Below are 54,240 nucleotides of genomic sequence, written 5' to 3'. Positions count from 1 at the left end.
CGGGGCAAAACTGCGGTTCTCATGCAACAGGTTCTCCAGGGCGTCGCCGTGAGGTGGCGTCGCGTCTCCTGGGCCCGTCTTGCGTGCAGCGGTGGCCGTGGATCCGGTGTTGTCCTGGGACATGGTGAACCTCATCATTCATCGATCTTTGCTGCGCGGTAAGTTCCCTCGGGGCTGCCCGCTGTGGCCGGTTGCGCGACGTCGGGCTGCGGCCCCTTTCGGATTTTCCGCAAAGAGCTGTTCCGCAGTCAACACTAGCCTCTAGGCAGGGACCTGGGCTGTCCCGCATCACATCTGGAGCAGTGAGCGGTGCTTTTTTCGCGGCGAATGGCAACAGCGTCGCCTCATTTCCCGGCGTGCTGCTGGTCCTCCCCACCTTTGGGGAGCCGCTTCCCGCCCAAGCCGCGAACTTGCAGGGGAGGCTGCAATGACAAGGCGGCAAAGGTGGGGAATTACGACGCCGTACGGTTGCTTTTGGGGCAGGCCAGCTAGTAGTGCGTCAGGCCGTTGGCTAGGCTGGAAGGAATTGTGACCCACGTGGAGGCCCCGGCTCGACCCCCGAACCGTCGCCACAGAAGGTGCCGTCCAGGGCATCAACGCACTAAGGAGATAGACATGAACCAGGCAAGCCCAGGCTCGCAAACAGGCGCTGACTCATCCGTCCCGGCCCCCGACGCCCACGCTGACAAAACTCCAGGTGCCCCCACCAACAACTCGTCGGCCAGGAAATGGGCGGACCCTTCAAAGAACCAGGCCGTGGTTGGGCCCTTCACAGTGCGCGATGTTATGGTGTTCGGCTCAACCTTCCTGCTTCTCATCGCCTCCCTGCTCCCGATGTTCGGCGCAAACTACAACCTGTGGAACCTTGGGAGCCTCTTTTTCCTGGGCCTCGGCATCATCCTTCCGCTCATCGTGACCGCGCTGTTCGTGGCCCGTCGGCTCCAGCCCGGCACCGTGATCAGGATCGGGTCCCTCTCGACTGACCAGTTCGCTTCCGTGGTTGCATCCTTCACGCTCGGTTTCTTCTTCCTCGCGACGGCCGAGGCATTCAGGCCGACCGCCCTGCTCGGCCTGATCGGCGCCCTTGGGCTACTCGCGGCCACCGTCCTGGCACCGCACGTGCCGTACTTGTCTTCCGATTTCAAGGGCCGCGCCGAGGCGCCGGCGCACCTGGTCGCACGGGAGGCCGTGGCGCCCGAGCGCAAGCCCAGCGTTCCGAAGCCCTTGAAGGCGGAGTCCCGGAAGGCAGAGTCCCGGAAGGCAGAGTCCGGGCCGGTTCCCTCGAGTATTCCTGCGACTTTCGCAGCCGACCAGGAGTCGCACGCCGCCCCGCAGGCCAGCTCATATGCACCGGGTTCGTTTGAAGAGGCGCCCTATGGACAGGGTTCCTACGTACCGCCGGCTGGTGGGGATACCGTCGCTGCCGGGCAGCCCGAGCCTCAGCCTGCCCCTACCCGCGTGTCCACTCCGGCAGCCGCCGCTCCCGCTACCCAAGCGGCCGCCACTCCCGCTACCCAGGCAGCCGCCGTCGTAGCTCCGGCCGAACCTTCCAAGGAGGAAGCTGTGCCCCCGGCATCCGCGAGCAAGGCCGGTGCCCGGGAAGCGGGGTACGACTCGACTCCGGCCACCATGGCCGCACCCAGGGTGGAGGCAACGAGCCAGCCCGCCACCCAGATCGGCGCCACGGTAGACCCTTCGAGCAGGCCCGAGGAAGCCGAGAACGGGAATTCCTACGAAGCATTCTGGTTTGCCGTGCCTCAGCATCGCACCGCTGTGGATGAGCGAACCGGTTCCCCAGCCTTCACCATCGAACCCGGCGGGTGGGTCCTTGCCCTGGAGGATCGCGGCGACGAATTCCTGGTCCAAAACACTGACGGCAGGCTGGGCGTACTCCGGGACCTCAGCAACATAGAACGCGGCTAGCAGGTTCGGCCGTGGTCAAGGCAGCCCCCGAGTCCCGCCTGGCGCTCAAACGCCGCGCCCGGAGGATTAACAAGGCACTCGCGGAGCTTTACCCTTACGCGCACGCCGAACTTGATTTCCGCAACCCTTTCGAGCTGCTCGTGGCCACGGTTTTGTCGGCGCAGACTACCGACGTCCTGGTCAACCAGGTCACCAAAACCCTGTTCGCCCGCTATCCCGACGCCCGCAGCATGGCCGAAGCCGAGCCTGCGGAGCTGGAGGCAATCATCCAGCCGACGGGCTTCTTCCATTCCAAAACCAAGAACGTCCTGGCGCTGTCCAACAAGCTGGTAGATGAGTTCGACGGCGAGGTACCCGGCCGGCTCGAAGACCTGGTGACCCTTCCCGGCGTCGGACGCAAAACAGCGAATGTTGTCCTGGGTAATGCCTTCGGTATTCCCGGCATCACGGTGGACACACACTTCGCTCGATTGTCCCGGCGATTTGGCTGGACGGACTCGGACGACCCGGTGAAGATCGAGTTCGACGTTGCGGAGTTGTTTGATCCGAAGGACTGGACGATGTTGTCGCACCGCGTGGTCTTTCATGGGCGTAGGGTCTGCCACTCCCGCAAGCCCGCATGCGGGGCCTGCGTTGTGGCCAATTGGTGTCCTAGTTTCGGGGAAGGCGAGACGGATCCGGCCAAGGCCGCCAAGCTGCTGAAGTACGAGCTCGCTCCCGGCAACGAGGAACTTCATGCCCGGCTGTTGGCAGAAACCCATCGCGCCGCGGAAATTCGCATGGAATCCCAGCGGAGGCCGGGGTGACAGCACGGGAGGACCTTGCACGGCTGGCGGCCCAAGCGCAGGCCGGCGAGCATCCGGGGGCGGACCCTCGGATTGCCTTGGGAACGGTCCAGGCCCTCACGGCGCGGCGGGCCGCCGTCCTCATGCTGTTCGGGGTGTTGGACGACGTTCCAGCCGAATCGGGGAAGCCGCTGGCTCCTGCCGACCTGGACATCCTGCTGCTGGAAAGAGCACACACCCTGGATGACCATCCCGGGCAGGTCGCCTTTCCCGGTGGGAGCATCGACCCGGGCGACGAGTCGCCTGTAGCAGCAGCGCTGAGGGAAGCCGTTGAGGAGACGGGGCTGGACGTCGATGGCGTTGAGGTGCTTGGCATCATGCCCGAACTGGGCCTGTCCCGGAGCAACTTTATTGTCACTCCGGTTCTTGCCTGGTGGGCTTCGCCCTCACCTGTCCGGGTGGTGGATTATGCCGAATCCGCGCAGGTTTTCCGCGTGCCCGTACGGGACCTTCTCGACCCGGACAACCGGTTCACAGCCACCATAACGCGAGACGAAAAAACCTTCACGAGCCCGGCTTTCGCCGTCAACGGGCTTGTGGTGTGGGGCTTCACCGGGATGGTGCTCACTGGGCTGTTCCAGCAGCTCAACTGGACCGTACCGTGGGATGAGGGTCGACTGCGGGAGATCGAGATTTAGTGATTTCGGGGGCGCGTGCGGTCCGCCGCCATTGCCGGACCTAGCGCCCCCCGCTTTGTACGGCCCTAGGCCGCCGTCCGTGACTGATCCACGATGATTCCGGTGGCCGCATTCTCGCGCACGGCATTAATGCCTGCCACAACGGCTTTCAGGTGATGGAACTTTGGCGATACCGCCACGACGGTGCCGTCCTCGGCAGTGAGCCGGAAGCGGTAGGTCTCGTCGCCGTCCCTGAGAATTTCGAACTTGCCAGCCATAGGTGCTGTTTTCCCCCTTGTGAATGCGTCCTTGCATGTGTGGCGACCGTCACGATTCGACCGCCATAGAGACCATAACCGGAATCACCGACACGGAGAAAGTTACCGCGCGGTACATTACCTTTGAGCGCGAAATTGCGCCTGCATCCTGCATATGACTGGAATGCCGGGCTCCCCATGACTAACGTTCGGGCAGCGGCTGCTAGTGGCGCGGCTACTTCGCGCTGTCATAGGAATCTACGACGGCGATACTCACCGGGAACTCGACGGGTACAGGCCCGAAGAGCAGTCTCTTGGCAGACTCGGCGGCTTCTTCGATGGCGGCAATGCAGGACTCCACCGCGGCATCCGGGGCGTGAACCATCACCTCATCGTGCAGGAAGAAAACGAGTTCACCCGAAACGGAACCCGCAGCACGCCTGGCACGCAGCCGCCGTCGTAATTCAGCCAGCCAGCAGGACGCCCAATCCGCCGCCGACCCCTGCACCACGAAGTTCCGGGTGAACCGTCCGCGGGAACGGGCAATGTTGTCGGCCCTGCGCTGTTCCTCGGCCGTGCTGGACTGTTGGCTCCGGATCCAACGCTCCGATGGCGGCGGGCTGCTTCGGCCCAGACTCGAGGTCACTGTCCTGCCTGCTTCGCCCGCCCTGGCAGCCTGCTCGACGTAATCGACGGCCCTCGGGTACATGCGTGCCAGCTGGGGCATCAGGCGCCCGGACTCGCCGGTGGTTGCCCCGTAGATGGCACCCAGCAGTGCGATTTTCGCCTTGGCGCGATCGCCGCCGAAACCCTGCTCAGCGATGCCCGCATATAGATCCTTGCCTCGTGCGGCCTCGGCCATCTTCGCATCCCGGGCCAGAGCCACCAGCACCCGTGGCTCGAGCTGGGAGGCATCGGCAACGATGAGTTTGTGGCCCGGATCGGCATGGACGGCGCCCCTGATTTGCCGGGGAATCTGGAGGGCGCCGCCGCCTCGCGAAGCCCAGCGTCCTGAGACCACGCCGCCCACCACGTACTCGGGACGGAAGCGGCCGTCCTTGACCCAGGCATCCAGCCACGCCCAGCCGTTTGCCGTGTGCAGGCGCTGCAGCTTCTTGTACGCCAGGAGCGGCTCGATTGCGGGATGCGTGGATTCCTTGAGCTCCCACTGGCGGGTGGATTTCACCTCGATGCCGTTGCGGTGGAGTGCGCGCATGAGCTCCTGCGGCGAATCGGGATTGAGCTGTGGCGAACTCAGCAGCTCGCGGAGCTCGCTGCAGAGGGCCTGTAGTTTGGCCGGACGGTGCCCCGGCAGAGGCCGTTCGCCCAGGTGGTCGGCCAGGATTTCCTCATGCAGCTCCTCGCGCCAAGGCACCCCCGTGTGCTGCATTTCGGCCGCGATCATTGCTCCGGCGGATTCAGCAGCCAGCAACAGGCGAAGCCGCTGGCGTATGTCCGCGTCGCTGGGGGCTTGGGCTGTTTCTGCGGCGTGGGCGCCGCGGGCCGGGGTGTTGGCTTGGGCGCCGCTGGCTTTGGCCAGCGCCTGCTGCTGCTGACTGAACGTCGCCCGCACGTCCTCGAGATCTGGTTGTCCGACGCGGGAGGGCTCCTCGAACAGTGCAGCCTGGTCAATCGACGGCGGCGGAGGCTGAAGGCTTCGGGGAAGGGCGGACGCTTCGTCGTCCAGGATGAGCTTTTCCGCGTTTCGGGCGAAATCGGTATGGGCGGTGAATTGCGAATGCGCCAGGATCGCACCGCAGAGGCTTAGGTCGTGGCAGCGTTCCAGCTCCACTCCAGCCGTCAGGAGGGAGGGGTACCAGTCCTGCGTCCTGTGCCAGACCCAGCGGGGCCGCCGGGCCTCCAGGCTACGGACGACGTCGGGCAGTTGGCTTGCCGGGACCGTCGTCGGCTCGCTCACCGGCAAGCCCGCGGAGGTGACTTCCTGTATAGCTGCCCCGTCCGGGTGGGTGGCGAGCAGCAGATACATACTGCCAAGGTTATCCACATACCGGCAACGGCTGCTTACGTGCCCATCGGGAAGCAGACACAGTGGCTTCATGAGCAGGCACGACATTCCACTTCGCGGTTCCAGTTCCCTCGCCCACCAGTCATTCTCTCCATCGGAGGAGCCATCGCCCTGGCTCCCACCGGAAACAGGGGATGTTCTCCTCGTCTCCCGGTACGACTACCTCCGTGATGAAGTTGAGCGAATCGTGGCGGCTGCGGGTGGCTCGCTGGTCCTGGCCGGGGATGCGGCTGAGGCCGGCGTGCTTTGGGATGACGTGGGGATCGTCCTGCTCGGAAGCGATATAAGGGAACTCCCGCCCCGGCGTCGCCCGCCTGCCGTCCTCCTCGGCGTGAGCGGGGAAGGCGACGGCCTATGGCGACTGGCGGCCGCCCTGGGCGCTGAGCGTGTGGCTGTACTGCCCGACGCCGGCCCCTGGCTGGCGGAGTTCCTGACCAGGTCCAGATCCCCTGAGCCTGGCGGCCAGGTGCTGGGATTAACCGGCGGGTGTGGGGGAGCAGGGGCCACGACTGCCGCTATCTGGCTCGCTCAATCTGCAGCCGCAAACGGGATCAGGACTCTTTTGGTCGACGGTGATCCATGGGGCGGCGGGCTGGAGCTTTCGCTTGCGGCCGAGGAGGCGCTTGGTCTTCGTTGGCCGGATTTGGCGGAGGCCAGTGGAAGCCTGGACCCCTCCCAGCTCGCGGACTCCCTGCCGATCGCCGGGGGTTTCTCGTTCCTGTCATGGCCCGGAAACAGGGAACGGCAGGCGGTGGTGGATCCAACGGCCGTGGCGGCAGTCATGGACGCAGCCCGGCGTGGCTACGAACTGGTGATGGTCGATATCGGCAGGGGAAAGGAACCACTTCGGATGTTTGCCTGGGACTGCGACCGGCTGTTCATCGTGGCGCCCGCGCAGCTGAAGGCGGCGGTGGCGGCGGCCAGGCTGCTGCACGACCTGCCCCCGGTGGACACAGCCCTCGTCATCCGGGGGCGTGGCGGTGCATCACTAGATGGGCAGCTCATCGCCGACTCCGTAGGCCTGCGGCTGCAGGGCATCATGCCGGAGATTCGTTCGGCGGCTACCGCGGTCGAACTCGGAAGACTTCTCGATGCCGGCCGACGGAAAACGGTCAGGCGCTTCACGGCCTCAGTCCTGGACCTCGTGGATGTGGAGCCCCTGTGAGCTCTTCGAACGCCCCATGGGCAGGACGGCCAAGACGGCGGAACCAGGACCTGGACTCCGTACTCCTGGAAACAGTCCGGGAATCCATCATGGCCGACGCCGGCCCCGTCACCCCCTCCAGGGTTGCCGCCGCCGTGCATGCAAGCGGACGCATGCTCGGAACCACAGGCGCCCTCGCCGCCGTCGACACGATCAGTGCCGAACTTAACGGGCTCGGTCCGCTCCAGCAGCTCGCCAGGGACCCCCTCGTCACGGACATCTTCGTCAACGGGCCCGAGGACGTGTGGTTCGATCGCGGCCGTGGCCTGCAACGGGCCGCCATAGGTTTCGCCGGGGAAGCACAGGTCCGGGCGCTGGCCGCCCGACTCATTGCTGCCGGAGGGCGCCGCCTCGATGACAGTTCGCCATGCGTGGATGTCAGGCTCGACGGCGGCTATCGAATCCATGCTGTCCTTCCGCCCATTTCCACCGCGGGAACGCTCTTGTCCGTGCGCATTCGACGCCAGGACGTGTTCACCCTGGACGAGCTGCGGGAAGGCGGTATGTTCACGCAGGCGGTCCAGGCCGTGCTTGAAGCCATCATGGACCGGCATCTGAGTTTCCTGATCAGCGGCGCCACCGGCTCGGGTAAGACAACACTTCTTTCCACGATGCTCGGGCTCAGTAACCCCGGAGAACGGCTTGTGCTGATTGAGGACGCGTCCGAACTCAACCCCGTCCATCCGCACGTCGTGTCGCTTGAATCCCGGCACGGCAACCTCGAAGGGGGCGGGGCCCTCGACCTCGGCGAACTAGTCCGCCAGGCGCTGAGGATGAGGCCTGACCGGCTGATCGTAGGCGAATGCAGGGGAGCGGAAGTGCGGGAACTGCTCACGGCCCTCAACACGGGCCATACAGGGGGTGGGGGAACAATCCATGCGAATACGGCTGCTGCCGTTCCGGCCAGGCTGATCGCACTCGGGGCACTCGCGGGCTTGAGTCCCGAGGCTGTACGGCTCCAGATGTCCAGCGCCCTCGACGTCGTGATCCATGTGGAAAGGACGGCGGGCGTCCGGCGGGTTGCCTCGATCGGCGTCCTTGCTGAAGCTGGACCGGCGCAGGTTGTCATGCCTGCCACGCTTCTACGGGACGGTGAGCCCGAACGAGGAGAGGGATGGCCCGTCCTGGCTGCACGGCTGGGCCTTGCTGCCGAAGAGACCTTCGGGAGCCGGGACCAGGGTAATCGGGACCAGGGCAATGCCGGTCGGCCCGGGGCTGCGGCATGACTGTACTCCTCGCGGCCAGCCTTGCCGCGGCGGCCTGGTTGATGTTCGGCCCCGGTGCGGGAAACGGCAAGCGCATGCTCAAGGCATTAGCGGAGGTGGGGGGAGGCCGGGAATTTCCAAAGAGCGGTTATCGCTTTCCAGCCAAAGAACGCCCGTCCCGCGGAGCCGCCGATAATCAAGCTCTGTCACTGACCATCCTTGTCCAGCAGCTCGCCGCACTACTACGGGGCGGGCGCTCCCTTCCACGGCTTTGGGAGGAACTCTGGCTGGTCCACGCGCTCACTGCCACAGTTCCAATTGGCGCGCACAAGCCAAAAGGCGGAGGCGCATCTTCTTCCAGGGCTGCACGAAGCGCGCGTCCTTCGGTTGTGTCTCGCGGTTCATTGGATGTTCTAGCGGCCGTCCGGGCAGCATCACAGATCGGCCGGCCCGCCGGCGAGGCCATCCGTAAGGCCGCCGCCCGTGCCCTCCCCGGCCAGGGCAACCGCGAGCGACGAATCTGGGGTGAACTGGCTGCGTGCTTCGACGTGGCAGAAACCAGCGGTTGCCCGTTGGCGGAGATCCTGCACCGCTTCGCCGCGCAGCTTGAAGCAGAGGACGATGCCGAGGCTGCACGACGAACGGCTCTGGCGGGGCCAAAGGCTACGGTCCGGCTGCTTAGCTGGCTTCCCCTGCTCGGCCTGGGCCTGGGGATGGTTCTCGGCGTGGATCCCCTGGGCATCCTGTTGGGGAGTCCCTTCGGTGTCGCGGCGCTTGTTGCGGGAATAGCGCTGACACTGGCCGGGCGGGCCTGGTCGGCACGACTCGTCCATTCCGCCGCTGGTGACAGCTGATGCAGCTCTGGGCCATGGAGAATCTTGGAAAAGCGGGACTGGCCGCATCCTTCAGTTTGGTCCTGATCCTGTCCGCTGCGGCGCTCGTGGCGTTCGGGGGTCGAAATCGGATCCATACCAGCGGGGCCCTGCGAGGCACGCCCCATCCATCTGGAGGGCCGGATGGGCTGCAATCAATGGGAAACACAGGTGCCAACCGAAGGAATGGCCAGCGCGAAGGACTGCGGGATGTCGCCATGATGCTGGAGCTCATTGCCGCCATGCTTGATTCCGGTGCCGGAATCGGCAGGGCCTTGGAACTGGTCGCGTCCTGCTCCGAGCCCTCCATCCGAGCCTCGCTTCGGCCTGTAGTGGCGGCCTTGGCGGTGGGAACTGACTGGGAGACCGCCTGGCGCAGCACAGCGAGCTTGCCTGGCGAAATCCTCCGACTCAAGGACGCCTTAGGCTTCGCGGCCCTCACAGGGGCCCCCTCGGCGTCGATCCTCTACGCCCAGGCCGTCAGGATTCGACGCGAACAGTTCAGGGAAGCCGAACAGCGCGCCGCAGCGCTCGGCGTGAAGCTGGTCATACCCCTTGGCCTCTGTTCACTTCCGGCGTTCATCTGCCTGGGCGTTATACCGGTGCTGCTTGCCATGCTCCCCTCGGGGTGACAGTGCCCTCCCTTGCGTTGGACGCGGACCCTTCCTCCACAGCCAGTTACCGGATGAAGTTTTCCACTTATCACCAGTCGACCCTTATCCAGTTCCGCCCACCACGAAAGTATCAAAGGACCGGCAGAAGCCGTCCAAACTGAAAGGAACCAGTCATGAACAGCAACGCACTTATGGCAGCCCCGCTCGCCCAGGCCCCTTCTTCGGCAGCGAAGGGAGCGCCTTGCTCCGGTGCTGCGCCCGGAGCACCGGCAACGCCTCACATAGCTGTCGCGCACAGGGCGTTCGGCCAGCCCAACACTCCTGGGTCGCCTAGCCAGCTGGACGCACCTGCCGCAGTCCGTGAACTTTACCCGGGCGCTTCCGCAATCGAGCCAGTCAGGCAGGTCCCTCAGAAAAAGACTTCCCACAACAGCCCATCGGAGCTGGGAATGGCCACCGCGGAATATGCCATTGCCACTTTGGCGGCAGTTGGCTTCGCCGGAATTCTGGTGGTCATCCTCCGCAGCGAGGAGGTACGCGGTTTTCTGCTGAACCTCATCCGTACGGCTCTTTCGTTGCCGTGATGAAACCAGGACCGCCGGAAGTTCGTTCCCCAGGGACGGCTCCTGCCAGGCAGCTGGAGCATCAGGGCAGGTTTTGTGCCCGGCGCCTTGGACGCCTTGGTTCGGGGAAGGACCAGGGCGCGGTCACCGCCGAGTTTGCCGTCGCCTTGCTGGCTGTGATTCTGCTCCTCGCACTGCTCCTTGCGGGGTCAGCCGCGGGAATCACGCAGCTCCGGCTTGAGGAGGCAGCCCGGGCCGGAGCACGTGCCTTGGCCAGGGGCGAGGGCAATGCTGTGGTCGAAGGGATTGTGCGACGACTTGCCGGTGACTCGGCGTCAACCGTTGTGGCAAAGGAAGGTGAATGGCTGAGCGTTACTGTTTCCGGACGGGTTGGGGGTCCGCTCGGCTCTGTCATACCGTGGCCGTTGACCGCGAAGGCATCGGCACGCTCTGAGACACCGTCGGCCCCCGCAGCTGCTTTGCATCGGTCGTTGCCTCCGAATGGGGTGCGGGCAGCCGACCTGGCTACGTGGGGCGGTTCGGACAACCGGCTTCCCATCGCAACGGGCATCATGCCTGCCGGTGACGCGGCGGGAGCACCGGGGCGAGCGGCATGAGAGTTCGCGTGAGAGCCGGCAGCGGTGTGGTCGGCCCGGCCTCATATAGAGGGAACACCGAGCCCAACTGCGCTCCGGCCGGGGAACGGGGATCAGGTACTGTCCTTGCCGCAGGACTGGGCTCCGTAGTAATGATCATCATGGTTGCGCTGCTCTTCCTGGCCCAATCAGCGACGATGGCGTCCAGAGCCGCCGCCGCTGCCGACCTGGCCGCATTGGCAGGAGCCGACGCAGCGCGTGGAATCACCAGCGGCGACCCTTGTGCTGTAGCCGGAACAACCGCGGCGCAGCACGAGGCTGTTCTGGTCAGCTGCTCGGTGACCGGCCAGGGGAACGTCGAAGTCAGGACTGAGCTGAAGCAGAAGACGCCCCTTGGCGCAGCCTCCGGTCGCGCGCGGGCAGGACCGCCGCCGTAAAAGCGCCATTGCTACCCACCCAGTTCCAACTATGCCGCGCCCGCCGTTGTGGTGGCTCCCTGCTCCGAAGCGTCCTTGAGCAGCACGTTAATCAGCGTGATGGCAGCGTCTTTATCCAAGGGGTTGTTCTTGTTGCCGCACTTAGGCGACTGGACACAGGACGGACAGCCGTTTTCGCATTCACAGGCCTTGATCGCGTCCCGCGTCGCTGACAGCCAGACTTTGGCTTTCTCGAAACCGCGCTCGGCAAAACCGGCACCCCCTGGGTGTCCGTCGTAGACAAAGATCGTGGGCAGGCCCGTGTCCGCGTGAAGGGCTGTGGAGACCCCGCCAATGTCCCACCGGTCGCTCGACGCCACGAGCGGCAGGAGGCCGATGGCGGCATGCTCCGCGGCATGCAGGGCACCCGGGAACTGGGCTTCGATCAAGCCGGCTGCGGTCAGGGAGCGATCGTGAACTACAAACCACACGGCCTTCGTAAAGAGCTCGCGGGCTCCGAGTTCGAGGGGTTCCTCTCCAAGGATCTCGTTGGAAATCAGGGCCTTGCGCTGGAAGGAGACAACTTGGGTGGTCACTTTGACATCACCGAAATGGACGGAAATGTCGCCCCAACGGGAAGTACGGAGGGTGTTGAGCACTTCGATCTGGGTCACGTCCCGGGCAGTTGTGTAGTAGTTCGGGTTCGCACGCCGGACCATCACGCAGTGCTCCTCTTCATTCAGCTCCTCTACGAGGTAGCTCTCGCCCTGATGGAGATAAATGGCTCCATTGTGAGCTTGATAGTGCGTCTGCGGGGATCCCATCGTTCCAAGGAGGGAGCCGGTCTCGGCGTCAACAATGCTTACCGGACCGCCGCCGTCTGCGCGCAGGCTCACCATTGCCGCCGCGCTTTCGGGGTGGGTCCAGAACCATCCTGCGGGACGTTTCCGCAAGTAGCCCTGCGCGACCAGTTGGTTCAACAGCCCTTCGGCTGTGGCCCCAAACAGCGGCAGCTCAGCGGGACCGATCGGCAGCTCGGCTGCAGCGGCGCAGAGATGGGGACCCAGGACGTACGGGTTGGAGGGATCGAAAACAGTAGCCTCCACGGACACGTCGAAAATCGCTTCTGGGTGATTGACGAGGTAGGTATCCAACGGGTCGTCGCTGGCCACGAAGGCCGCGAGGGCATCCTGTCCTGCCCGTCCAGCCCGGCCGATCTGTTGGAACAGGGAGGCCCGCGTGCCTGGCCAGCCTGCCACGAGCACCGCGTCAAGCCCCGAAATATCGATTCCCAATTCCAAGGCCGAAGTGCTGGAAACTCCCAGCAGCTCCCCGGACCTGAGGGCCTTCTCCAGCGCCCGCCTCTCTTCTGGCAGATACCCCGAGCGATAGGCGGCCACTCTCTGGGGAAGGCTCGGATCCACCTCATCCAGGAGCCGTTTGGCGATCGAGGAGATTGTTTCCGCACCCTTGCGGGATTTGATGAATGCAATAGTCCGGACCCGGGAGGAAACGAGGTTCGCCAGGAGGTCTGCCGTCTCGGCCACGGCCGTCCGCCGCTCCTTCGCGCCGTTCTCGCCACGGACCTCGCTCAGCGCCGGCTCCCACAAGGCCACAGTGGTGGAGCCATGGGGCGAATCGTCCTTCGAGACTTCCCGCACTGGAGCGCCAATCAGCCGGCCGAAGGACGTTCCGGGATCGGAGGCAGTGGCCGAGGCCGCAATGAACACGGGTTCCGGAAAGGAGGTGCCCGCGCCGTAGTACGCGCAGATGCGACGCAGTCTTCTCAGCAGGTTGGCCACGTGGGAACCGAAGACTCCCCGATAACTGTGGGCTTCGTCCACAATCACATACCTGAGCCGGCGGAAGAATCGGGCCCACCAGGCGTGGTTGGGCAGGATGCCGAAATGCAGCATGTCGGGATTGGCCAGGATGAAATTCGCGTGGTCCCGGATCCAGCGCCGGGAAGCGAGGTCAGTGTCGCCGTCGTAGGTTTCGGCGCGAACGGTCGGGAGCCCCAGCGCCCGGATAGCGGACAGCTGGTCCGCTGCGAGGGCCTTGGTGGGCGACAGGTACAAGGTGACGGCACCGTCGTCGTGGATTTTTCCCGGTTGGGACAGGACCTGCAGCTCCGAGAGGTGGATAGCGTTCAACGAGGGCAGCTGGTAGGCCAGCGATTTGCCGGACGCCGTCCCCGTTGCCACAACAACATGCTCTCCGGCGTTGGCTATTTCGGCAGCCTGGACCTGGTGGCGGTAAGGCGCGTGGATACCCAGGGAGCCGTAAGCGTCCACTACATCCGGATGCACCCACTCCGGCCAGGGCTCGTATACGGCCTTGCGGGCAGGGATGACGCGGACATGACGCAACTGCTCCGGATCAGGGCTCCGGCCCAGCAGGGAAATCAGCGAGTTGTGTGCGTCCACCCAAACATTCTGTCAGTCAACGGAGAGGTCAGTTTCCTCCATAGCCGACGACGACATCATCAACACATGGCTCACGTTTGACCATCCCAAGTGCGAGTACAGCTTCTGGCCATCCAGGGATGCGAGGAGGAGCCCCACCTGGACGTCGTGTTCGAAGGCTTGGGCAGCCAGAGCCTTCATGATGAAGCTGCCGAGGCCCCTGCGCTGGAAGTCGGGTTCCGTGATGATCCTGTCGAACACGGCCGTTCCGTCGACGACGAACACCCGGCCACTGGCCGCGATGCGATCACCTGAGTGGACCAGCGCATAGTGGACGCCGTTGGTCTCCGAGGTACTAAGTTCAAGATCATCGTCGGAGAGCCAGGGATCCTCGGCATCCTGGGTTTCCATATCCACCACCATCATGGTCTGGGAGGCAGAAGTGATGTACAGACCATGGAGGCTGGCCAAATGATGGTAGCGGGCCATATCGTTCGTGAGGACCGTCAGGATCCTACGCGGGCTTTCCGCTGTCTTGGCAGCCAGTTCGGCGAACTCGATGTCTGAGGGATCATAGGCGAAGTATTGCCAGTCGCCGGTCTTGTCGGCGCCGAAGGCCGCAGGGAAGCGACCCTCCATGCGAGTGTCGTAGCCGCGGCAACCGGCCCAGCCGGTTACCCAGACTTCCAACATATGCGTGATGTCTTCAACCAAGGCGTCTGGACTCATAGACAGAGACTATGCCTAGCGGTACACACTGCAACAGAGGAGGCCAGTAACAGCTCCATTAACACCATGTGCCACTCCATGCTCGCCCACCAGGCCTGCCCTGAATACACGAAGCCCCTGCGGATCATGGATTTTAGCCCACCCAGTACCCTTAAATACGTGGCTTTAAACAGAATCGTCCTTTTCTACGGCTTTACCCCCATCGGCGACCCTGACGCGGTGAGGCTCTGGCAGCGTGCCCTGTGTGAAAAACTCGGCCTGAAAGGCCGGATTCTGATCTCAAAGGACGGAATCAACGCCACAGTGGGCGGTGAGCTGAACAACGTCAAGCAGTACGTAAAAACCACGCGTGAATACAAGGTCTTCCGCAACATCGATGTCAAATGGTCGGAGGGCAGTGCAGAGGATTTCCCGCGACTCAGCGTGAAGGTGCGCGACGAGATCGTTTCCTTCGGGGCACCAGGCGAATTGAAGGTCGATGAGAACGGCGTTGTCGGCGGGGGCACGCACCTTAGCCCCGAGGAACTCCACCGCCTCCTGGACGAGAAGAAGTCCACCGGACAGGATGTTGCCTTCTTTGACGGACGCAACGCCTTTGAGGCCCAGATCGGCAAGTTCAAGGACGCCATTGTTCCCGACGTTGCCACAACCCACGACTTCATCAAGGAACTCGACTCCGGGAAGTACGACGAACTGAAGGACAAACCGGTAGTCACCTACTGCACCGGCGGCATCCGTTGCGAGGTGCTGTCCAGCCTGATGGTGAATCGCGGCTTTAAAGAGGTCTACCAGCTCGACGGCGGGATCGTCCGGTACGGCGAGACGTTCAAGGACCAGGGCCTGTGGGAAGGCTCGCTTTATGTATTCGACAAGCGCATGCACGTCGAGTTCAGTGAAGAGGCCAAGACTATTGGAGAATGCGTGCGCTGTGCGGCTCCGACGAGTAAGTTCGAGAACTGCTCCAACCTTAGCTGCCGCAATCTCACCCTGTACTGCTCCGATTGCGCTGCCAGTCCGGAAACCCTCCGCTGCCCCCAGGGCTGCGTGGCGTAGCCCAGGGCTGCTAGCTTCGCCATGGCATAGCCGGCCGCCGCGCGCCGGGGAACAGCAGATAGCTAGGCGAGCGTCTAGATCCTGCTGACCCTGAATGCGTAGTTGGCAGCCCTCGAGGCTGTAGCCGTGACCGTGAGAACGCTGTCCGACTGTACATGGACCACGTTTACCTTGGTCGTGCCGCACTGCACCATCAGATCCACCAGGGCAACATCGCCGTTCTGCACAACGAAACCGACCTGTCGCCTGCTCCGGCAGGCCAATGTGATTGCATAGGTTCCGACTGGTAGCTGCGCCGTTTGATCGCTCTGGGATTCCCCAGGGGCGAGGAGTCCTGACTTGGTATGGTATGCCTGCCCCCGCAGACTGGGCAGCACTTCCTCGGCCCACGCCTCAATGTCGTCACCAGTAACGGGGTTGTTGCGCAGCGGATCCCGGGGCAGGGAAGGATTTGTGTATGAGGTAGCCGCAGGCAGGGGTGCCCGCGTGTCTTCGTACGTGTACTCACAGGCTGAGAGGGAGCCGCAGCACAGTGTGGCAAGCACGACGGCGGCCAGCCGATTTGGTGGGGCCAGCCTCGCCCGTGAGAGCCCAGCGCGTGATGACCTCAGTTGTGAAGACTTCGCCCGCGGCGGCTCAACCTCTGACTGCACTGATCGGACATCCACGCCGTCCATGGACTGACTCTACGCCGCGGGGCTCGCCGCGGCACCTGTGGAATAGCGGCTTGCTGGCCGCCTCTTTTTGCCGGAAGCTTGCTAGGGCATGGGGACAAGCTGGAAGGCATAGATCAGGGGCGCATCGACGCTGGAGACAGTAACGTCCAGCCGCCCCGAATCAGGAACTCGTAGCCGATACCTCTCAAGGCTCCCGTTACAGGCGGCGCCTGCGTCCGCGATTTCCGTCCGGGCAGCGCCCGTCCGGGCAGCGTCATCCTTTTGAACCGTGGAGACCTCGAAAAAGGCCTTGCCTCCGCCGTCGCACACCATCGACAGTATGTAATTCCCTGCGGCGACTTCCTGGGGTCCATGGACAACCGGATCGCGGTCCAGGATCTTTCCGGATCCCTTAAGGGCCGAGCCGGAAGCCTCGGGCAGCGCGGTCGCCTGCCAGGCGGGAACATCGGCGTCGGAAATAGACCCGGCAGGAGAGCATCCCGACACCGCCAGCAGGAGCGTTCCAACCAACGCGGCCTTAGGTGCGAGGGGATTCAGCCGGGGCGGGGGAGCAGGAAACATGGATCCAACCTTACTGTCCGCAAGGCGGCCGAACCCGCCAATAGACTTGCACGGTGACCCACTCAGCAAGCACTTCAGCCGCCTTTGTGGCCGGCAACACCCCCGACGCTCCAAGCAGCAATGACATCTCACTGCTCGCGGCGCTCGCCGCTGACCTCCGAGCCATCGGCTATACGGTCGACGGCGTGGCAGAGCTACTGGGCGGCCCCGCGCATGAAGCGCTGAACCGGGACCAGATGGTTCCCGCGATGGTAGTCGCGGAAAGGGTGGCGAGTGGTCCCGCCGCTCAGGCTTCAGGAGCAAGCGGTGAGAATCGGCAGGCACCCCTCGCCGCCGTCGTCCTCTTGTGGCTCCTCGCGGTCCCGCAGCCGCGGGACAAAGTGGACGCCGCGCTTCCCGGCATACGGACGGAAGGGCTGGTGGACCTGGGACTGGTGGATATCGACGACGACGGCGCTGTCGCCGCCAAGGTAGACCTGCGACCCTACGGCTGGGACGCCAACGCGGACGGCAGCGGCGGTGCCGAACTTTGGGTGGCAAGCGATCTGGCAGCGTATCAGCGGCCCGGCGTACTGCGCCGCGATCATGTGCTGGGTATAGGGCATGCCTCCAACACACTCGTGCAGACTACCATCCGGCGGCATGCTGCACGTGCCCTGGACCTCGGCACGGGCTGTGGAATCCAAACCTTCCACCTTTTGCATCACACGGAGCATGTGACGGCCACGGATATTTCGGAGCGGGCACTGGCTTTCACTCGTTTCAATCTGCTCCTGAACGCTGAAGCACTGGATCTTGACCCGCACAACCTCGAAGCCCGCGTGACCTTGCGCCTGGGTTCGCTGCTGGAACCTGTTGACGGGGAACGATTCGACGTCGTGGTGTCGAACCCGCCGTTCGTGATCACGCCGCGCACGCCGGCTGAGTCAGCGGCAGAGCAGTTCACCTATCGCGACGGCGGTCTGCCCGGGGACGAGATCGTGGCCAGCCTCGTGCGGTCACTGCCGGGTGTCCTGGTACCCGGCGGGACAGCACAGCTTCTGGGTAACTGGGAAATCACTGCCGGCACCGAATGGCATGGGCGGCCTGAGTCCTGGCTCCAGCCTGCCTCCCAGGATGCGAGCGATACAGCCGACGCCTGGTTCATCCAGCGCGAACGCCTCGGCCCTGAGCAGTACGCGGAGACGTGGCTCCAGGACGCGTCCCAGAACCGCGACCTTTCCCACTATGCCCGGACCTACAGCGCCTACCTGGACGATTTCGCCTCCCGCAATGTGGAGTCGATCGGCTTCGGAATGATCTGGCTCCGGAGGCCCGCGGGCGGAGCCGCCCGCATTAGGCGCTTCGAGGAAATTACCTATCCGATTGAGCAGCCGATTGGACCCCACCTCGGCGCAACGGTGCAGCGGGCCGACTGGCTTGCCGCGAACAGATTGAAAGAGGCTCACCTTGTGGTGGCCGACGACGTCACGGAGGAACGCCATCAGCGTCCCGGTGCCGAACATCCCGGTGTGATCCTGCTGCGCCAGGGGGCGGGCCTGAGGCGCACCAATCTGCTAAGTACTGAGCTTGCCGGCTTCGTCTCTGCCTGTGATGGGGATTTGTCGGTGGCACAGATCATCGGCGCGCTGGCGGCTCTCCTGGGGGGAAGCGAGGATTTCGACGCCGATTCCTTCCGTAGTGGGCTGCTGGCGGAAGTCGCCAACCTTGTGCGTGACGGCTTCCTCCTTCCCGACGTCTTCCTGGCGCCCGAGACCTTCCTCGCGCCCGACAGCGAGGGGAAACAGGGCTGATTCCGGACGGCAATGTGCGTTCATTGCCGCCCTGATTTATCCACATGGTTGCGCAGGATTCTGCAAAATATGGTGAACTAGGCCAATATGGGCACATCGCCCACACAAATCTTTTTCTGTAGGAGCACCGTGCCAACCAAGGCAAAAACCGGCAAGAAACTCGTGATCGTGGAGTCTCCGGCCAAGAGCAAGACCATCGCCAAGTACCTTGGCGAGGGCTTCGTCGTCGAGGCCTCCATCGGCCATATCCGCGATCTCCCGCAGCCGTCGGACCTTCCCGCAGAACTGAAGAAGACGTCGGTGGGCAAGTTCGCCGTCGATATCGAACACGACTTCAAGCCGTACTACGTGGTGTCTCCGGACAAGAAGAAGAAGGTCGCCGAACTCAAGGCCCAGCTGAAAGACGCCGACGCGCTCTACCTCGCAACCGATGGGGACCGCGAGGGCGAAGCCATCGCGTGGCACCTGTTGGAGGTCCTGAAGCCCAAGGTTCCGGTTTACCGCATGACCTTTGGTGAAATCACCAAGGAAGCCATCCACCGCGCAATGGACAACCTGCGCGACGTCGACACCGCCCTGGTGGACGCCCAGGAAACCCGCCGCATCCTGGACCGCCTCTACGGCTACGAAATTTCGCCCGTGCTGTGGCGCAAGGTGGCTCGCGGTCTGTCCGCCGGCCGCGTCCAGTCCGTGGTCACCCGCATGGTGGTGGACCGCGAACGCGAGCGCATGGCCTTCCGCGCCGCCTCCTATTGGGATCTGACCGGCCAGTTCGGGGCAGGAAGTGGATCGTTCAAAGCCAAGCTGGCTGCGGTGGACGGCGCCAAGGTCGCCTCGGGGCGGGACTTCAACGACGACGGCGTCCTCACCTCGCCGAACGCCGTGCACCTCAACGAAGACCTCGCCACATCGTTGGCCACCGCCCTGCAGAGAGCGGACTTCCGCGTCCGCTCGGTGGACACGAAGCCGTACACCCGCCGTCCCGCTGCTCCGTTCACCACCTCAACATTGCAGCAGGAAGCCGGCCGCAAGCTCCGCTTCTCCTCCAAGAGCACCATGCAGATCGCCCAACGCCTGTATGAAAACGGCTACATCACGTATATGCGTACCGACTCGTCCGCACTGAGCGACGAAGCCGTCACTGCGGCCCGCCGGCAGGCTTCCGAGCTGTACGGTCCGGAGTACGTGCCCCAGTCTCCGAGGGTCTACGCCAACAAGGCAGCCAACGCCCAGGAAGCCCACGAGGCCATCCGTCCTGCAGGTGACTCCTTCCGCACTCCGGCCCAGGTGGCCAGACAGTTGAGCGGTGACGAGTTCCGTCTTTACGAGCTCATCTGGAAGCGCACGGTCGCCTCCCAGATGGCCGACGCCAAGGGCTCGACGGCGACTATTCGCCTCGGTGCGGTTGCTTCGGACGGGCGCGATGCAGAATTCTCGGCATCGGGTACCGTCATCACGTTCCCCGGCTTCCTGGCCGCCTACGAAGAAGGCAAGGACGAGAGCCGCGGGGACGAGGACTCAGACGAAGGCCGCCGCCTGCCGAATGTGGCCAAGGACGAGGCCCTCACCGCCTCGGACATTGTCGCCGTCGGGCACGAAACGTCTCCCCCACCGCGTTACACGGAAGCCTCGTTGACTGCCGAACTGGAAAAGCGCGGCATTGGGCGCCCCTCCACCTACGCCTCAACGATTTCCACCATTCAGGACCGGGGCTACGTCCGGAAGCAGGGATCCGCCCTGGTGCCCAGCTGGATCGCGTTCTCGGTGATCCGCCTGCTGGAGCAGCATTTCACCGATTACGTGGACTACGAGTTCACAGCCGATATGGAGGGCGACCTCGACAAGATCGCCAACGGCGAAGAGGTCGGCGCTGCCTGGCTCAAGCACTTCTACTACGGTGAGGACGCTGACCCCGGCCTCCTCAGCATCGTGAACAACCTCGGCGAGATCGACGCCCGCGAAATCAACTCCGTTCCGATCGCCGACGGCATCACCCTGCGAGTGGGCAAGTTCGGTCCCTACCTGGAAAGCTCAGCCCCAACGGTTGATGCGGAAACCGGGGAAGTAGTAGAGGCCGCCCGCGCCAATGTGCCCGAGGATCTTGCCCCTGATGAGCTGACTCCCGCCAAGGCAGTCGAGCTAATGGAGACGGCCGCGCCGGAGGAGCGTGTGCTCGGCACGGACCCGCACACTGGTCACACCATTGTCGCCAAGAACGGCCGCTATGGCGCGTACGTCACCGAGATCATCCCGGAGATGACAGAGGAGCAACTGGCCAGCCAGCCCGTGGAGTACTACAAGAACGGCAAGCCCAAGCCGCCGAAGAAGCCCGTCAAGGCCAAGCCGCGCACAGGTTCGCTGTTCAAGTCCATGAGCGTGGACACTGTCACCCTCGACGACGCGCTGAAGCTCATGAGCCTGCCGAGAGTGCTGGGCGAGGACGCTGAGGGCAACGTCATCACGGTGCAGAACGGACGCTTCGGGCCCTATCTGAAGAAGGGTACTGATTCACGCTCCATCGGCTCGGAAGAGGAAATCTTCACGATCACCTTGGAGCAGGCGCTGGAGATCTACTCCCAGCCCAAGCAGCGCGGCGCCCGTGCCGCAGTGCCGCCGCTGGCCGAGTTCGGACCGGACCCCGTTTCGGAGAAGAATATCGTCGTGAAGGAAGGCCGTTTCGGGCCGTATATCACGGACGGCGTCACCAACATCACGGTTCCCCGCTCCACCTCGCTCGAGGAGCTGACACGGGAACGCGCCGTCGAACTCCTCGCCGAAAAGCGGGCTAAGGGCCCGGTGAAGGGGACCGCAACGCGAAAGGCCCCGGCCAAGAAGGCGACGGCGAAGAAGTAGGGTGCGTTCGGTCCGGAGGCAGGGTAGGAATTGCACCCTGCTCCGGGACGTGATCGAGTAGGGGTATGACTGATCAGCCGGTTGTACCGGAATACCAGCCCCTGAACGACCTCGAAGAGAAGCTCGCCTTGGCCGAGAAGCCTGAGGCCAACCCGGTGGACGTCATCCTGTCGTTCCTCAACAACGAGGTCTACATCATCAGCGCCGACGCCCTCGAGGGGGCGGACTCCGCCGTCGAGCCCTTGGTCCTGTCCAACTCCGAGGGGCAGCCAGTCCTCGCCGTTTTCAGCCACCCGAGCCGGGTCGACGCCCATTACCTCGAGGCTGCGCCGAACGTCCTGGGAACCAGCGGTGCGACGGTCCTTGGCAGCATCGGCGATGAGCTCGGACTGGTCATCAATCCGGGCAGCGCTTATGGCTTCGAGATCGGGCCGGAGGGAATCGCCAACATACGCCGCGATTTCAAGCGTGCTGATGACGCCACGGAAGGCGCGTAACCCAGTTGCTTCCCCGGCTCCGGATCGGGGAATAATGGCAGAATGCGTCTAGGCGTCCTCGACATTGGGTCCAACACTGTCCATCTGCTGCTCGTTGATGCCCACCCGGGTGCGCGTCCTGTGGCTTTCGCCTCGCACAAGCGGCCGCTTTCGCTGGTGCAATACCTCGACGACGACGGCAACATCACCGACGCCGGTCAGCATGAGCTCATCGAGTTCGTCCTGGAGGCGTGGGAGTTTGCGGCCCGCCACAAGGCCGAGGACGTCCTCGCTTTCTGTACGTCGGCGATCCGGGAGGCAACCAACGGCCCGGAAGTCCTGGAACGGGTCAAATTCGAGACCACGGTGACGCTGCAGGAGCTCACAGGCAGCGACGAAGCATCCATGACCTTCTTCGCCGTGCGACGCTGGTACGGCTGGGGAGCGGGACCGATCCTGGACCTTGACATTGGCGGCGGTTCCTTCGAAATGGCGCTGGGCCAGGACGAACTGCCGGAGCTCGCCATGTCAGTGCCCCTCGGGGCCAGCCGCCTTACCCGTGACTGGCTGCCCAAGGACCCGCCCACCGCGAAGAGCGTCAAGGAGTTGCGCAGCTACATCCGCAGCACCCTCAAACCTCCGGTAAAGGAATTCAAGGCTCTTGGCCGGGCAAACCTCGTGACTGGAACGTCCAAGACCTTCCGTTCGTTGGCCCGCATCGCCGGGGCCGCCCCCAGCGGTGCCGGCCCCTACGTCAAGCGTGAGCTGCACGCGACTGACCTCGGGCTATGGGCCCAGCGCATCTCGGCCATGACAGTGGAGGACCGGCTTCATCTGCCCGGTGTTTCCCAAGCCCGCGCCCGGCAGCTGTTAGCGGGGGCACTGGTGGCAGAAGCCGCACTGGAGATGTTCGAGTTCCCCACCATGGAAATCTGCCCTTGGGCACTCCGCGAGGGCCTCATCCTGCGACGATTGGACCAGCTCGTCTTCGACGGCCCGCTGAAGCCTGCCCCGCACATTGGCGAACTCACCCGGGTCAGTGTGGACAACGCGTCCAGGGGACTGGCGAGCTGAACATGGGCGTCGACGTCGCACCCCAAGAAGAAGTCCAACCCCACGAAGAAAAGGCGAGGCGTATCCCCGTGGCGCTGTCCAGCGCTTCCGTGTATCCACTCAGCGTGCACGACGCCTTCGCCGTGGCCCAGGATCTTGGCTACGACGGCGTTGAGGTAATGGTGACCAACAACGCCACAAGCCAAAACCCTGACGCGCTGATCCAGCTCAGTCACCGGTACAACCAGCCGATCGTCTCCATCCACGCGCCCACGCTGCTCCTCACCCAGCAGGTGTGGGGCACGGCGTGGAACAAGATTGAGATGTCGTGCCGGATGGCGCGCGACGTCGGCTGCAACACCGTGGTGGTCCATCCGCCGTTCCGCTGGCAGAGCAACTACGCGGAAAACTTCGCTGCCGGGGTGCGCGAAATCGCTGCCATGTACCGGGTGCACATCGCGGTGGAGAACATGTACCCATGGCGCGTACGGGGCCGTGAAGCGGCCGCATACCTTCCGCACTGGGATCCCCTTGACCAAGATTACGACGCCGTCACCTGGGATTTCTCGCACGCCGCCACTGCGGGGGTCAACAGTCTGGAGGCCGTACGCGCGCTCGGCAGCAAACTGCGGCACATTCACTTGGCAGATGGTTCCGGCTCCGGTAGGGACGAGCATCTGGTGCCCGGCCGTGGTATCCAGCAATGTGCAGAGGTCCTGCAGTACGTTGCCTCAAACGGCTTTGAGGGTGTGATTGTTGCTGAAATCTCCACGCGGAGGGCACGGGTTGCGGGAGAACGTGAGGACTGGCTTGCCGAAACCCTGCGTTTCGCGCGGCAGCATCTGGCAGTCCCGGCTTGGTCTGGGAGAAAGCTCGGTGCTGTCTGAAAAATCCCAGGGTCTGAAAAATCCTGCGGTCTGAAAAATACTGCGGTCCGGTTGCGGAAATCCCTGAAAAAGAGAAAGCACCGGCGGCCGTCTGCGGGGAATTGGGGGAAACCCGCTAACAGCCACCGGTGCTCGGCGAACATCCCCATGCCCGCCTCATCACTCGCACCCTCAATGAGGTAATAACTAAGTTACTCACCAACTATGGGCAGAGCCTGTCACGAAGCTGTGAGCTTACTGGGAATCCTTGTGAGGGGTAAGCGGGGATCTGCAGCCGAGTCCGACCTGCAGTTCACGTTCGCCCGTAACTGGTCAAACTGCAATGATGGAGCAATGAGCAACCGAATCGCTTTCCTTGGCTGTGGGTCGATGAACGAAGCTATCCTGGGCGGTGTCCTGGCTGGCGGGACAGCGCCTGTCGACGTCGTCGCTACGGTACGCCGCGCCGAACGGGCGGCTGAACTCGCGGAGCGCTATGGCGTTACTGCGATCGCCGGGGCGGAGGAGCCGGATGCCAACAAGCTTGCCGCCACCGGATCGCGCATCCTCATCCTCGGCGTGAAGCCGGTGGGCATCACGGACCTTGCCAGGGAGATCAGTCCCGTTCTTAAGCCTGACGCAGTGGTCGTCAGTGTCGCAGCCGCCGTGTCGATTGCCCAGCTGGAAGCGGCGCTGCCCGCCGGACAAGCAGTGGTCCGTACTATGCCGAACACTCCTGCCAAACTCGGCCGCGGCGTCATCTCGGTCTCGCCAGGGACGCACTGCAGCCCGGAACAGCTGCAGCGGGTCAAGGAGCTGTTCGCCTCCGCAGGTACGGTGGTTGAGGTTCCCGAAGATCAAGTAGATTCCGTTGGTGCGATCAGCGGATCGGGACCCGCGTACGCGTTCTACCTCGCGGAGGCCATGGCGGCCGCGGGGAGGGAGTTGGGCCTGGACCCGGAACTGTCACTGCTGCTGGCACGGGAAACCGTGGCCGGGGCCGGCTTCATGCTGGCAGAGCCGGGCGCCGATCCCGCCGCCCTGCGGAAAGCCGTCACGAGCCCCAACGGCACCACTGAGCGGGCCATCGCAGCCTTCGACCAAGGCGGGATGCCCAGGATTATTGCCGAAGGTGCACGGGCTGCTGCGGCTAGGTCGGCGGAAATCACGAAGCAACTCGGTTAAGTGGCAGCGATCCCGGTGGTTTCGACAGGCTCAACCATCGGGGGAGCCGTTAAGGCCGTGAGGCGAAGCGCTCCAGCAAATCCACGTGCCCTGACACGATGAGCATGTCGCGGGAGGAAACCTTCGTCTCGGGCCTCGCATAGGTGAAATCCTCGCCCGGCGACTTTACGCCCACGATCGTGACCCCGTACTTGGACCTGACCTTGGACTCGTCCAGGGTGAAGCCGACGGTTTCCTTCGGCGGGTACATTTTGACGATCGCGAAATCGTCGTCGAACTCGATGAAGTCCAGCATCCGGCCTGACACGAGGTGCGCGGCCCGGACACCGGCGTCGGCCTCCGGGTAAATGACGTGGTTGGCGCCAATGCGCGTCAGGATTTTCCCGTGCGAGGGTGTGATCGCCTTGACCCACAGGTGCTCTATGCCGAGATCCACCAGGTTAACGGTGATCAGCACCGAGGATTCGATCGAGGTGCCCACGCCCACCACGGCTGAGGTGAACTCCTGGGCGCCCAACTGGCGGAGGGCGTCAATGTTGGTGGCATCCGCTTCAACTACGTGGGTCAGGACCGGGGCCCATTTCTGCACCAGGGTCCGGTCGCGTTCAATGGCGAGGACCTCTCGGCCCTGCTTCACGAGTTGTTCCGCGGTGGCGGAGCCAAAACGGCCCAGGCCGATCACCAGCACAGGCGCGTTGTGTGCGGGTCGGTTGGCGGCTCCTGCGGTATTAGCCAATGATCGGCCTTTCTTCAGGGTAGTGATACAGCTGGCTGCGCTGTCGGAGGGCAAGGGCCGCGGCAAGCGTGACCGTGCCGACGCGACCGGCGAACATGAGGGCGGAAAGGACGTAGACGCCGGACGGTGGAAGCTCTGCGCTGAGATTAGTGCTCAACCCAACGGTAGCGAACGCCGAAATGGTTTCGAACAGGACCCGGTCCAGGGACGCTCCGCTGATGGAAAGAAGCAGGAACGACGCCACCGACACGAGCGTGGCGCCGGCGACAATCACGGAGATGGCCACTCGCATGGTTCCCTCCGGAATGGTCCGTCCGTACACCTTGACGTCGGCGTCGCCCCGGGCCTCTGCCGCGATGGCGAGGAACATGACAGCGATGGTGGTTACCTTGATGCCGCCCGCCGTCGACGCCGAACCGCCACCGGCAAACATGAGGGCGTCCGTGAGCAGCATCGTGGTGGACTCCATGTGGTTCTGGTCCACAAGGTTGAAGCCGCCGGAACGGGTCATCACGGAGGCAAAGAGCGAGTGGATGATCTTGTCGCCAAGATCCATCCGGGCGATCGTGCGCGTGTTGTCCCACTCCATCAGCGCCCAGAGGAAGGTTCCGGCAGCGAGGAGAATGAAGGACACCACGATGGTGAGCTTGGTGTGGAGGTTCCACTTCTTCCAGTTCAGGCCGTTCTGTTGAAGCACCATCACCACGGGGAAGCCGAGGCTGCCAAGGAACACGCCGAGCATCAGCGGGGTGAGGATCCACAGGTCCATCTCATAAGGGACGATGCCATCCGAATGCGGTGTAAACCCGGCGTTGTTAAAGGCCGAAATTGCATAGAAAACGCCGTGCCAGACAGACTGCCAGAATGGCTCTCCGAGGATCATGAACCGGGGGATCAGGGCAAGGGCCAGGATTCCCTCGATGAAGACGGACGTGGTGATGACGATCCTTAGCAGGGTGCCCACCTCGCCCAGGCGCCCGGCGTTGTTCATGGCTTCCTGGGCGATCAGCTTGCCGCGAACGCCCAGGCGCTTGCTGACCATCAGGGCCAGCAGGGAAGCGAGGGTCAGGGTTCCAAGGCCGCCTACGAAGATGCCCACGAGGATCACGAGCTGCCCGAAAAAGGACCAGTGTACCGCCGTCGAAACAACCGTGAGGCCGGTGACGCAGACGGCGGAAACCGCGGTGAACAGGGCCTGGTGCAGGGGTGTGACTTCGCCGGTTGCGGACGACGCGGGCAGGGACAGCAGCCCCGTGAACAGCACAATGACCACTACGAACGCGGTGAGCGCCAGGCGGGCCGGTGAGGTGTTGGCGATGTTGTCGATGAAGTCGCGCAGCCGCGTGAAGATCCACAGGCCTTCCCGTTCCGGTTGGACGGGTTGCCAGGTAGCCGGGCTTTTGGACCTCGACAGGCTCTGAGTCATGGCGTTGCTGTTCCTTGATTGAATCTGCCTTCTTGAGTTAGTAAACCACTAAAGTGCCGCCACACCGGGGCCGGGAGCGACCGACGGCTCCGGTAGCCTGTCTGTGATGACTCTCCAGTCCGGCCCACGATCGCCCGCACTGCCAACGACGGTGGTGTGGGACCCTGCCATGACGGAATACAACTTCGGCCCCACACACCCCATGGCGCCTGCACGCCTGGAGCTGACGGCCCGACTGGCCGAATCCCTTGGCCTGTTCCAGCTTGGCCATGTCACCGTCGCCCCCTGCGCTCCGGCTTCCGACGACGAACTCCGCACCGTGCACACCGCGGATTATGTTGAAGCTGTTCGCCGCGTCAGTGCCGATCCGATGACTCCCGATGCCGAACGGGGCCTGGGGACGGAGGACGACCCGGCTTTCGCCGGCATGCATGAGGCCGCGGCACGCCTGGCAGGCGGCTCCCTCACTGCAGCCGACGCATTGCTCTCCGGGACGGCGGTGCGGGCAGTGAACTTCAGCGGCGGCATGCACCACGCAGCACGGGACCACGCCAGCGGGTTCTGCATCTACAACGACGCCGCGCTGGCAGTACAGAAACTCCTCGACGGCGGAGTTGCCCGAGTGGCCTATATCGACGTCGACGCCCATCACGGCGACGGAACCCAGAACATCTTCTGGGATGATCCGCGCGTGCTCACCCTTTCGCTCCATGAGACTGGCGTCATGCTTTTCCCCGGCACGGGCTTCGCCACTGAAAGCGGCGGCCCCGCTGCGCCAGGCACGGCCGCCAATATTGCCCTGCCCCCATGGACCGAGGACTCGGCGTGGCTGCGCGCCTTCCACGCGGTAGTTCCCCAATTGGTCAAGGCATTCGCCCCGGAGGTGATCGTCAGCCAACACGGCTGCGACTCCCACCGCAACGATCCGCTGACGCACCTGAACCTCACCGTGGACGGACAGAGGGAAGCGGCCGCCGCCGTCGCTGGCCTCGCCGCCCGATACTGCGACAATCGCTGGATCGCGACCGGCGGAGGAGGTTACGACATCACAGGCGTCGTTCCCCGGGCCTGGAGCCACTTGATCGGTATCGTGGCTGGCCAGGCCGTGCCCGTGACCACGCGGATTCCCGAGGACTGGCGCAGCTACGTGAAGGACACCTACGGCATGTGGACGCCGGACTCCATGGGAGACGGCGCAGACATCTGGTGGCGCTCCTGGGAAGTGGGCTACGACCCCAACGACGAGGTGGATCGTGCTGTCATGGCCACCCGCAAGGAAGTCTTCCCGCACCATGGGCTGGACCCCTGGTTCGACTAGTAGCTTGGCAGCATCCTGGCAGCGCCATTCATGGTCCGACGCGGCCCGAAATAGTTGATGCCATTCGGCGTATATGTAGCTAGGGTGGGAGCCATGGTGACTGACGACGTATTTGCCGTCATTGCTGAGGCAACCAGGCGTGACATTCTGGTTTCCCTCCGCTCTGGGGATAAGGCAGTGGGGGAGTTGGTGGAGGAGCTCTCAGCGAGCCAGCCCACAATCTCCAAGCATTTGAAGGTTCTGCGGGAGGCCGACCTCGTCAGCATGCGCGCCCAGGGGCAGAAGCGCTACTACGCGCTGAACACCAAGCCACTGGCCGGCATCGCCAGCTGGCTTGAGACGTTCGACGTCGGCCCTGCCGCTTCGAAGGGAGCCGCGGCGGAGGCGGCATCACCCGAGGAAGCCGTCGCGGGAAACCCGGAGCCCGCCGTCGCCGCCGCAGTCCAATCGGCAGGCATCCATTCGGCACCGGAGGTCGCAACCATTCCGGGCGACACGGTCTCCGTCCTTGCGATCCCTGACGACACCATGCCGCAACAGATCGGCCGCAGCGTGGGCCGCGCGGCCACGAGGGCTGCGGACATCCTGGCCAACTTGCCGAAAGTTCCAAACCTGTCGAAGGTCCCCAACCTGCCGAAGGTCCCGAACCTGTCGAAGTTCGGGCGCAAGAGGTAGCTCGTTCCCCAAGTTGGGCGGGGCAAGCGCCGGGGAGCTACTTCCCCAGTACGCGCACGTGGTCCGGGTTCAGCTCCGAGATCTTGCTGACGCCCAGCAGGGCCATGGTGCGGACCATGTCCTTCTCCAGGATCTGGATAGCCCGGTCCACGCCCTCCCGTCCTCCGGCCATGAGTCCGTAGAGGTATGCCCTGCCGATCAACGTGAAGTCGGCTCCCAAGGCCAAGGCGGCGATGATGTCGGCCCCACTCATGATTCCGGTATCGAGCATGATTGCGGCATTGCTGTCCTGCGCTTTGAGGGCTGCCGAAACGTCGGGCAGCAGGTGGAACGGGATGGGGGCGCGGTCCAACTGCCGGCCGCCGTGGTTGCTCAGGACGATGCCGTCGGCCCCGTGGTCCACTACTTTGCGAGCGTCTTCGACCGTCTGGATACCCTTGACTACCAGCTTGCCCTTCCACGTTTCGCGGAGCCAGTCGAGGTCCTCGAACGTCAAGGTGGGATCGAACATGGAGTTGATGAGGTCCGCGACCGTTCCCGTGTAGCGGGAGAGCGAGGCGAAGGTCAATGGTTCATGGGTGAGGAAGTTGAACCACCAGGCGGGGCGGTAGGAGGCATCCAGGACAGTCTTGAGAGTGAGGGCGGGTGGGATGGTCATGCCATTGCGGACATCGCGGAGTCGGGCACCGGCGACAGCTGTGTCGACGGTAACCATCAGGGTGTCGTTGCCTGCCTTGGCCGCCCTTTCGATCAATTCCAGGGAACGATCGCGGTCGGTCCACAAGTAGAGCTGGAACCAGTTCCGCCCGTTGGGAGCCGCCGTCGCGACGTCTTCGATGGACGCGGTTCCCATGGTGGAAAGGGTGTAGGGGATCCCAGCGGCTTCAGCGGCCTGCGAGCCCGCGTACTCGCCTTCCGATTGCATCATCCGAGTAAAACCTGTGGGTGCGATGCCAAACGGGAGCCGGGAGGGCTGCCCCAGGATGTTAGTGCTCAGGTCCACGCTGGAGACGTTGCGCAGGATGCCGGGACGGAACTCGATGTCCAGGAAGGCCTGGCGGGCACGCCGCAGGGTGATCTCGCCCTCGGCCGCTCCATCGGTGTAGTCGAAGGGCGCCTGCGGCGTGCGGCGTTTGGCAATGTCGCGAAGATCCCAGATAGTGCTGGCCCGCTTGAGTCGCGCCTCCTTGCTGAACTCGGGCTTCTTGAACTGCATCAATGGCGCCAGGTCCGAGTACTTGGGAATGCGACGCTTGAGGGCGGGTGGCAGGGCCGTGGCCTTGAATCCGGCCGTGGGGGTCGTAGCGGCTCCAGCAGTAGCTGAAGGCTGTTGCCCGGTCGGAACCGTATCCTCGGGCGAGGTGGGTAGCTCGGGGTTGGTGGGTTCGACGGTCTGCGTCATGGCTGCCTCCGGCGGCTCGAAGAAATGCGGCGGGTCAGGAATTACGTGGTCCAACCACATTAGGTCATGTGGTTGGACCACATCAACTACGATTACTATATGCGCACCCACGAACTGGTCCTGGAATGGATCGAGAAGCAACTGTCCGACGGCGAACTGTATGTCGGCGGGCGGCTGCCGGGAGAACGGACGTTGGCCGAACAACTCGCTGTTTCACGGACGTCCGTGCGCGAGGCCATCAGGATCCTGGAGGCCATGGGCGTCGTGCGAGCCGGTGTGGGCTCGGGGAAGGATGCGGGCACGGTAGTCATTGCGGACCCGACGGCGGCACTCGGCTCGGCGCTAAGGCTCCACGTTGCCACGCAGCACCTCCCGGTGGCGGACATCGTCCAGACCCGGGTTTTGCTCGAATCCTGGGCGGCGGCGAACGCCAAGACAGGCGCGCCCTCGCTGGCGGAGGCGGAACGGCTCCTGGCGGAAATGGAAGCGGCCGGTAGCGCCGAAGCAGGGACCGACGTCGGCAATTTCCTGGCGTTGGACGTCCGGTTCCATCTGGCCCTTGCGGCTGCGGCAGGGAACGCCGTCGTCAGCGCGATGATGGGTTCCCTGCGGGAAGCGATTGAAGGCTATGCTGCGGAACTCACGCGCAATCTTCCGGACTGGGATGTCACATCAAAGCGGCTCATTTCGGAGCATCGAGGCATTCTCGACGCCATCACGAGCGGCGATGGCGTACGCGCGTCAGAGCTGGTCGCCGCGCACATAGAGGGCTACTACCGCGAGGCCGGCCTGGGCCCCCACCACCCCAACTGAGTCGCACTTGTGGTCGCTATGAGGCTTCAAAACGACCACAAGTGCGAGTGAGTTGGGCGGGGCAGAGAAGGGCGGGGGAGGTGGGGAGCCTCTACCGCAGTTCGATGTCCAGGACCTGGAAATCGTCAGCTGCGTGGCGGCCGACCAAGAGCTGGAACGATCCGGGCTCGAACTTCCAGCCGCCGTCATAGTGGCCGAAGGCCTTCGCGGGGATGCCGACCTCCACGCTCTCGGTGCCGCCCGGGGCGAGGTGCGTTCCGGCGAAGCCGGCGAGCCAGCGTACCGGCCGTTCGACGTCGGACTCCTTGCGGGCCAGGTACACCTGCACCGTTTCACGGCCTGTTCGAGAGCCGACGTTCTTCACCGGGACGTGCACTTTAACATCCTGGCCCGCAGGAACGGATTGCGGTGCGTGGGCGCGGCCCAGCTCGAAGCTCGTGTAGCCGAGGCCGAAACCGAAAGGCAGCGCGGGAGCGGCTCCTCCGGCGGCCTCCTGCTTGAGCCAGGCGCGGTAGCCGATGTGGATGCCCTCGGAGTACACCACCTTGCCGTCCACCGGAGTCGTGTTCAGCACCGGAACATCCTCCAGGGCTGCCGGCCACGTGGTGGGCAGGCGACCGCCGGGTTCCTCGTTACCGAGCAGGATGTCGGTGACGGCGGTGCCGAATTCCTGTCCGCCGAACCAGCCGATAAGCACAGCGCCCACCTTGTCGAGCCACGGCATCAGCACCGGGGAGCCGGAGTTGACCACGACGATGGTCCGCGGATTGGCGGCCGCCACTGCTTCCACAAGCTCATTCTGGTGGCCAGGCAGATCCAGATCCTTGCGGTCGAAGCCTTCGGACTCAATGGCGGCGCTGGTGCCCACTACGACGACGGCGACATCGGCCCTTCGTGCATCGGCCACGGCGGCCGCGATTTCAGCGTGGGGGTCGTCCACAATGGTTTCGGAGCCAAGCAGGATTGCGGTGAAAGGGATCACCTGGGATTCCGGCAGCTGATACGTCGCGTCAATGCTGATGGACTGCTCGGCGGCTGTTTCTATGGCATGCACGGTCTGGGGCGGTTCGAAGAGGGCCGCGCCTAGGACGTTCGTGTCGTCGACGAGTTCACCGTCGAAGACCTGGTTGCCGTTGAGTTCCAGGCGCATCCGCCCCACGGTACCTGCACCGACATGCTGGACGCCTGCACGTTCCGGGGACCACTCGGTCTGCATCCGAATGGCGACGGTTCCCTCCGGAATGCCGATGCCGAACCAAATCAAGTGCGAGGCCAAACGGTCCTCACCGGAAATGACTGAGCCATCCTCGGCGAGAAAGGTGACGCGGAGGCCGGGAACACCGGAAACCGGGTTGAACAGCGACTCCCGGGCAAAGGGCTGCAACCCCTCGGCAACCTTGGCGCCCCGCGCATAGCTGACCTTGACGCCGTCGGGCAGCGCCTTCCGGAGGCCGGCGAGCGGCGAGACGGTGTACTTGGGCATGACCGTTGCGCTGCCGCCGCCTTGGGTACGGGCTTCCTCGGCGTTGTGCCCGATCACGGCGACACAGCTGAGTGAGGCGGCGTCGAGGGGGAGAAGGTTGTCCTTGTTCCGCACCAGCACGGCGCCCCGGACGGCAACTTCGCGGGCGACGGCGGCAGCGTTGAGCTGTGCCGGGAGTTCAGTCGCTGCAGGCTCGAACCCTTCGAGGGAGCCGACGCGGGCGGCCAGCCGCAGGATGCGGGTCACTTTCTCCACGATCTTGTCCCGGCTGACGCGTCCGTCCTCGACGGCGGCGAGCAGCTTGGGTCCCCAGTGGCCCACTGGGCCCGGCATCTCGAGGTCCTGATTGGCGTTGGCGGCCTCGACCGAGCGGACACCAGTCCAATCCGAGACTACGACGCCGTCGAAGCCCCATTCCGTGGACAGCGGCCTCTCGAGGAGTTTGTTCTCGCTGGCCGTAGTGCCGTTGATGGAGTTGTAGGAGCTCATGACGAGCCAGGCGCGGGCTTCAGTGATTGCGTCCTCAAAGGCGGCGAGATACAGCTCGCGAAGAGGGCGTTCGTCCACCACGGAATCCGCCGTGAAGCGTTCTGTCTCGGCTTCATTGGCGAGGTAGTGCTTGGGGGTGGCTCCGACGCCCATGGACTGGACGCCCGACACGTATCCTGCAGCCATGACCGCGGTGAGCCGGGGATCCTCGCTCATGCACTCAAAGTGGCGGCCTCCAAGTGGCGAACGGTGCAGGTTGATGGTGGGACCGAGGACGGCGTGGACGCCTTTGCGTCGTGCTTCCTGGCCGAGCACCTGGCCGTAGCGGCGCGCCAGTTCAGGGCTCCAGCTTGCGGACAGCGCCGACGACGACGGGAGGCTGGCGGAGTCGTGGCGTTCGTCGAAGTCTTCGCCGCGCACGCCGGAGGGACCGTCAGACAGCACCACACGCTTGAGCCCAATTTCGGGAATGGCATGCGTAGACCAGACGTCGGCTCCGGTGAGTAGCTGGATCTGGTGTTCAAGGCTCAGGCTTTCTGCGATTTCGCGGATGCGGTGGTCGCCTGCGGACGGGGTCGTGTCAGAGGCTGTAACGGCCTTGGAGAGGATGAGGTTCACTTATTTGACTCCTTTGATACGGGTGACAAGGACGGCGCCAATGATTCCGACTACTGCCCCACCAATGAACAGGGCGGTATAGCCACCCATGGCGATTACCGGGAAGGCGACGGCGGGTACGAGGGACTGGGGGAGGGCCTGCGCGATATTGAAGACGCCGAAAGTCTTGGCATTTTCGCTCTGCGTCTTGGGGAGCAAGTCCGCGATCAGCGCCACGTCGACGGCGCCGAAGCAGCCGAGTCCCAGGCCGACGATGGCCTGCCCCCAGAGGACCTGGTCAGTGGTACCGCTCGTGGCAATCACGATCAGGCCGGCCATGATGATGAGGGCAGAGGAGATGACCAGCGTCTTGCGCTTGCCGATTTTGTCGCTAAGCCAGCCGCCGGCGATACTCGTGGCCATTGTTCCCACTGAACTAACCAGCGTCGCCTGGAAGACCAGCCCGGCAACCTCGGACTCCGCTACGTGCAGCTGATCAGTGAAAAAGTACGGCAGGTATAGCAAGGCGGCACAGTAACCGACATAGACCATGAACTTGGTCAGCCAGGCCCAGCCCAGGCCCGGGCAGGTAACGGGATTGAAGTAGAACGAGCCAACGACCTCCCTGAAGTTCAGGGGCGGGCGCGTTTCCGTCAGCACGCGGTCTTTGAACGTAAAGGCAAACGCAATCGCCAAGCTGGTTCCAACGATCCCCGGGACGACCGCCATCTGGAAGGCGTTGTCGAAAAGCTGGGCGAAGTAGGCGGCGGCAACCAGGCCCAGAGGCAAAGTCATGCCGATGAGTCCGGAGAGGCGGCCACGTTCGGAAGGGCTTGCCTGGTCCGGGAGGGTTGCAACAAGGGCCGCAAGCGCAGCATTGAACCCCAACTGGGCGAGGATCCAGGCTGCGAGGACGCCCGCGACGTCGGTGGCAAGACCCAGTGCGAACAGCGAGGCAAGCCCGGCCAGCGAGCCGCCGATAATCCATGGTTTGCGCATGCCGAACCTGGATTTAGTGCGGTCGCTGAGTCGCCCGAACAGTGGGTTGGCCAGCAGGGCCACGATGGCGCCGACTCCGGCGACCAGGCTCAGGGCTCCGGCGCGAGTGTCGGGGGTGGTAATCTCCGAGACCTTGATGGCGAGCACCACGAGCGCGGGTGCGAGCAGGGCCATCCACAACCCCATGCTGGCGAGGGGCATTCCGATGACATATGCGCGGGGTGCTTTCGATGGTTCGAGGCTGGACGCCTCGGTGTTTTGCGTGATGGTCCTGATGGCCACATTGCCTCCTGACGAAAAAAGTGACCCTCCCTTGGGCCTTGGAGAAGATCGTAGCGTCAAAAATCTAGTGTGACTAGATTTTAGTTGAAATAGACTATCCAAATGTCCCCATTGAAGGCCCGCGGGCCGTACGCCAAGGGCGCCGAACGCCGCGAGAAGATCATCCAGACGGCAACTGACGTTTTTGCCACCGAGGGTTTCGAGGGCACCGCACTGAAGCGCGTGGCCGAGTTGGTGGGAGTGAAGGAGGCCACCCTTTTCCATTACTTCAAGGGCAAGCAGGAGCTCCTGACGGCGGTGCTCGCCGAACGCGACAAGCGCGGCATCGATATGAGCTCCGGCGACTCGGTCGGCCTGAATGCCCTCACTGCCGTCGCCGAGCGCAACCGGCGGGAACCTGGCCTGACGACTCTTTATGCCGTAGCCTCGGCCACCGCCAACGATCCCGGTCACGGCTCGCACGCCTATTTTCGGGAGCGCTACGCCTGGCTGGTCGAGGAGCTGGGGGCAGACATTGCGCGGAGGCAGGCGCTAGGAGAGGTGCGTCGCGAAGTCCCCTCCGATGCGCTGGCAAGGCTGGTAATCGCAGCCTTTGACGGACTGCAACTCCAGTGGCTTTACGACAAAAGCGTGGACATTCCGGAGGGCCTGGGGCAGCTGATCAACGTGCTCCTGAAGCCGGCAGCTCCTGAAGCCGGCGCCGTGGGAGCCGCCGCTCCCGGACCGCCTGCCTAGGCCTTTGCCGGCCCGGTGCTCCCGCGGACCTCAACCTGCGGCTGGAAGGTGTTGCGGGGGGCCTCCGCGTCCTTGTTCTGGATCAGTTCGCGCATCCGGCGCCAGGCGAGGTCTCCGAGTTCCGTGATCGGCACGGCCGCTGTGGTAAGCGGGGGCGTGGTGTAGCGGGCGAAGGGGATGTCGTCGAAGCCGGTGATCGACATGTCCTCGGGGACCCGAACGCCGCGTTCATGGAGGCCACTGAGGAGGCCCATCGCCACGAGGTCGTTGAAGGCGAGGATGCCGGTGGCGCCGCTGGCCAGGATGGCCTCGGCCGATTCGTGGCCAGAATCGAAATTGGACCCGCCAGGCAGGATTTCCAGCTGGATCTCCGGGTGGTCGGTGCGGAACTTGTCCAGCCCCACGAGACGCTGCGCGTTCGAGGCGCTCCGCTCCGGTCCGGACAGGAAAGCCAGCTTCCGGTGGCCCAGGTCCACCAGGTGGCGGGCGAGTTCCTGGATGCCGAGGCCGTAGTCAACCATGAGGCTCGGAGTTTGGGCGGCATCGGTACTGCGGTTGATGAGGACCATCGGGTGCAGGGAAGGCGCGAGCTCTTCGAGTTCAGCGTCGCTCATACGTGGCGCGCAGAGCACCACTCCGTCGCAGCGCCGACGCGCCTCGCCAGCCAGGATCGCTTCCTCGCTGGACACTTCGGAGGAGTCCGCAATCAGGACGCGATAGCCGTCCTGGGCCGCCGCCATGCTGAGGCCCCGCAGGATGGCCTGGAAGGTGGGGTTGGCGAGGTCGGGGACCACAATGCCGATGGTGTCGGTGCGGCCCAGGGCGAGGCTGCGACCGACGGGATTGGGCTGATAGTTCAATTCGGCCGCTGCCGTACGGACACGTGCTGCGATCTCGGGGTCAACGGTGAAGTTGCCGTTCATGACGCGCGAGACGGTGGCGTGCGAAACTCCGGCCCTGGTGGCGACGTCAGCGATGCCGATCCGCTGCGTGCCTGGTCTCCTGGCCATGTGGTCCTCCCCTTGGCTGCCGCGGTCTCCGCCGGCTTTCCGGGGGATGGTTGACGCAACAGCCTGTGTCTTGATACAAAGCTTATAACGCTTCGAGAAAACGCTTTCTCAAATTCTTCCTTGTTGTGGGCCGGTCGTCAACCGCCCGCCAATCGCCTTTGGAAAGGGTCCTTCCCCATGGTCAACGTCGACACAGCCCGGCAGCAGCCCAATGCTGGTGCAGCCTCCGACGCGGAAACAACTTCCGCGAAGTCCCGCTCCCGAATGGCGCTCATTGGTACGGGTGGACGTTCCGAAATGTACATCCGTGCCATCCTCGGCCAGCATGGCGACGTAGCTAAACTCGTGGCCATCTCGGACATCAATCCCGGGCGTGTCGAGTTCTACCAGAAGCTGATCCAGGAACTGGGCGCCGACGGCCCCGTGGACACCTTTGAGCCGGGGAACCTGACGGCCTACATCAAGGACAACGGCATCGAACGTGTCATCGTCACCACGCCGGACTACACCCATGCGGACTACATCGTTGAGGCGCTCGAGGCGGGGTCCGACGTCGTCGTCGAGAAGCCGCTTACCATCGACGCCGAAGGGTGCCGCCGCATCACGGCCGCCGTTGCCGAAACCGGCCGCAACGTGGTGGTGACGTTCAACTACCGCTACTCGCCGCGCAACAGCGCGCTGAAGCAGATCATCCAGGACGGCGTGATCGGCAAGGTCACGTCCATCGATTTCAGCTGGGTGCTGGACACCGTCCACGGTGCCGACTATTTCCGCCGCTGGCACCGGGAGAAGAAGAACTCCGGTGGCCTGCTTATCCACAAGGCCTCCCACCACTTCGACCTGGTGAACTGGTGGATCGACGACGTCCCGGAGAAGGTCTATGCCTCCGGCGGGCTGAAGTTCTATGGCGACAAGAACGCCGCTGAGCGCGGCCTAGGGGCCCGACCCGAGCGCGGTACTCCCGACGCCGATGCGCCCGCCGCCGCGGAGAAGGATCCTTTCGCTTTGGACCTGCGCGAGGACGAACGGCTCAAGGCGCTCTTCCTGGACAACGAGCACTACGACGGCTACCGCCGCGACCAGGATGTCTTCACGTCCGGGATCACCATCGAGGACAACCTGGCGCTCGTCGTCGACTACGAAAACGGCCCCATCCTCAGCTACTCCCTCAACGCCCACAGCCCTTGGGAGGGCTACCGCGTAGCGGTCAACGGCACCGAAGGACGGGCCGAACTCGAGGTCGTGGAACGTGCCGCCGTCGTTCACAGTACGGACAAGAAGACCGTAGTGGACCCGTCCGCCACCCCCATCGAAGAAGAAGACGCCGTCCGCCGGAACGGCGAACGGCTCGTGGTCCAGCGCCACTGGGAACCCGCCTACGAAGTGCCCATCATCAACGGCGAAGGCGGCCACGGCGGCGGCGACATCCTGCTGCTGTCCGACCTCTTCAACGGCCCCGGCGAAGATCCCCTCGGCAGGCCCTCCGGCTACTTGGACGGACTGCGCTCCGTCTCCGTCGGGATCGCGGGCAACCAGTCGCTGGAAACCTCCCTGCCGGTACGCATCAGCGAACTGGGCCTCGGCGTCGAGCTGCGCCGCGGCAAGGCCTGACCGTGGTTCCGCGAAGCCATCCAGGAACCTGGCACCAGGAAAAGGAATAGCACCATGAGCAGGATTTTCGTTACTGGAGGCTCCGGCCGCCTGGGGCGCAGTGTGGTCGCCGGGCTGGCAGAGGTCGGTCACCAGGTTATTTCCGTGGACCGCGACGCCGTTCCCGCGGGCACCTTCCCCGCCGCCGTCGAACAGCGGACCGCTGACCTGCTGGCTCCCGGTGAGGCGCGGCGCCTCCTTGGGGAAACAGCGCCCGACGCCGTCATCCACCTCGCTGCTATTGCCGTTCCGTTCAGTGCGCCCGAGGACGTCATCCTCAGCACGAATACGCGGCTGGCCTATGCCGTGGTCAGCGCGGCCACCGAGCTCGGGATCGGCAAGATCGTTACGGCGAGCAGCCCTACAGTCCTGGGCTACGGCTCCCCGGCGGGGTGGTTGCCGCCGTCGTTTCCGCTGGACGAGCAGACGCCGCCGAAGCCCTGGAACGCCTACGCCCTTTCAAAGCTGATCGCTGAACAGACCGTGCAGATGTTCGCAGCGGCCCAGGGCGACCGCATCCGCTACGCCGCCTTCCGGCCCTGCTACGTGATTTCGCCCGAGGAATGGCACGGTGCCCCCACCCAGCAGGGCCACACCGTGACTGAGCGCCTGGCCGATCCCGCGCTGTCTGCTCCTGCGCTGTTCAACTACGTTGACGCCCGCGACGTGGCGGAATTCCTGGACGTACTGCTGCAGAACATGGAGTCGATCCCGAACGGGCAGACCTTCTTCGTCGGAGCGGCGGACGCCCTGGCCACCGAACCCCTGTCCGGGCTGATGCCACGGTTCCTGCCGGGAAGCGAGACGCTCGCTGCCGGACTGACAGGGACCAGTCCCGCTTTTTCCATCGCCAAGGCAAAGGAACTGCTCGGCTGGGAACCGAAGCGGAGCTGGCGAACCGAACTTGAAGCAGGCCAGACCCTCATAGCTGCCGGATCCGGATCCAAGGAGACCACATGAAATTCGACGGCGTACTGTTCTTCCCCGTCACCCCTTTCGATGCCGACGGCGCCGTGGACGTCGACGTCCTGAAGGAACACATCACCTCGCGCCTGCCCTACGGCCCCGGCGGAGTTTTTCCGGCATGCGGTACAGGTGAATTCCACGCCCTCAGCATCGACGAGATCCGCACTGTGGTGACGGCCTCGGTCGAGGCCGTGAACGGTGCGGTTCCCGTGGTGACAGGAGCCGGCGGTCCCTTGGGCCACGCCCTCGCCGCCGCACGGGCCGCCGAGGAAGCCGGCGCCGACGCCCTGCTCGTCCTCCCGCCCTACCTGGTGACAGGACCCACCGAGGGCGTTGTCGCCTACATCGAAGCAGTAGCCAACGCCAGCAGCCTGCCCGTAATCGTCTACCACCGCGGCACCGCGAAGTTCACCGCCCAGGCCATCACCCGGCTGGCCGCCAACCCTAAAGTCATCGGCTTCAAGGACGGAATCGGCGACGTCGGGCTGGCCCAGGAAATCGTCTCGGCCGTGAAGGCCAGCGGACGCGAGGACTTCCTGCTGTTCAACGGCTTGCTCACCGCAGAGCTGACGCAGGGCGCCTACCGCGGCCTGGGCATCCCGCTTTATTCCTCGGCCGCCTTCGCCATGGCCCCCGAAATCGCCAAGGCCTACTACGACGCCTATACAGCCGGAGACGAAGAACGCCGTTTCGCATTGCTGGAGGGTTTCTACGCCCCGCTGGTGCGCCTGCGGGACCAGACTCCCGGCTTCGGGGTGTCCTTGATCAAGGCGGGACTTCGCCTCGGCGGGCTGGCCGTTGGCTCGGTCCGGCCACCGTTGGTCGATCCCACCGAGGACCAGCTTGTCGAACTGAAGGCGATCCTGGCCAAGGGCCATGAGCTGGCTGGAAGCAAATGACGGCCAAGATCACCGGGCTCAGCACCCGGCTCCTCACCGTCCCGCTGCGGCGCAGCTGGGGCGTGGAGGCGCCGGAAAACCACGTGATCGCCACACGGATCCAAACGGACGACGGCGGCGCAGGGCACGGTTTTTCCTGGACTCCCACCATCGGGCCCCAGGCTGTCAAGGCATTGCTGGACTTCGACATCGCACCCTTCGTCACCGGCCTTGAAGCGAATCCTGAGCTCGTCTGGGACCAGCTCTGGAAGCGGCTCCATGAGGCGGGCGGAGGCGGCCTGACCACCATCGCGATGTCCGGCGTCGACCTGGCATTGTGGGACCTGCAGGCCCGCAAGGCCGGAACATCGGTGGCAGGACTGCTTGGCCAGCGCCAGGAGTCCGTGGAAGTGTACGGCTCCGGCGTGAACCTGCACTACTCCCTCGAGGAGCTGGTGGCGCAGGTGGAACGCTGGGTGGCCGCCGGAAACAACGCGGTCAAGATCAAGGTAGGGAAGCCGCACCTGGCCGAGGACGCCGAGCGCGTCGCCGCTGTCCGCTCCGTCCTTGGACCACATCGCAGGCTCATGATTGACGCCAACCAGCGATGGGACCTGCCGGCCACCCTTCGCGCCTTGGACGTCCTGGCCGGCTTCGGGCTCGAATGGCTGGAAGAGCCCATCCGGGCAGACGACCTGTCAGCGTACAGGCGGCTTCGCAAGCTGTCCCCGGTTCCCATCGCCCTCGGCGAGAACGTCCACACCATCTACCGGTTCCGGGACTTCATCGAGGCCGAAGCGGTGGACATCATCCAGCCGAACATCGTCCGGGTGGGCGGCATCACGCCATTCCGCCGCATCGTGGAGCTGGCTCGCGCCAACAGCATCCGAGTAGCTCCGCACCTGCTTCCGGAGCTCTCCGGGCAACTCGCGCTGACCCTGGCCGAAGCGGTGAGCGTGGAGGACGTCGAGGACGCCTCATTTGAAAGCCTCGGCGTCCTGGCTGGTCCATCGCCCATCCAGATTCGCAACAGCAGGCTCTACGGCACGGGCAGGCCTGGGCTGGGCCTTGACCTTGCCGCGGACTTTGAAACCCCTCAACCAGAACAGAGGAAACCACAGTGACCACAGCAACCCTGGACCTTATGGCGGTCACGGCGGCCGCCGCGCAGGCTGCCAAGGCCACCGCCGCAGCCACCGACGCCGAACGGGCAGGCTGGCTGACCGCCGTCGCCGATGCCTTGGACGCCAACGCAAGCGAGCTCATCGCGATCGCCGATGAGGAGACCAGCCTCGGCGAAGCCCGGCTGGCCGGCGAAGTTGCCCGCACCAGCGGCCAGCTGCGCCTCTTCGCTAAGGTGATCACCGAGGGCTCCTACCTTGAGGCCATCATCGATCACGCGGACCCTTCGGCGACTCCGCCCAAGCCAGACCTCCGCAGGATCCTGCTGCCGATCGGCCCGGTGGCGGTGTTCTCGGCGTCGAACTTCCCGTTTGCCTTCTCTGTAGTGGGCGGAGATACAGCCTCGGCGCTGGCCGTCGGCTGTCCGGTCATTGTCAAGGCGCATTCCGGCCACCTGCTGCTTTCCGAGCGAACCGCCGAGATCGTGGCCGAGGCCCTCGCGGCGGCGGGTGCTCCGGAGGGAATCTTCGCCCTCGTGAGCGGCCGTGCAGCCGGAACCGCCCTTGTCCAGGACCCTGTGATCAAGGCGGTTGGCTTCACGGGCTCCATCCCGGGCGGGCGCGCCCTGTTCGACCTTGCGACTTCGCGTCCGGATCCGATCCCGTTCTACGGCGAGCTGGGCAGCCTGAACCCCGTGGTCATCACAACGAAGGCAATCGCCGCCCGCGGAGCCGAACTCGCCGCCGGCCTCGCGGCTTCCTTCACCCTTGGTGCGGGGCAGTTCTGCACCAAGCCGGGCCTTGTGTTTATCCCCGCCGGGACCGACTTCGCTGCACAGCTCGCCGAAGCCGGCAAGGACAGCGCGGCCGCCACGATGCTCACCGCCAGGATTGCGGAGGCGTATCCCGAAGGCCTGCGGAATGTTGCAGCCCAGCCGGGCGTCCGGATAGTCAGTGGCAGCGCGGATCAGGACGCCCTCCGCAACGGAGCAGCCCCCGTGGTCTTCTCCACCACCGCAGCCAACGTCCTTGATCGGCCGGAGGAACTCCTGGAGGAATGCTTTGGTCCCACCACTCTGCTCATCGAATACTCCAGCGCTGAAGAACTCTCCCAAGCCCTGGCAAAGGTGCCCGGAAGCCTCACGGCGACCCTGCACTCCCAGCCGGGAGAGGACGTCGCGGACCTTGTGGGGCAGCTCACCGGCCTGGCCGGACGGGTTCTTTTCGCAGGATGGCCTACCGGAGTGGCTGTGAACTGGGCACAGCAGCACGGCGGGCCGTACCCCGCCACCACCTCCTTGTTTACTTCGGTAGGGGCGACGGCGGTGCGCCGCTTCCAGCGTCCGGTCGCCTTCCAGGATGCACCCGAAAGCGTCCTGCACCCGGCACTGCGGGAGGACAACCCGCTGGAGATCCCCCGTCGAGTGGACGGTGTGCTGGAACTGCCTCGGAGTTCAGTCCATGTCAGTCCTGTCGCTGGAGTGGGCCTGCCGGAGGATCCGGCCCTTCGGTTGACGTAAGGATGCTGCCGACCTGGAGGCTGTGACAGCGAAAGCCCCGTCTGCCGCCTGGCTTTACCAGCCGGGTGGCAGACGGGGCTTTCGTCGCGGTCGGGGCTTTTCGCCGCGCGCGCCCTGGGGGTTGCAGGCCCTTGGGGTGCAGCTCTTACAGCTGCAGCGTCTGCGGCCGGGGAAGGCCATCGACGTCGACAGTCGGCCACCTGGGATCAACGGTGAGCACCTTGAGCCCGTCGGCCATCAACTGCACAGTGTCCTCGATCTTCACGCCTGGTCCTGAAGGGTTCCATGTAAAGGTCTGGTTTGGGACCACCACATCATCAGTGGCCGGAGTGGCGCGTGGGTCGCGGCCTGCATAACCGGCGGGGCCGCCCTGGTGGTGCAGCATCCATTGCTCGGCGCCAAAACCGTGACGCGCGTAGGACGCCTGTATCCCCGCAAAGATGTCGTTGAGCCTGGCTCCCCCCACCGTGGCCCGGAAGATATCGGCCTCCACCTGCATGATCCTGACCTCGGCGTCGAGCTCCCCGGGGGTGCCGGCGTCGAACCTCACCCAACGGGTGACGTTAGCAACCAGTCCGTGCCGGCGGGCGCAGACGACGGCCATGGCGCGGCGGCCCAAGGGGGAGTGGGTGGGCAGCGGATGCCGGAAAGTGCTGCGGCTGCTCCCGTTGCAGAGCAGGACCAGGGGCTCGGCCCCCAAGGCAACGATGCGGCCGGCAAGGGCCGAGGCCACCTCGAACTCCGTGGTTTCCGGCGTCGTGCCGGACAACACTTCAGTCATGGCTTCGGCGGCCTCAGCGCAGAGCCGGGCATAGCGTGCGCTTTCCCCAGGAAGCATCGCCTGCCGAGCCGCGCGGAGTTCCGTAGCTACGGCGCGTTCGGCCAGGGGTGCGCCGGACGGCGCAAGGGAGGCGGCGACGTCGGCCAGCTGACCGTGCCACGGCACGGCATGAAGCTCGACGCCGGTCGGCAGCTCTTCCGCGGCCAGCCGCTCGGCCTCGTTGTTGAACGTAACCAGGTGGTCGCCGTTCCGGTCTACGAGGAGGGCGGCAATGGGATCGCCGGCGAGGCTGATGTGCATCCGGCTGCCGTCGAGATACCAAGTGAGGGACGTGTGGCTTGTCAGCAGCAGTGAGTCGTGGCCTCTTGCGTCCAGGATGTCCAGGACGCGCTGCCGCTTGACGGCTCCGTCGGCGGGATTTGGTGTGCCAGCCACGGGGCTGGCGTGTGCAGTTTCGGAGCGGACAGATGTGTTCATGCGGATTCCCCCAATGATTCGATGAGTTGTTCAATGTCTTCGGTGCTCAGGATCCCGTCGACGATCAGCACATTGATGGTGCGCCGGACGGGATTCGATCTGCTGGCCAGGAGCGGTTTGTCCCACGCGAGTGAGAGCCCGACTCCGGGATAGCCGGATTGGCGCACAAACCACGGATCCGGTGCCTGGCGCGAGGCCAGGAAGACCAGGGTGGCAGGTGCTGCGCCCCCAATTGACGCCGCACCTGCCCCTCCGGCGGTTGCCGCGGCTGCTGTTCCTGCTGGCAACGCCTCGAAGTAGCCGCTCCAGGCCAGCCACGGCGCAATGGTGCCATGCACGCGGTCCTCGCCCTCGGCGTCGGCGGTCCAGACCCTGGCGATCCGAACCTGCGGGAGTCTCCAGAAGAAGCCTCCGTAGCCACCGCCGTCCCGTCCGTTCGAACCCGGGCTGCCCAGCGACACCGGTTCGGAACCGGCGGGGGAGAGCTCGAAGTCGAGGCGGAGTTTCCAGGTTGACGGGCCCAGCGCCACGGCGCTCCACTGTCGCTGCTCGTTGAGGATGGGAGAGCCATCGGGGCCGATCCAGTTCAGAGTCTCGGAGAATGACCCTGTGGACATGGCTTTGGCGATGCCGTGGACCCGGCCGTGATCGTTCCTCCAGACATAAGCCCCGGCGTTGCGCGTGTATGTGCGACCGCCCCAAAAGTTCACGCCTGCAACGTCCTGGATAGCTACGCCTGCCCCCAAGTGCCACACGTGGTCTTCCTGAAGATGGTCCGTGACGATGGTTCCAGCCAAGGTGCTGATCGGGTGCAGATAGGGCCGCGGGGACGACGTCGGCATGATGCGGCCGCCGTCCTGGCGACGCGCCACGAGTCGCCCCTCGAGTTCGAGCCCGGCGGCTCCTTCTATGGGCGGAACCTGTACAGCCCACGGCGCCGCGAGCTCCGAGAACGTGGACTGCGCCAGTATTGAGCGTTTCAGGAGGTCCTCGATGCCGAGCACCACGGGGTGGGCGTCGTCACCCTCGCCTTCCCAGCGCACATGTTCGGCTGGAATTTCCTGTGGTGATTCGGCAGTGCGAATGGCCTCGAGGACCTTCATGTAGGAACCGGCGGATGACAGGGAGCTGAGCAGGAGCCCTGGGTCGCCCTTGGATCGGGCAGCCAGGAGGTTCTCCAGCAGGTCAATTCGTCCAAAGGTCCGGGTGCTGACGCCATTGGCGGTTTCCAGGACGAGGCGGTCCTCCGTGTAGAAGAACTCCGCCTTGCCTCGCGTGCCAAAAACGGTGACGGACGGAGCGGACTGCACGGCCGCGCAAAGGGTCAGGGCACAGATCAGGACTTTTCCGTTTGAGGTGCGGACTCGGATAGATGAGGTGTCATCGGATTCGGTGTCGTGGGCCCGATAGAGGTCAGCCTCGACGGTGGTGATCTGTTCAGCGGTATCGGCTCCGGCGATGCGCAGCCCTGTGGCAACGGCGTGTGCCAGCGCATTTGTAGCCACACCGTCCACGACGTACGTACCGTCCAGGCTCCGCTTGCCTGCCCAACGGGAGCGCTTGAAATAGCCAATATTCCGGACCCAGGCACCTTCAGCGCCATATCCCCGGACCTCGCCGATGTCAGCCGATTCTATGAGCCGGGCGATTGCGGGCAGGGCCTCGGAACCCAGGCTCTGGAAACCCACTTGGACAAACCGGCCAGCTGCATCCGCAGCGGCAAGCACTTCTTCGAACTGGGCCAACGATGCCACCGGGGGCTTTTCGAGGTAGACATCAGCACCGGAGGCAATCGCGGCCAGGCTAAGCGGCGCGTGAGTCTGGATGGGGGTGGCAATGACGACAACGTCCGGCGCGATGCCGGCAGCCAGCAGCTCGTCCAGGGTGGAGAACACTTTCACGGAGGGGTCCAGGCTGCCCTCTAGCGGCGGCCGCGGATCGGCCACTGCCACGAGTTCCACCCGTGCCTCGGCCACCAGCCTCTCCAGATTGTCCAAGTGCCGGGCGCCAAAACCGTGCACGCCCACCAGGGCGATCCGCGGAAGGCTGGTGCTGTTTTCGTTCGCCTTCAACCCTGCCGCCAGGAAGGCCGCGGCCTCGTCCTGCATGTCACGGGTGAAAGTGTGCCCGCCCGGCCAAAAGCTTCCGACGTACCGCCCCGCCGGATGGAGCCGCCTGAGGATGGCATCGGCGTCGCGCATTCCCTCCTCCGGGAACAACTCATCGGCCAGGGCGTACTGAACCAGCATGCTGTCCGCCTTCGAACGCGCCGTGAGCTCGGGCCATTCACCCAGGCGGGAGAGGCCGGGTGTCTGCAGCAGCCACGAATGGGCGTCCAAGTAAGACGGGACCAGTGACTCGAAGGTGGTCATCATGCACGTCACCACGTGGCTGCGGATCTTCGGGCTTAACGCTGCGAGGACCAGCGAGCGCCCTCCGCCGCCGGAGAAACCGAGGCAACCAAGACGCTCGGCGTCGACCCCCGGGAGGCCTGCCAGGACATTCAGCGCCGCGAGGTCGTCATGGGCAACCATGCCGGCAAAGCTCGAACCAAGCAGCCCGGCGGCCTTCGCCACGGTATCTTCATGCGCGGCAGCCGCCGCCTCATAAAGTTCAGCAGAGGAAGGTTCGACGCCGGACTCGCGCCAGAGCGCCAAACGGCCATCGACGGCGCTCGCCGTCCGCCACGGGAGGGGATCGAGCTTGAAGCCCCGGCTTCCCCAGGCGAAAACATCATGGGCGAGCACAGCGAAGCCGCGGGAAGCCAGCCAACTCGCAAAGGCCCGACCCTCATACAGCGTTTGCTGGAGGGAAGCCTGCTGTAGGAATTCCTGAGCGCGTTGAGGAGGAACGGCCACGAGCCGATCAGCGCCCTGGGACTTGATCCCGGCATGGCAGTGGAGGGCCAGAACACCCGGGAGGGGAGCCGTGGCTCCAGCGGGACGAATGAACCAGGCTTTCGTGACCGGGCCGAATCCCAACTGCCACTGCAGGCGTGACGTGATGACGCCGTCGTGCGTTTCCTCCCACTCGACGGTGACGCGAGGCGCTTCCGGCACCGCGGGAACCCCGAGCACATCGGCAAGTTCCTGGGCAGGAACGCCTGTAGCGTAGCGACCGAAGTCCTTGAGATAGGCCGGCCAGTCCTCATAGCCGCCGATGGCGCTTGGGCGGACGGCGGCAGGAATCGTGGCAGGAATCATTGCAGCGTCCTCCAGGGTGCAAACATCTTTGTCCTGCCTCTCGCAGTGCGCGCTCGCCGGAATTTCCGGGCAATCAGAAAACGCTTTCTCAAAAATTAGCAAAGGGGTGTACACGGGTCAAGAAACCGTTTACTTTGGTACCGAGCCGCAGTTCGCTGGAACACCTGAAGGGTCCAATCAAAGGGACACGCAGGTCCAGGCGTAGTTCTACCCTGCCGCCAGGTATGGCAGCTGCATATGGCAACTGCACGAAGTAAGACCCGCGCGTGGATGGCCACGATGACCAAAGGAGACCACATGGCCGCACAGCATCACTCGGGGACGCCGGGGGGCGTTCCCGATGTCGTGAGGGGGAGCCAGTGAGCGCTATCAGCGAACTGTCTTCACTGTCCCGTCGAAAGGGGCCGGTGACCGAAGAGGAAAAGCGCGCTAATCGCCGTGACAACAAGGCGGCCTACGTTTTCCTCCTGCCCTGGCTCGTGGGGCTTCTGGCCATCACTATCGGCCCGATGTTGATGTCCCTGTACCTGGCCTTCACCGACTACAGCCTCCTGCAGCCGCCTGAATGGACAGGCCTGGACAACTTCATCAGGATGTTCGGCGACGCACGGCTGCATAACTCGCTGGGTGTCACTTTCACCTACGTGCTGGTGGGTGTCCCTCTGCAGTTGGCCGTGGCGCTGGTGATCGCCCTGGTCCTGGACAAGGGCCTGCGTGGGCTGCCGTTCTACCGCTCCGTGTTCTACCTGCCGTCCCTCCTGGGCGGCTCTGTCGCCGTCGCCCTCCTCTGGAAGCAGATTTTCGGCACCACTGGCCTTGTCAACCAGGTCCTGGCCCTGGTCGGCATTCAGGGGCCCGGCTGGATTTCCGATCCGAGCACTTCGCTGAGCTCCATCATCCTGCTGCATGTGTGGACCTTTGGCAGTCCGATGATTATTTTCCTGGCAGGCCTGCGGCAGATTCCCAATATGTACTACGAGGCCGCCGAGGTGGATGGAGCCAGCACATTGCAGAAGTTCTGGCGCATTACGCTGCCCATGCTGAGCCCCATCATCTTCTTCAACCTGGTGCTGCAGATCATCGGTTCGTTCCAGTCCTTCACCCAGGCGTTCATCGTCTCGGGCGGAAGCGGCGGGCCCTCGGACTCCACCATGTTCTTCACGCTGTACCTGTACCAAAAGGGCTTCGGCCAGTTCGACATGGGCTACGCCTCAGCCATGGCCTGGTTCCTGCTCGTGATTATCGGTGCCTTCACGGCCATCAACTTCATCGCTTCAAAGTATTGGGTGTTCTACGATGACTAAACTGCAGACGCTGCCGGCACCGGTCCAGGATCCCGGCAAGCATGGAAAACACGGTAAGTCCCGCGGTGGAAAGCCCGACGACGGCGGCCGGCGCCGGGAATCCCGCGGCACGCTCGCCTTCAGCCGAAGCGCCCGTATCAAGTCCCTGGCAAAGCACGCGCTGCTGATCGTCACTGGTGCGCTGATGATTTACCCTCTGCTGTGGATGGTGGTCTCGTCGCTGCGGCCCAACGACCTCATTTTCCGTGAGCCGGGACTCTGGCTGGATAGCCTCGAGATGGGCAACTACACCGATGGCTGGTCCGCGTTGAGCCATCCGTTCGGGCATTACATGCTGAACTCGGCGATCGTAGTGATCGGTTCAATTGTCGGAAACCTGCTCTCCTGCTCCATGGCCGCCTACGCGTTCGCCCGGCTGCAGTTCACCGGGAAGAAGCTGTTTTTCGGCATCATGCTGCTCACCATCATGCTGCCCTTCCACGTGGTGATCGTGCCCCAGTACATCCTGTTCTCCCAGATTGGCTGGGTGAATACGTTCTGGCCGTTGATTGTCCCCAAGTTGCTGGCTACAGATGCCTTCTTCGTGTTCCTGATGGTCCAGTTCATCCGTGGCCTGCCGAAGGAACTGGATGAGGCTGCCAGGATCGACGGCGCTGGACACCCGCGCATCTTCTTGCGCGTGATCCTGCCCCTCATGGTCCCGGCCCTTGCTACCACCACTATCTTCACCTTCATCTGGACTTGGAACGACTTCTTCGGCGCCCTGATCTACCTAACGGACCCCGAGATGTTTACCGTTCCGGTTGCGCTGCGAGCCTTTGTCGACTCGCAGTCGGCCACCAGTTGGGGATCACTGTTCGCAATGTCCATCGTGTCGCTCCTGCCAGTGTTCCTGGTGTTCCTTTTTGGCCAGCGGTTCCTCATCAAGGGCATCGCGACTACCGGCATCAAATAGCAGTACCAAAAAGCTCTTGTAGTACAAGTTTCGGACTTGTATGATGAGTTGCAGAAAGCGCTTTCTCAGTTCGCATCCCCTGATCGTTTCGCACCACAGATCAAAGAAGATCGGAGTATCCCGTGCCGCTTTTTTCCCGGCAAGCGTCTGCAAACCCCGGTGGGTCTGCCCGAACAAAATCATCAGCGGCCAAGCGTCGCCTTCGTGCCAGCGGAGCTTTAGCCGCCGCAGCCGCCGTCGTCCTCGCTCTGGGTGCCTGCGGCAGCGGAGGTTCCGCTCCCAAGAGTTCCGACGGCAAGGTCGAGCTCCGATTCTCCTGGTGGGGTGGCGACAAGCGTGCCCAGCTGACCCAGGCCGCGATCGCAGCTTTCGAGGCGGAGAACCCGAACATCAAGATCAAACCGGAGTACGGCGACTGGAGCGGTTACTGGGACAAACTGGCCACCCAGGTTGCAGCCAACGATGCTCCTGACATCATCCAGATGGACGAGAAGTACATCACCGAGTATTCGACTCGCGGGGCCTTGCTTGATCTGTCCAAGCACGACATCGACACCTCGAAGCTGGACGAAGCGGCCCTCAATGCAGGCAAGGGCGAAAAGGGCCTCACCGGTATCGCGGCCGGCATCAACGCTGCCACGATCCTTGCCAATCCTGCAGTGTTCCAGGCTGCCGGCGTCCCGCTTCCGGACGACAAGACCTGGACATGGGAAGACTTCGAGCGGATTTCCGCCGAACTCACTGCCAAGTCGCCCAAGGGAACCTATGGGTCCGCTGCCTATGGCACCGACGAGGCTTCGCTTGGAGTATGGCTGAGGCAAAACGGCAAGTCGCTCTACACCGACGACGGCAAGCTGGGCTTCGAACCGAGCGACATCGCTGAATGGTGGACCTTCCTGAAGGAGCTCAGCGAAAAGAAGGCTGTTCCCTCGGCGTCGGAAGTTGTTGAAGCCGAAGCAGCCCCGCTCGACCAAAGTGGCCTCGCTACCGGGAAGAACGGGCTCGCATTCTGGTGGTCCAACCAGCTCCCCGCGTTGGAGAAGGCCTCTGGGGGCGAGCTGCAGATCCTACGGTTCCCCTCCAAGACAGGCAAGTCCGCGGATACGCAGCTCTGGTACAAGGCGTCCCAGTTCTGGTCGGCGTCTTCCCGCACCAAACACCCTGAGGAAACAGCCAAGTTCATCAACTTCCTCGCGAACAATGTGAAGGCCGGCGAAGCCCTCCTCGCTGACCGTGGTGTCTACCCGAACTCTGAGGTCCGGACCGCGATCGAGTCCAAGCTGACTCCCGCCGATGTCAAGGTGGTCAAGTTTATTGACCAGATCAAGGACGAACTCGGCGAGGCCCCGGCTCCGCCGCCAAAGGGTGCTGGCGCTATCCAGGAAATCATCAAGCGCTACACCTCGGAGGTCCTGTTCAACAGGCTCTCCACTGAGGAGGCAGGCAAGAAGGCCGTCGACGAAATGAAGTCGGCGATCAGCTAGCCCCACTCCCTCGCCAACATTGCGGCGGCCAACATTGCGGCAGGCGGCCAACATTACGGCAATTGTGCCGTCTTGGTGCCCCAGCCGGATCCTCCGGGACTCCGGCTGGGGCACTTTTGTTGCTGCTGATGTCCATAAAGCGCCGGTCTGTCATTGCCGGAAGTAGTGGTTTCGTCTGGGTTTTCGTTGGGGGTCGATGTGGGGTGGCGGGATGAACCAGGGGATGTCGTTTTGGACCTGGATTTGCCAGTGTTCTTTGTGGATCAGGTGGTGGTGGTGGGAGCAGAGCAGGGTTCCGTTACTGACCCTTTGTTAGTCTGACCCCATGAAGCAACCCCGCTCCGCCGCGATCTACGCCCGCATCTCCTCTGATCAGTCAGGCGAGGCGTTGGGTGTAACACGCCAGCTGGAAGACTGCCGCAAGCTTGCCGCCGATCACGGTTGGACGTTGGGCGAGGAGTACGTCGACAACGACATCAGCGCGTACAAAGGGAAGCCTAGACCCCAGTACCAGCGGATGCTCGACGACCTGGCCGGAGGTTACCGAGACGCAGTCATCGTTTACAACATGGACAGGCTGACCCGGCAACCAATGGAATTGGAGCAGTTCACCCGCCTGTGCGAGCAGGCCGGGGTCACTCAGGTGAAATCAGTAACGGCCGACATTGACCTTGGAAATGACGACGGCCTGTTTATGGCCCGTATCCTGGCAGCTATCGCCTCCAAGGAGTCCGGTCGGAAGTCTCAGCGACTCCAGCGCAAGGCTCGTCAGACTGCCGAGCAGGGACTGCCCAACGGCGGCCACCACCGCCCCTTTGGATACGAAAAGGACCGGATGACGGTAAACGAGGCGGAGGCGGGAATTCTGCGTCAGGCCGTAGCCCGGTTCCTGGCCGGGGAATCGTCGCGTTCCATCTGTGTCTGGCTCAATGAGGCAGGCGTGCGGACCACAGCTGGCGGCCCCTGGCAGACAATGACCCTCAACGCTCTACTCAAGTCAGCCCGCATCGCCGGGCTACGCGAGCACAAAGGCATCGTGGTTGCCGACGCGCAATGGGATGGGATCATCACCCCGGAACAGCGCCAGCAGATCCTCGGCCGTTTCGAAACCAAAAAGCGGACCAATACCCGTGCGCGGCGAAGGTATGTCCTGTCCGGCCTCCTGCGCTGCGGCAAGTGCGGTAACAAGCTGTTCTCCGCCGTCCGAGTCAACACCCGCCGATATGTCTCCGCATCAGGTCCAGACCACGGAGGCTGCGGAGGCATCACCATCGTGGCCCCGCCCCTGGAAGAGTTCCTCGCCGCTGCGGTACTAATGCGGCTCGACACCCCTGAATTAGCGGATACCCTGGCGGGCCGCAGGGCAGCGGACGAGCAGCAAAGCAGTCTGCTGACAGCGTTGGAGGGTGACCGGAACCAGATGAAAGAACTGTCCGAACTGTGGGCGGCAAAAGAAATCTCGAGCGCGGAGTGGAAAGCAGCACGCGGCCCGATCGAAGCCAGAATCAAGACCACCGAGCGGCAGCTGGCGCAGGCCTCAAACTCCACAGCACTTGACGGGCTGATCGGCACCGGTGGTCAGCTGAAAGAGAATTGGGAGACGCTGAACCTTGACCGGCAGGCGGCGATCATCAAGGCCGTGTTGGATTATGCGACGATTCTGCCGGGGACACAGGGAGCGCGATCGCTGGACTCGGCACGGATTCAGCCCCTCTGGCGGCTATGACGCCGCGGCGGTACTCCGGCCGCTGCCGCGTCCGTCCGTTCCGGGCGCGGCACCCATGAGCACGCCAACCCGGGCAAGAACACCGGGATCAGTCACACGGACCGGAACGCCCTGGGCAGCACAACTGGCCTCCACCCACTCAGCAAGCACCCGTGAATCCAGCATCATGCACCCCACTGCGCCCAAATCGCGGGAGCACCGGCCCAGTCCTCAACAGAAACCGACGACCACTGAGTCACCGGAGGCCCGTCGAGAAAATCGGAGGCCTGCGCCAGAACATCAGCCGGTGAGTAGCCGCTCAGAGCGAGCTTGACCGGCTGAAAGCCCTGAGCCACGTCGTAACGGTGGAGACCAAACACCTGAGATGCCGGTTCCGTGAAGCTCTTGGAGACGTATTTCGACAGATACCCGGCCGCCTTGCGCGCCTCCGACAACGCCCCCGAACCGACCGGCAAGTCACCCAACAGCTTGATATGGACATGTCCGCGGCCCCAGGCCTCTTTGATCAGTCGCCGGTGAATGTAACGACCGACGGCGAAGTGTGCGTGCAGCCCATGATCCGTCTTATGCCACTCGGGAACCCACGCGTAAGGCAACGGATCGCCACCCAATCCCAATCTAAGGTCCCGGAAGAACGCGCCGAGATGGGCGCGTAATTCCTTTGGGTCATGGCACCCCGTCCTGGCATAGGTCAGCGTTCCGAGGCGGTTGAGCCGGTTCGCCGCGCAGTAACGCCGCAGCTTGGACCCCGCACGCCGACCGGCCTCAGCCGCAGCACGCTCAGGATCGGTGGCCAAACCTTTGGCGACGAACGCTCGGTTGGGCTTGTGCGATGAGCGGAACCCGCCGCCGCCCTCGCCGGCGTCCGGATAGAGCGAGAAGAACCAGCCGGCATCGGCAGCGATGAGCCGGCCAAGTGATGTGTTGACAGCAGTAGTGGACATGGGACCCCAAGAGAACGAAACCGACAAGGAATCGCCAAGGTCCACTGACAACGTAATAGAGAATGGTGTTCGACAGGGGGCCTCAGCATCCGGTCTCGCTCCGGCGGGCCCAACTCTGTCATTTAACCGTGAGCATTCCTTATGGACGCGGGCCTACCACGCTGCTCGACCCCTCAGGAAGGCCACCTGCTAAGTATCTATACCGGCCCTGAGTTGGTCCTGCCGGGTACTGCACTGCGCCTATCCTGCCACACGAATTACACGGCTGTCACTACCTGCCGCGGGACCGTTCGTCCTCGGACGCTGTCAATGGCCAATGGTTTCTGCCCATAGGCGGCCAGTAAATGTACCCGCTGGTGGCCAGTAAAACTGCCCGGTAATGGCCAACAGATCTGCCCACTGATTGGTTCGGCGGGTATCGGCCAATGCGGTTGGGTTTAGTTCAGTTGGGTGACTCCCTTTCCGGCGAGGGCTTGG

The 54,240-nt window shown here is 64.1% G+C and carries 46 protein-coding genes and 2 pseudogenes; 30 read left to right on the top strand and 18 right to left on the bottom strand.

All coding sequences use genetic code 11. The annotated features are described in order from the left end of the window. Window positions 1–615 precede the first annotated feature (615 nt). Genes J7E82_RS16490 through J7E82_RS16480 form a run of 3 tightly spaced genes read left to right on the top strand, consistent with a single transcriptional unit; the run spans window position 616 to window position 3,406 of the window. A complete protein-coding gene (locus J7E82_RS16490) occupies window positions 616–1,923 on the top strand; it encodes a hypothetical protein (protein ID WP_214864554.1) in 1,308 nt (435 codons plus the stop codon). 11 nt (window positions 1,924–1,934) lie between these two features. Beyond that, a complete protein-coding gene (gene nth / locus J7E82_RS16485; protein ID WP_214864552.1) occupies window positions 1,935–2,729 on the top strand; it encodes an endonuclease III in 795 nt (264 codons plus the stop codon). Next, a complete protein-coding gene (locus J7E82_RS16480) occupies window positions 2,726–3,406 on the top strand; it encodes a CoA pyrophosphatase (RefSeq protein ID WP_214864550.1) in 681 nt (226 codons plus the stop codon). Before nth ends, J7E82_RS16480 begins: the two co-directional genes overlap by 4 nt. A 65-nt stretch (window positions 3,407–3,471) precedes the next feature. Here J7E82_RS16480 and J7E82_RS16475 read toward each other — a convergent pair whose 3' ends face one another. Next, window positions 3,472–3,663, bottom strand: a complete 192-nt coding sequence (locus tag J7E82_RS16475) for a DUF1508 domain-containing protein (protein ID WP_214864548.1) — start codon at window positions 3,661–3,663, stop codon at window positions 3,472–3,474. Between the two features lie 214 nt (window positions 3,664–3,877). Beyond that, a complete protein-coding gene (locus tag J7E82_RS16470; protein ID WP_214864546.1) occupies window positions 3,878–5,629 on the bottom strand; it encodes a bifunctional 3'-5' exonuclease/DNA polymerase in 1,752 nt (583 codons plus the stop codon). 70 nt (window positions 5,630–5,699) lie between these two features. On the opposite strand from J7E82_RS16470, the gene ssd reads away from it, so the two are divergent. From ssd to J7E82_RS16435, 7 genes are all read left to right on the top strand, one after another. Further along, complete coding sequence (gene ssd, locus J7E82_RS16465) at window positions 5,700–6,833, top strand: septum site-determining protein Ssd (RefSeq protein ID WP_214864544.1); 1,134 nt, start codon at window positions 5,700–5,702, stop codon at window positions 6,831–6,833. 89 nt (window positions 6,834–6,922) lie between these two features. After that, window positions 6,923–8,098: a TadA family conjugal transfer-associated ATPase gene (locus tag J7E82_RS16460; protein WP_374223629.1), complete on the top strand. Its 1,176-nt coding sequence runs from the start codon at window positions 6,923–6,925 to the stop codon at window positions 8,096–8,098. Continuing rightward, window positions 8,095–8,931 (top strand): type II secretion system F family protein, encoded by an 837-nt coding sequence (locus J7E82_RS16455; protein WP_214864540.1) that lies wholly within the window; start codon window positions 8,095–8,097, stop codon window positions 8,929–8,931. The genes J7E82_RS16460 and J7E82_RS16455 overlap by 4 nt, the downstream gene beginning before the upstream one ends. 14 nt (window positions 8,932–8,945) lie before the next feature. Beyond that, complete coding sequence (locus J7E82_RS16450; protein ID WP_214864538.1) at window positions 8,946–9,581, top strand: type II secretion system F family protein; 636 nt, start codon at window positions 8,946–8,948, stop codon at window positions 9,579–9,581. A gap of 155 nt (window positions 9,582–9,736) precedes the next feature. Further along, window positions 9,737–10,147 carry a DUF4244 domain-containing protein gene (locus tag J7E82_RS16445; protein ID WP_251042007.1) on the top strand — a complete coding sequence of 137 codons (411 nt, stop codon included), beginning with the start codon at window positions 9,737–9,739 and terminating at the stop codon, window positions 10,145–10,147. Next, on the top strand, window positions 10,147–10,743 hold the full coding sequence (locus tag J7E82_RS16440; RefSeq protein ID WP_308113901.1) for a TadE family type IV pilus minor pilin: 597 nt from the start codon (window positions 10,147–10,149) through the stop codon (window positions 10,741–10,743). The genes J7E82_RS16445 and J7E82_RS16440 overlap by 1 nt, the downstream gene beginning before the upstream one ends. Continuing rightward, the gene (locus J7E82_RS16435) at window positions 10,740–11,159 is read left to right on the top strand and encodes an Rv3654c family TadE-like protein (RefSeq protein ID WP_214864537.1); all 420 of its coding nucleotides are present in this window, start codon (window positions 10,740–10,742) and stop codon (window positions 11,157–11,159) included. Before J7E82_RS16440 ends, J7E82_RS16435 begins: the two co-directional genes overlap by 4 nt. Before the next feature lie 29 nt (window positions 11,160–11,188). Here the strand turns inward: J7E82_RS16435 and J7E82_RS16430 are convergent, their stop codons facing one another. Both J7E82_RS16430 and J7E82_RS16425 read right to left on the bottom strand, forming a co-directional pair. Further along, complete coding sequence (locus J7E82_RS16430; protein ID WP_214864535.1) at window positions 11,189–13,564, bottom strand: DEAD/DEAH box helicase; 2,376 nt, start codon at window positions 13,562–13,564, stop codon at window positions 11,189–11,191. A gap of 12 nt (window positions 13,565–13,576) precedes the next feature. After that, complete coding sequence (locus J7E82_RS16425) at window positions 13,577–14,272, bottom strand: GNAT family N-acetyltransferase (RefSeq protein WP_214864532.1); 696 nt, start codon at window positions 14,270–14,272, stop codon at window positions 13,577–13,579. A gap of 159 nt (window positions 14,273–14,431) precedes the next feature. On the opposite strand from J7E82_RS16425, the gene J7E82_RS16420 reads away from it, so the two are divergent. Then, the gene (locus J7E82_RS16420) at window positions 14,432–15,325 is read left to right on the top strand and encodes a rhodanese-related sulfurtransferase (RefSeq protein WP_214864530.1); all 894 of its coding nucleotides are present in this window, start codon (window positions 14,432–14,434) and stop codon (window positions 15,323–15,325) included. A gap of 74 nt (window positions 15,326–15,399) precedes the next feature. Here the strand turns inward: J7E82_RS16420 and J7E82_RS16415 are convergent, their stop codons facing one another. Then, window positions 15,400–16,002, bottom strand: coding sequence for a hypothetical protein (locus J7E82_RS16415; protein WP_251042005.1), 603 nt, complete (start codon window positions 16,000–16,002; stop codon window positions 15,400–15,402). Window positions 16,003–16,083: 81 nt separating this feature from the next. Continuing rightward, window positions 16,084–16,563, bottom strand: coding sequence for a hypothetical protein (locus J7E82_RS16410; RefSeq protein WP_251042004.1), 480 nt, complete (start codon window positions 16,561–16,563; stop codon window positions 16,084–16,086). Window positions 16,564–16,616: 53 nt separating this feature from the next. Between J7E82_RS16410 and J7E82_RS16405 the strand changes: the two genes are divergently transcribed. The 6 genes from J7E82_RS16405 (at window position 16,617) to proC (ending at window position 24,789) form a co-directional block, all read left to right on the top strand. Continuing rightward, window positions 16,617–18,356, top strand: coding sequence for a methyltransferase (locus J7E82_RS16405; protein WP_214864528.1), 1,740 nt, complete (start codon window positions 16,617–16,619; stop codon window positions 18,354–18,356). A gap of 129 nt (window positions 18,357–18,485) precedes the next feature. Further along, window positions 18,486–21,209 (top strand): type I DNA topoisomerase, encoded by a 2,724-nt coding sequence (gene topA, locus J7E82_RS16400; protein ID WP_214864526.1) that lies wholly within the window; start codon window positions 18,486–18,488, stop codon window positions 21,207–21,209. 65 nt (window positions 21,210–21,274) lie between these two features. Further along, the gene (locus J7E82_RS16395) at window positions 21,275–21,706 is read left to right on the top strand and encodes an SseB family protein (protein ID WP_214864524.1); all 432 of its coding nucleotides are present in this window, start codon (window positions 21,275–21,277) and stop codon (window positions 21,704–21,706) included. A gap of 42 nt (window positions 21,707–21,748) precedes the next feature. After that, entirely contained in the window at window positions 21,749–22,759 is a 1,011-nt protein-coding gene (locus J7E82_RS16390) for a Ppx/GppA phosphatase family protein (RefSeq protein ID WP_214864522.1), read from the top strand. Between the two features lie 2 nt (window positions 22,760–22,761). Further along, entirely contained in the window at window positions 22,762–23,625 is an 864-nt protein-coding gene (locus J7E82_RS16385) for a sugar phosphate isomerase/epimerase (protein ID WP_214864520.1), read from the top strand. A 333-nt stretch (window positions 23,626–23,958) separates the two neighbouring features. After that, window positions 23,959–24,789, top strand: coding sequence for a pyrroline-5-carboxylate reductase (proC, locus tag J7E82_RS16380; RefSeq protein ID WP_214864518.1), 831 nt, complete (start codon window positions 23,959–23,961; stop codon window positions 24,787–24,789). A gap of 49 nt (window positions 24,790–24,838) precedes the next feature. Here proC and J7E82_RS16375 read toward each other — a convergent pair whose 3' ends face one another. Further along, a complete protein-coding gene (locus tag J7E82_RS16375; protein ID WP_374223628.1) occupies window positions 24,839–25,477 on the bottom strand; it encodes a TrkA family potassium uptake protein in 639 nt (212 codons plus the stop codon). A gap of 40 nt (window positions 25,478–25,517) precedes the next feature. Further along, entirely contained in the window at window positions 25,518–26,951 is a 1,434-nt protein-coding gene (locus tag J7E82_RS16370; RefSeq protein ID WP_214864514.1) for a TrkH family potassium uptake protein, read from the bottom strand. Window positions 26,952–27,057: 106 nt separating this feature from the next. Between J7E82_RS16370 and J7E82_RS16365 the strand changes: the two genes are divergently transcribed. Both J7E82_RS16365 and J7E82_RS16360 read left to right on the top strand, forming a co-directional pair. After that, window positions 27,058–28,269 (top strand): acetoin utilization protein AcuC, encoded by a 1,212-nt coding sequence (locus J7E82_RS16365; RefSeq protein ID WP_214864512.1) that lies wholly within the window; start codon window positions 27,058–27,060, stop codon window positions 28,267–28,269. A 93-nt stretch (window positions 28,270–28,362) separates the two neighbouring features. Next, entirely contained in the window at window positions 28,363–28,944 is a 582-nt protein-coding gene (locus J7E82_RS16360; RefSeq protein ID WP_214864511.1) for a helix-turn-helix transcriptional regulator, read from the top strand. 37 nt (window positions 28,945–28,981) lie between these two features. Here the strand turns inward: J7E82_RS16360 and J7E82_RS16355 are convergent, their stop codons facing one another. After that, window positions 28,982–30,346, bottom strand: coding sequence for an alpha-hydroxy acid oxidase (locus J7E82_RS16355; protein WP_285289753.1), 1,365 nt, complete (start codon window positions 30,344–30,346; stop codon window positions 28,982–28,984). 99 nt (window positions 30,347–30,445) lie between these two features. On the opposite strand from J7E82_RS16355, the gene J7E82_RS16350 reads away from it, so the two are divergent. After that, window positions 30,446–31,159 (top strand): FadR/GntR family transcriptional regulator, encoded by a 714-nt coding sequence (locus J7E82_RS16350; protein ID WP_214864509.1) that lies wholly within the window; start codon window positions 30,446–30,448, stop codon window positions 31,157–31,159. A gap of 91 nt (window positions 31,160–31,250) precedes the next feature. On the opposite strand, the gene J7E82_RS16345 is transcribed toward J7E82_RS16350, so the two are convergent. Both J7E82_RS16345 and J7E82_RS16340 read right to left on the bottom strand, forming a co-directional pair. Next, on the bottom strand, window positions 31,251–33,749 hold the full coding sequence (locus J7E82_RS16345) for a glycoside hydrolase family 3 protein (protein ID WP_214864507.1): 2,499 nt from the start codon (window positions 33,747–33,749) through the stop codon (window positions 31,251–31,253). Further along, a complete protein-coding gene (locus tag J7E82_RS16340) occupies window positions 33,750–35,009 on the bottom strand; it encodes an MFS transporter (protein WP_308113898.1) in 1,260 nt (419 codons plus the stop codon). A 102-nt stretch (window positions 35,010–35,111) separates the two neighbouring features. Between J7E82_RS16340 and J7E82_RS16335 the strand changes: the two genes are divergently transcribed. Next, entirely contained in the window at window positions 35,112–35,744 is a 633-nt protein-coding gene (locus tag J7E82_RS16335) for a TetR/AcrR family transcriptional regulator (protein ID WP_214864505.1), read from the top strand. On the opposite strand, the gene J7E82_RS16330 is transcribed toward J7E82_RS16335, so the two are convergent. Next, a complete protein-coding gene (locus J7E82_RS16330) occupies window positions 35,741–36,754 on the bottom strand; it encodes a LacI family DNA-binding transcriptional regulator (RefSeq protein ID WP_214864503.1) in 1,014 nt (337 codons plus the stop codon). The genes J7E82_RS16335 and J7E82_RS16330 overlap by 4 nt on opposite strands. 177 nt (window positions 36,755–36,931) lie before the next feature. Between J7E82_RS16330 and J7E82_RS16325 the strand changes: the two genes are divergently transcribed. The 5 genes from J7E82_RS16325 to J7E82_RS16305 are packed head-to-tail and all read left to right on the top strand — an operon-like array spanning window position 36,932 to window position 42,889. After that, complete coding sequence (locus J7E82_RS16325; protein WP_214864501.1) at window positions 36,932–38,365, top strand: Gfo/Idh/MocA family protein; 1,434 nt, start codon at window positions 36,932–36,934, stop codon at window positions 38,363–38,365. Window positions 38,366–38,419: 54 nt separating this feature from the next. Next, window positions 38,420–39,364, top strand: coding sequence for an NAD(P)-dependent oxidoreductase (locus J7E82_RS16320; RefSeq protein ID WP_214864499.1), 945 nt, complete (start codon window positions 38,420–38,422; stop codon window positions 39,362–39,364). Further along, entirely contained in the window at window positions 39,361–40,269 is a 909-nt protein-coding gene (locus J7E82_RS16315; RefSeq protein WP_214864497.1) for a 5-dehydro-4-deoxyglucarate dehydratase, read from the top strand. The genes J7E82_RS16320 and J7E82_RS16315 overlap by 4 nt, the downstream gene beginning before the upstream one ends. Next, entirely contained in the window at window positions 40,266–41,372 is a 1,107-nt protein-coding gene (locus J7E82_RS16310) for a mandelate racemase/muconate lactonizing enzyme family protein (RefSeq protein WP_214864495.1), read from the top strand. Before J7E82_RS16315 ends, J7E82_RS16310 begins: the two co-directional genes overlap by 4 nt. Beyond that, a complete protein-coding gene (locus tag J7E82_RS16305; RefSeq protein ID WP_214864493.1) occupies window positions 41,369–42,889 on the top strand; it encodes an aldehyde dehydrogenase (NADP(+)) in 1,521 nt (506 codons plus the stop codon). Before J7E82_RS16310 ends, J7E82_RS16305 begins: the two co-directional genes overlap by 4 nt. Before the next feature lie 145 nt (window positions 42,890–43,034). Here J7E82_RS16305 and J7E82_RS16300 read toward each other — a convergent pair whose 3' ends face one another. The 3 genes and pseudogenes from J7E82_RS16300 to J7E82_RS21360 form a co-directional block, all read right to left on the bottom strand. Further along, window positions 43,035–44,147, bottom strand: a complete 1,113-nt coding sequence (locus J7E82_RS16300; protein WP_214864491.1) for a Xaa-Pro peptidase family protein — start codon at window positions 44,145–44,147, stop codon at window positions 43,035–43,037. Further along, window positions 44,144–46,219, bottom strand: a complete 2,076-nt coding sequence (locus tag J7E82_RS16295; RefSeq protein ID WP_251042010.1) for a DUF6807 family protein — start codon at window positions 46,217–46,219, stop codon at window positions 44,144–44,146. Before J7E82_RS16295 ends, J7E82_RS16300 begins: the two co-directional genes overlap by 4 nt. Continuing rightward, window positions 46,193–47,350: pseudogene (locus tag J7E82_RS21360) on the bottom strand (acetylxylan esterase); the annotation flags it as partial. The gene J7E82_RS16295 and the pseudogene J7E82_RS21360, both read right to left, overlap by 27 nt. A gap of 359 nt (window positions 47,351–47,709) precedes the next feature. Here J7E82_RS21360 and J7E82_RS16290 point away from each other — a divergent pair. The 3 genes from J7E82_RS16290 (at window position 47,710) to J7E82_RS16280 (ending at window position 51,093) form a co-directional block, all read left to right on the top strand. Continuing rightward, on the top strand, window positions 47,710–48,654 hold the full coding sequence (locus J7E82_RS16290; RefSeq protein WP_214864489.1) for a carbohydrate ABC transporter permease: 945 nt from the start codon (window positions 47,710–47,712) through the stop codon (window positions 48,652–48,654). After that, window positions 48,647–49,609 (top strand): carbohydrate ABC transporter permease, encoded by a 963-nt coding sequence (locus J7E82_RS16285; RefSeq protein WP_214864487.1) that lies wholly within the window; start codon window positions 48,647–48,649, stop codon window positions 49,607–49,609. The genes J7E82_RS16290 and J7E82_RS16285 overlap by 8 nt, the downstream gene beginning before the upstream one ends. A gap of 122 nt (window positions 49,610–49,731) precedes the next feature. After that, a complete protein-coding gene (locus J7E82_RS16280) occupies window positions 49,732–51,093 on the top strand; it encodes an ABC transporter substrate-binding protein (protein ID WP_214864485.1) in 1,362 nt (453 codons plus the stop codon). A 150-nt stretch (window positions 51,094–51,243) separates the two neighbouring features. Here J7E82_RS16280 and J7E82_RS20835 read toward each other — a convergent pair. Beyond that, window positions 51,244–51,396, bottom strand: a pseudogene (locus J7E82_RS20835) (HNH endonuclease); the annotation flags it as partial. 22 nt (window positions 51,397–51,418) lie between these two features. On the opposite strand from J7E82_RS20835, the gene J7E82_RS16275 reads away from it, so the two are divergent. Then, entirely contained in the window at window positions 51,419–52,819 is a 1,401-nt protein-coding gene (locus J7E82_RS16275; protein WP_214864483.1) for a recombinase family protein, read from the top strand. On the opposite strand, the gene J7E82_RS16270 is transcribed toward J7E82_RS16275, so the two are convergent. Continuing rightward, complete coding sequence (locus J7E82_RS16270) at window positions 52,814–52,987, bottom strand: hypothetical protein (RefSeq protein WP_214864481.1); 174 nt, start codon at window positions 52,985–52,987, stop codon at window positions 52,814–52,816. The two genes, J7E82_RS16275 and J7E82_RS16270, sit on opposite strands and share 6 nt — an antisense overlap. Further along, window positions 52,984–53,763 (bottom strand): hypothetical protein, encoded by a 780-nt coding sequence (locus tag J7E82_RS16265; protein ID WP_214864479.1) that lies wholly within the window; start codon window positions 53,761–53,763, stop codon window positions 52,984–52,986. The genes J7E82_RS16270 and J7E82_RS16265 overlap by 4 nt, the downstream gene beginning before the upstream one ends. Between the last annotated feature and the right edge of the window lie 477 nt (window positions 53,764–54,240).

It is taken from the genome of Arthrobacter sp. ISL-30 (assembly GCF_018613855.1).
GTDB lineage: Bacteria > Actinomycetota > Actinomycetes > Actinomycetales > Micrococcaceae > Arthrobacter.
This window is presented reverse-complemented; position numbering and strand designations above follow the sequence as displayed.

Excerpts from the sequence above, each read along its gene's own strand:
- J7E82_RS16395 (WP_214864524.1), top strand. The coding sequence starts at position 21,275 with ATGACTGATCAGCCGGTTGTACCGGAATACCAGCCCCTGAACGACCTC.
- J7E82_RS16440 (WP_308113901.1), top strand. The coding sequence starts at position 10,147 with ATGAAACCAGGACCGCCGGAAGTTCGTTCCCCAGGGACGGCTCCTGCC.
- J7E82_RS16450 (WP_214864538.1), top strand. The coding sequence starts at position 8,946 with ATGGAGAATCTTGGAAAAGCGGGACTGGCCGCATCCTTCAGTTTGGTC.
- J7E82_RS16390 (WP_214864522.1), top strand. The coding sequence starts at position 21,749 with ATGCGTCTAGGCGTCCTCGACATTGGGTCCAACACTGTCCATCTGCTG.
- ssd (WP_214864544.1), top strand. The coding sequence starts at position 5,700 with ATGAGCAGGCACGACATTCCACTTCGCGGTTCCAGTTCCCTCGCCCAC.
- J7E82_RS16490 (WP_214864554.1), top strand. The coding sequence starts at position 616 with ATGAACCAGGCAAGCCCAGGCTCGCAAACAGGCGCTGACTCATCCGTC.
- J7E82_RS16275 (WP_214864483.1), top strand. The coding sequence starts at position 51,419 with ATGAAGCAACCCCGCTCCGCCGCGATCTACGCCCGCATCTCCTCTGAT.
- J7E82_RS16415 (WP_251042005.1), bottom strand. The coding sequence starts at position 16,002 with ATGGACGGCGTGGATGTCCGATCAGTGCAGTCAGAGGTTGAGCCGCCG.
- J7E82_RS16365 (WP_214864512.1), top strand. The coding sequence starts at position 27,058 with ATGACTCTCCAGTCCGGCCCACGATCGCCCGCACTGCCAACGACGGTG.
- J7E82_RS16330 (WP_214864503.1), bottom strand. The coding sequence starts at position 36,754 with ATGGCCAGGAGACCAGGCACGCAGCGGATCGGCATCGCTGACGTCGCC.
- J7E82_RS16435 (WP_214864537.1), top strand. The coding sequence starts at position 10,740 with ATGAGAGTTCGCGTGAGAGCCGGCAGCGGTGTGGTCGGCCCGGCCTCA.
- J7E82_RS16325 (WP_214864501.1), top strand. The coding sequence starts at position 36,932 with ATGGTCAACGTCGACACAGCCCGGCAGCAGCCCAATGCTGGTGCAGCC.
- J7E82_RS16265 (WP_214864479.1), bottom strand. The coding sequence starts at position 53,763 with ATGTCCACTACTGCTGTCAACACATCACTTGGCCGGCTCATCGCTGCC.
- J7E82_RS16270 (WP_214864481.1), bottom strand. The coding sequence starts at position 52,987 with ATGATGCTGGATTCACGGGTGCTTGCTGAGTGGGTGGAGGCCAGTTGT.
- J7E82_RS16355 (WP_285289753.1), bottom strand. The coding sequence starts at position 30,346 with ATGACGCAGACCGTCGAACCCACCAACCCCGAGCTACCCACCTCGCCC.
- J7E82_RS16360 (WP_214864511.1), top strand. The coding sequence starts at position 28,363 with ATGGTGACTGACGACGTATTTGCCGTCATTGCTGAGGCAACCAGGCGT.
- J7E82_RS16320 (WP_214864499.1), top strand. The coding sequence starts at position 38,420 with ATGAGCAGGATTTTCGTTACTGGAGGCTCCGGCCGCCTGGGGCGCAGT.
- J7E82_RS16335 (WP_214864505.1), top strand. The coding sequence starts at position 35,112 with ATGTCCCCATTGAAGGCCCGCGGGCCGTACGCCAAGGGCGCCGAACGC.
- J7E82_RS16460 (WP_374223629.1), top strand. The coding sequence starts at position 6,923 with ATGGCCGACGCCGGCCCCGTCACCCCCTCCAGGGTTGCCGCCGCCGTG.
- J7E82_RS16385 (WP_214864520.1), top strand. The coding sequence starts at position 22,762 with ATGGGCGTCGACGTCGCACCCCAAGAAGAAGTCCAACCCCACGAAGAA.
- J7E82_RS16315 (WP_214864497.1), top strand. The coding sequence starts at position 39,361 with ATGAAATTCGACGGCGTACTGTTCTTCCCCGTCACCCCTTTCGATGCC.
- J7E82_RS16300 (WP_214864491.1), bottom strand. The coding sequence starts at position 44,147 with ATGAACACATCTGTCCGCTCCGAAACTGCACACGCCAGCCCCGTGGCT.
- proC (WP_214864518.1), top strand. The coding sequence starts at position 23,959 with ATGAGCAACCGAATCGCTTTCCTTGGCTGTGGGTCGATGAACGAAGCT.
- J7E82_RS16475 (WP_214864548.1), bottom strand. The coding sequence starts at position 3,663 with ATGGCTGGCAAGTTCGAAATTCTCAGGGACGGCGACGAGACCTACCGC.
- J7E82_RS16470 (WP_214864546.1), bottom strand. The coding sequence starts at position 5,629 with ATGTATCTGCTGCTCGCCACCCACCCGGACGGGGCAGCTATACAGGAA.
- J7E82_RS16310 (WP_214864495.1), top strand. The coding sequence starts at position 40,266 with ATGACGGCCAAGATCACCGGGCTCAGCACCCGGCTCCTCACCGTCCCG.
- J7E82_RS16445 (WP_251042007.1), top strand. The coding sequence starts at position 9,737 with ATGAACAGCAACGCACTTATGGCAGCCCCGCTCGCCCAGGCCCCTTCT.
- J7E82_RS16285 (WP_214864487.1), top strand. The coding sequence starts at position 48,647 with ATGACTAAACTGCAGACGCTGCCGGCACCGGTCCAGGATCCCGGCAAG.
- J7E82_RS16455 (WP_214864540.1), top strand. The coding sequence starts at position 8,095 with ATGACTGTACTCCTCGCGGCCAGCCTTGCCGCGGCGGCCTGGTTGATG.
- J7E82_RS16350 (WP_214864509.1), top strand. The coding sequence starts at position 30,446 with ATGCGCACCCACGAACTGGTCCTGGAATGGATCGAGAAGCAACTGTCC.
- J7E82_RS16410 (WP_251042004.1), bottom strand. The coding sequence starts at position 16,563 with ATGTTTCCTGCTCCCCCGCCCCGGCTGAATCCCCTCGCACCTAAGGCC.
- J7E82_RS16370 (WP_214864514.1), bottom strand. The coding sequence starts at position 26,951 with ATGACTCAGAGCCTGTCGAGGTCCAAAAGCCCGGCTACCTGGCAACCC.
- J7E82_RS16425 (WP_214864532.1), bottom strand. The coding sequence starts at position 14,272 with ATGAGTCCAGACGCCTTGGTTGAAGACATCACGCATATGTTGGAAGTC.